Source organism: Kaistella chaponensis, from assembly GCF_900156725.1.
Classification (GTDB): domain Bacteria; phylum Bacteroidota; class Bacteroidia; order Flavobacteriales; family Weeksellaceae; genus Kaistella; species Kaistella chaponensis.
In genome coordinates, this window is record NZ_FTOI01000014.1 from 1 (window position 1) to 57,671 (window position 57,671).

General features: G+C 36.6%; 54 protein-coding genes and 1 tRNA gene (1 of these 55 running past the window's edge). 20 read left to right on the forward strand and 35 right to left on the reverse strand.

What is annotated here, in order from left to right; genetic code table 11:
* Positions 1-278: 278 nt before the first annotated feature.
* The 25 genes from BW932_RS12265 to BW932_RS12385 all read right to left on the reverse strand — a co-directional run bounded on the left by BW932_RS12265 (position 279) and on the right by BW932_RS12385 (position 23,846).
* Positions 279-1,379, reverse strand: coding sequence for an ABC transporter permease (locus BW932_RS12265; protein ID WP_076388004.1), 1,101 nt, complete (start codon positions 1,377-1,379; stop codon positions 279-281).
* Positions 1,380-1,388: 9 nt separating this feature from the next.
* Positions 1,389-2,141 (reverse strand): ABC transporter ATP-binding protein, encoded by a 753-nt coding sequence (locus BW932_RS12270; RefSeq protein ID WP_076388006.1) that lies wholly within the window; start codon positions 2,139-2,141, stop codon positions 1,389-1,391.
* Positions 2,142-2,144: 3 nt separating this feature from the next.
* Entirely contained in the window at positions 2,145-3,068 is a 924-nt protein-coding gene (locus BW932_RS12275; RefSeq protein WP_076388126.1) for an ABC transporter ATP-binding protein, read from the reverse strand.
* Positions 3,069-3,243: 175 nt separating this feature from the next.
* Positions 3,244-4,215 carry an HlyD family secretion protein gene (locus BW932_RS12280; RefSeq protein ID WP_076388008.1) on the reverse strand — a complete coding sequence of 324 codons (972 nt, stop codon included), beginning with the start codon at positions 4,213-4,215 and terminating at the stop codon, positions 3,244-3,246.
* A 215-nt stretch (positions 4,216-4,430) separates the two neighbouring features.
* A complete protein-coding gene (locus BW932_RS12285; protein WP_076388010.1) occupies positions 4,431-5,678 on the reverse strand; it encodes a TolC family protein in 1,248 nt (415 codons plus the stop codon).
* A gap of 112 nt (positions 5,679-5,790) precedes the next feature.
* Positions 5,791-6,387: a TetR/AcrR family transcriptional regulator gene (locus tag BW932_RS12290; RefSeq protein ID WP_076388012.1), complete on the reverse strand. Its 597-nt coding sequence runs from the start codon at positions 6,385-6,387 to the stop codon at positions 5,791-5,793.
* A 155-nt stretch (positions 6,388-6,542) separates the two neighbouring features.
* The gene (locus BW932_RS12295; RefSeq protein WP_076388014.1) at positions 6,543-7,502 is read right to left on the reverse strand and encodes a T9SS type A sorting domain-containing protein; all 960 of its coding nucleotides are present in this window, start codon (positions 7,500-7,502) and stop codon (positions 6,543-6,545) included.
* Positions 7,503-7,694: 192 nt separating this feature from the next.
* Entirely contained in the window at positions 7,695-7,892 is a 198-nt protein-coding gene (locus BW932_RS12300) for a hypothetical protein (RefSeq protein WP_076388016.1), read from the reverse strand.
* 113 nt (positions 7,893-8,005) lie between these two features.
* Positions 8,006-9,385, reverse strand: a complete 1,380-nt coding sequence (locus BW932_RS12305) for an NADH-quinone oxidoreductase subunit N (protein ID WP_076388018.1) — start codon at positions 9,383-9,385, stop codon at positions 8,006-8,008.
* Positions 9,386-9,475: 90 nt separating this feature from the next.
* Entirely contained in the window at positions 9,476-10,969 is a 1,494-nt protein-coding gene (locus BW932_RS12310; protein ID WP_076388020.1) for a complex I subunit 4 family protein, read from the reverse strand.
* Positions 10,970-10,972: 3 nt separating this feature from the next.
* On the reverse strand, positions 10,973-12,868 hold the full coding sequence (gene nuoL, locus BW932_RS12315) for an NADH-quinone oxidoreductase subunit L (RefSeq protein ID WP_076388022.1): 1,896 nt from the start codon (positions 12,866-12,868) through the stop codon (positions 10,973-10,975).
* 7 nt (positions 12,869-12,875) lie between these two features.
* The gene (gene nuoK / locus BW932_RS12320; protein ID WP_076388024.1) at positions 12,876-13,202 is read right to left on the reverse strand and encodes an NADH-quinone oxidoreductase subunit NuoK; all 327 of its coding nucleotides are present in this window, start codon (positions 13,200-13,202) and stop codon (positions 12,876-12,878) included.
* Between the two features lie 4 nt (positions 13,203-13,206).
* Complete coding sequence (locus BW932_RS12325; RefSeq protein ID WP_076388026.1) at positions 13,207-13,701, reverse strand: NADH-quinone oxidoreductase subunit J family protein; 495 nt, start codon at positions 13,699-13,701, stop codon at positions 13,207-13,209.
* On the reverse strand, positions 13,702-14,259 hold the full coding sequence (locus BW932_RS12330) for a NuoI/complex I 23 kDa subunit family protein (RefSeq protein ID WP_076388028.1): 558 nt from the start codon (positions 14,257-14,259) through the stop codon (positions 13,702-13,704).
* A 214-nt stretch (positions 14,260-14,473) separates the two neighbouring features.
* Entirely contained in the window at positions 14,474-15,547 is a 1,074-nt protein-coding gene (gene nuoH / locus BW932_RS12335) for an NADH-quinone oxidoreductase subunit NuoH (protein ID WP_076388030.1), read from the reverse strand.
* 36 nt (positions 15,548-15,583) lie between these two features.
* Positions 15,584-16,621, reverse strand: a complete 1,038-nt coding sequence (locus tag BW932_RS12340; RefSeq protein WP_076388031.1) for a 2Fe-2S iron-sulfur cluster-binding protein — start codon at positions 16,619-16,621, stop codon at positions 15,584-15,586.
* A 41-nt stretch (positions 16,622-16,662) separates the two neighbouring features.
* A complete protein-coding gene (locus BW932_RS12345) occupies positions 16,663-17,499 on the reverse strand; it encodes a hypothetical protein (RefSeq protein WP_076388033.1) in 837 nt (278 codons plus the stop codon).
* 48 nt (positions 17,500-17,547) lie between these two features.
* Positions 17,548-18,903, reverse strand: coding sequence for an NADH-quinone oxidoreductase subunit NuoF (gene nuoF, locus BW932_RS12350; RefSeq protein WP_076388035.1), 1,356 nt, complete (start codon positions 18,901-18,903; stop codon positions 17,548-17,550).
* Positions 18,904-18,978: 75 nt separating this feature from the next.
* Positions 18,979-19,488 (reverse strand): NADH-quinone oxidoreductase subunit NuoE family protein, encoded by a 510-nt coding sequence (locus BW932_RS12355; protein ID WP_076388037.1) that lies wholly within the window; start codon positions 19,486-19,488, stop codon positions 18,979-18,981.
* 121 nt (positions 19,489-19,609) lie between these two features.
* Positions 19,610-20,833 (reverse strand): NADH dehydrogenase (quinone) subunit D, encoded by a 1,224-nt coding sequence (gene nuoD, locus BW932_RS12360; protein WP_076388039.1) that lies wholly within the window; start codon positions 20,831-20,833, stop codon positions 19,610-19,612.
* A gap of 44 nt (positions 20,834-20,877) precedes the next feature.
* Positions 20,878-21,378: an NADH-quinone oxidoreductase subunit C gene (locus tag BW932_RS12365; RefSeq protein ID WP_076388041.1), complete on the reverse strand. Its 501-nt coding sequence runs from the start codon at positions 21,376-21,378 to the stop codon at positions 20,878-20,880.
* Between the two features lie 3 nt (positions 21,379-21,381).
* Positions 21,382-21,939, reverse strand: coding sequence for an NADH-quinone oxidoreductase subunit B (locus tag BW932_RS12370; RefSeq protein WP_076388043.1), 558 nt, complete (start codon positions 21,937-21,939; stop codon positions 21,382-21,384).
* Positions 21,940-21,999: 60 nt separating this feature from the next.
* A complete protein-coding gene (locus tag BW932_RS12375; protein ID WP_076388045.1) occupies positions 22,000-22,371 on the reverse strand; it encodes an NADH-quinone oxidoreductase subunit A in 372 nt (123 codons plus the stop codon).
* A gap of 118 nt (positions 22,372-22,489) precedes the next feature.
* Positions 22,490-22,678: a hypothetical protein gene (locus BW932_RS12380; RefSeq protein WP_076388047.1), complete on the reverse strand. Its 189-nt coding sequence runs from the start codon at positions 22,676-22,678 to the stop codon at positions 22,490-22,492.
* A gap of 43 nt (positions 22,679-22,721) precedes the next feature.
* Positions 22,722-23,846 (reverse strand): GNAT family N-acetyltransferase, encoded by a 1,125-nt coding sequence (locus BW932_RS12385; RefSeq protein ID WP_076388049.1) that lies wholly within the window; start codon positions 23,844-23,846, stop codon positions 22,722-22,724.
* 107 nt (positions 23,847-23,953) lie between these two features.
* Here BW932_RS12385 and BW932_RS12390 point away from each other — a divergent pair, with 107 nt between their 5' ends.
* Positions 23,954-24,628 carry a zinc metallopeptidase gene (locus tag BW932_RS12390; RefSeq protein WP_076388051.1) on the forward strand — a complete coding sequence of 225 codons (675 nt, stop codon included), beginning with the start codon at positions 23,954-23,956 and terminating at the stop codon, positions 24,626-24,628.
* Positions 24,629-24,688: 60 nt separating this feature from the next.
* Here BW932_RS12390 and BW932_RS12395 read toward each other — a convergent pair whose 3' ends face one another.
* The 9 genes from BW932_RS12395 to rbfA form a co-directional block, all read right to left on the reverse strand.
* A complete protein-coding gene (locus BW932_RS12395) occupies positions 24,689-25,291 on the reverse strand; it encodes an IMPACT family protein (protein ID WP_076388053.1) in 603 nt (200 codons plus the stop codon).
* A gap of 56 nt (positions 25,292-25,347) precedes the next feature.
* Positions 25,348-26,376 carry a bifunctional diaminohydroxyphosphoribosylaminopyrimidine deaminase/5-amino-6-(5-phosphoribosylamino)uracil reductase RibD gene (ribD, locus tag BW932_RS12400; protein WP_076388055.1) on the reverse strand — a complete coding sequence of 343 codons (1,029 nt, stop codon included), beginning with the start codon at positions 26,374-26,376 and terminating at the stop codon, positions 25,348-25,350.
* Positions 26,377-26,467: 91 nt separating this feature from the next.
* Positions 26,468-27,067, reverse strand: coding sequence for a hypothetical protein (locus BW932_RS12405; RefSeq protein WP_143745559.1), 600 nt, complete (start codon positions 27,065-27,067; stop codon positions 26,468-26,470).
* Between the two features lie 10 nt (positions 27,068-27,077).
* A complete protein-coding gene (locus BW932_RS12410) occupies positions 27,078-29,111 on the reverse strand; it encodes a DUF349 domain-containing protein (RefSeq protein WP_084566523.1) in 2,034 nt (677 codons plus the stop codon).
* 75 nt (positions 29,112-29,186) lie between these two features.
* Positions 29,187-29,924: a shikimate dehydrogenase family protein gene (locus tag BW932_RS12415; protein WP_076388059.1), complete on the reverse strand. Its 738-nt coding sequence runs from the start codon at positions 29,922-29,924 to the stop codon at positions 29,187-29,189.
* Between the two features lie 61 nt (positions 29,925-29,985).
* A complete protein-coding gene (locus BW932_RS12420) occupies positions 29,986-32,028 on the reverse strand; it encodes an endonuclease (RefSeq protein WP_076388061.1) in 2,043 nt (680 codons plus the stop codon).
* Positions 32,029-32,227: 199 nt separating this feature from the next.
* Complete coding sequence (locus tag BW932_RS12425; RefSeq protein WP_317043758.1) at positions 32,228-33,196, reverse strand: endonuclease; 969 nt, start codon at positions 33,194-33,196, stop codon at positions 32,228-32,230.
* Between the two features lie 320 nt (positions 33,197-33,516).
* Positions 33,517-34,728 (reverse strand): ABC transporter permease, encoded by a 1,212-nt coding sequence (locus BW932_RS12430; RefSeq protein WP_076388063.1) that lies wholly within the window; start codon positions 34,726-34,728, stop codon positions 33,517-33,519.
* Between the two features lie 22 nt (positions 34,729-34,750).
* Positions 34,751-35,113, reverse strand: a complete 363-nt coding sequence (gene rbfA / locus BW932_RS12435; protein ID WP_076388065.1) for a 30S ribosome-binding factor RbfA — start codon at positions 35,111-35,113, stop codon at positions 34,751-34,753.
* 108 nt (positions 35,114-35,221) lie between these two features.
* On the opposite strand from rbfA, the gene mce reads away from it, so the two are divergent.
* From mce to BW932_RS12465, 6 genes are all read left to right on the forward strand, one after another.
* The gene (gene mce / locus BW932_RS12440; protein WP_076388067.1) at positions 35,222-35,620 is read left to right on the forward strand and encodes a methylmalonyl-CoA epimerase; all 399 of its coding nucleotides are present in this window, start codon (positions 35,222-35,224) and stop codon (positions 35,618-35,620) included.
* On the forward strand, positions 35,602-35,802 hold the full coding sequence (locus BW932_RS12445) for a hypothetical protein (protein WP_076388069.1): 201 nt from the start codon (positions 35,602-35,604) through the stop codon (positions 35,800-35,802). Before mce ends, BW932_RS12445 begins: the two co-directional genes overlap by 19 nt.
* A gap of 94 nt (positions 35,803-35,896) precedes the next feature.
* Positions 35,897-35,970: transfer RNA gene (locus BW932_RS12450), tRNA-Ile, on the forward strand.
* A gap of 168 nt (positions 35,971-36,138) precedes the next feature.
* Positions 36,139-39,279, forward strand: coding sequence for a DUF3427 domain-containing protein (locus BW932_RS12455; RefSeq protein WP_076388071.1), 3,141 nt, complete (start codon positions 36,139-36,141; stop codon positions 39,277-39,279).
* A gap of 61 nt (positions 39,280-39,340) precedes the next feature.
* Positions 39,341-40,183, forward strand: coding sequence for a hypothetical protein (locus tag BW932_RS12460; RefSeq protein ID WP_076388073.1), 843 nt, complete (start codon positions 39,341-39,343; stop codon positions 40,181-40,183).
* A 141-nt stretch (positions 40,184-40,324) separates the two neighbouring features.
* Positions 40,325-41,038 carry a 3-ketoacyl-ACP reductase gene (locus BW932_RS12465; RefSeq protein ID WP_076388130.1) on the forward strand — a complete coding sequence of 238 codons (714 nt, stop codon included), beginning with the start codon at positions 40,325-40,327 and terminating at the stop codon, positions 41,036-41,038.
* A gap of 297 nt (positions 41,039-41,335) precedes the next feature.
* Here BW932_RS12465 and BW932_RS12470 read toward each other — a convergent pair whose 3' ends face one another.
* Positions 41,336-43,474 carry a Tex family protein gene (locus BW932_RS12470; RefSeq protein ID WP_076388075.1) on the reverse strand — a complete coding sequence of 713 codons (2,139 nt, stop codon included), beginning with the start codon at positions 43,472-43,474 and terminating at the stop codon, positions 41,336-41,338.
* 202 nt (positions 43,475-43,676) lie between these two features.
* On the opposite strand from BW932_RS12470, the gene BW932_RS12475 reads away from it, so the two are divergent.
* From BW932_RS12475 to BW932_RS12530, 13 genes are all read left to right on the forward strand, one after another.
* Positions 43,677-44,069 carry a DoxX family protein gene (locus BW932_RS12475; protein WP_076388077.1) on the forward strand — a complete coding sequence of 131 codons (393 nt, stop codon included), beginning with the start codon at positions 43,677-43,679 and terminating at the stop codon, positions 44,067-44,069.
* A gap of 1 nt (position 44,070) precedes the next feature.
* Positions 44,071-44,655 (forward strand): TetR/AcrR family transcriptional regulator, encoded by a 585-nt coding sequence (locus BW932_RS12480; RefSeq protein WP_076388079.1) that lies wholly within the window; start codon positions 44,071-44,073, stop codon positions 44,653-44,655.
* A gap of 50 nt (positions 44,656-44,705) precedes the next feature.
* Positions 44,706-45,701 carry an NADP-dependent oxidoreductase gene (locus BW932_RS12485; protein WP_076388081.1) on the forward strand — a complete coding sequence of 332 codons (996 nt, stop codon included), beginning with the start codon at positions 44,706-44,708 and terminating at the stop codon, positions 45,699-45,701.
* A gap of 17 nt (positions 45,702-45,718) precedes the next feature.
* Entirely contained in the window at positions 45,719-46,879 is a 1,161-nt protein-coding gene (locus BW932_RS12490; RefSeq protein WP_076388083.1) for an iron-containing alcohol dehydrogenase, read from the forward strand.
* A gap of 33 nt (positions 46,880-46,912) precedes the next feature.
* Positions 46,913-47,593, forward strand: a complete 681-nt coding sequence (locus BW932_RS12495) for a type 1 glutamine amidotransferase domain-containing protein (RefSeq protein ID WP_076388085.1) — start codon at positions 46,913-46,915, stop codon at positions 47,591-47,593.
* Between the two features lie 177 nt (positions 47,594-47,770).
* Positions 47,771-49,084: a sigma-54-dependent transcriptional regulator gene (locus tag BW932_RS12500; protein WP_076388132.1), complete on the forward strand. Its 1,314-nt coding sequence runs from the start codon at positions 47,771-47,773 to the stop codon at positions 49,082-49,084.
* Positions 49,085-50,168: 1,084 nt separating this feature from the next.
* The gene (locus tag BW932_RS14500) at positions 50,169-50,246 is read left to right on the forward strand and encodes a potassium-transporting ATPase subunit F (RefSeq protein WP_143745561.1); all 78 of its coding nucleotides are present in this window, start codon (positions 50,169-50,171) and stop codon (positions 50,244-50,246) included.
* A gap of 10 nt (positions 50,247-50,256) precedes the next feature.
* Positions 50,257-51,951, forward strand: coding sequence for a potassium-transporting ATPase subunit KdpA (kdpA, locus tag BW932_RS12505; protein WP_076388087.1), 1,695 nt, complete (start codon positions 50,257-50,259; stop codon positions 51,949-51,951).
* Positions 51,952-51,968: 17 nt separating this feature from the next.
* Positions 51,969-54,011, forward strand: a complete 2,043-nt coding sequence (gene kdpB / locus BW932_RS12510) for a potassium-transporting ATPase subunit KdpB (RefSeq protein WP_076388089.1) — start codon at positions 51,969-51,971, stop codon at positions 54,009-54,011.
* Positions 54,012-54,036: 25 nt separating this feature from the next.
* Complete coding sequence (kdpC, locus tag BW932_RS12515) at positions 54,037-54,594, forward strand: potassium-transporting ATPase subunit KdpC (RefSeq protein WP_076388091.1); 558 nt, start codon at positions 54,037-54,039, stop codon at positions 54,592-54,594.
* A 223-nt stretch (positions 54,595-54,817) separates the two neighbouring features.
* Positions 54,818-55,900: a porin gene (locus BW932_RS12520; protein ID WP_076388094.1), complete on the forward strand. Its 1,083-nt coding sequence runs from the start codon at positions 54,818-54,820 to the stop codon at positions 55,898-55,900.
* A gap of 206 nt (positions 55,901-56,106) precedes the next feature.
* Complete coding sequence (locus BW932_RS12525) at positions 56,107-57,219, forward strand: histidine kinase (RefSeq protein ID WP_076388096.1); 1,113 nt, start codon at positions 56,107-56,109, stop codon at positions 57,217-57,219.
* A gap of 64 nt (positions 57,220-57,283) precedes the next feature.
* On the forward strand, positions 57,284-57,671 hold the beginning of the coding sequence (locus tag BW932_RS12530; protein WP_076388098.1) for an ATP-binding protein. Its footprint extends 1,322 nt past the window's final position; 388 of the gene's 1,710 nt are visible here — the first part of the coding sequence; the start codon lies at positions 57,284-57,286; its stop codon lies beyond the right edge, outside the window.

Here is a 57,671-nt window from a genome sequence, read left to right on the forward strand (position 1 = left end):
TTTTAATGAAAGGAAGAGCATTTAATTCTGAATCAAGCCTTGAGTTTTACTCTGAGCGGAACATAGTTTAATTAAATGCTTTTCTCTTTCTAAATTTAATAATTTTATCGATTACAAATCTAAAGGAACGGAGCTCTTTTTGCCTGTCTGAATTTTCTTGTCGAAAACTAAACTTCGAAGGCAAAAAAGCGGGAGTGGAAGGCGGAAATGTCTGCCAAAAAATAATAATAAATAAACATTCGACGTAGTCAAATTGCTGCCCAAAAAATTATTATTAATCATTCCAAACGAATTTTAAATTTTTTCACGGCGATGATAAACAATACCGCCATCATTGCGAAAAGGACGAGAACATGTTTCCAGACTACTTCTAAACCAGTTCCTTTGATCATGATATTTTTTACGATTTGGTAATACCATTTTGCGGGAATGAAGTTTCCGACCATTTGTAAAGGAATCGGCATGTTTTCCACAGGAAACATAAAACCGCTCAACATCAGTGTTGGAAGCATGGTTCCGACCAAGGAAATGAGCATTGCGGTTTGTTGCGTTTTGGTGAGAATGGAGATGACGATGCCGATTAAAAGGTTGGTAATGATGAAAATAATGCTGATTCCGAAGAGTAAAATGAGGTTTCCTTTGATGGGTAAATCGAGCACGGTTACGCTTAAAATAATGATGGAAACCAAAATAATCAGCGAGAGTATGAAGTAGGGAATTGCTTTGGCTAAAATGATAATGTAAGGTTTCATGGGGGAAACGAGTAGAATTTCCATGCTTCCGGATTCTTTTTCGCGAACGATTGCAATGGCGGTCATCAGTACACAAATAATTAAAAGAATGAATGCCATGACTCCGGGAACGAAATTCGGAGCGCCTTTTAGCTGTGGATTGTACAGCATTCGAATTTCCGCTTGAACCCCAGAATTTTGCTGTAAAGTTTGCTGTCCGTAAAAATCCAGCAAAATGTTCGACATGAAACTGTAAATTTGATTGGCCAAATTGAGGTCGGTTCCATCCGTAATCAGCTGCAACTGCGCTTTTTTTCCGCTGTTGATGTCTGCGGAAAACTGGGTCGGAATCACCACAATCATTTTAATTTTTCCACCTTTGAAGGCGTTTTCAGCTTGGTCGATGGATTTCAAGTTTTTATCGATATCGAAATATTGATTGGCGTTAATTTTCGAAATGATTTCAAAGGAAGTTTGAGATTTATCAAGATCTAAAACCCCGATTTTTGTGTTTTTAACTTCAGTGCTTAAGGCAAAACCGAAAAGCAAAATCTGTACAACCGGCATTCCGAAAAGCAGCAACAAAGTTCTTCTGTCACGCAAAACGTGTAGAAATTCTTTTTTTACAAACGTTAATAATTGTTTCATGATGATCGTTTATTCCACTCGTTTTGCGCCTCTTGCTAATTCATAAAAAACATCGTCCATATTCTGAGCATTGTAGTGTTTTTTTAGATTTGCAGGCGTATCCAAAGCCGCGATTTTTCCATCAACCATGATGGAAATTCGGTCGCAATATTCGGCTTCATCCATATAATGTGTCGTGACGAAAATGGTGATTCCACGATCTGAAGCTTCATAAATCATCTTCCAAAATTGTCGTCGCGTTACAGGATCAACTCCACCAGTTGGCTCATCCAAAAAAACAATTTGAGGTTCATGAAAAATCGCGACCGAGAAAGCCAGTTTCTGTTTCCAACCCAAAGGAAGTTCCGAAACCAGTTTGTTTTTCTCATTTTCAAGTCCAAGTTCTTTTATCAATAAATCTCCTTTTATTTTCAGTTCTTTTCTTGGAATTCCATAGATTCCGCCGAAGAAATTCAGGTTTTCTTTAACGGTTAAATTGTGGTACAAAGAAAATTTCTGACTCATATAACCGATGTTTTTTTTGATCATTTCGGTTTGTTTGTAAACATCAAATCCCGCAACAGTTGCAGTTCCTGAACTTGGAATAGAAAGTCCGCTGAATATTCTCATCGCGGTGGTTTTTCCGGCACCATTTGCACCGAGGAAACCAAATATTTCTCCTTTTTTCACCTCAAAACTGATGTGATCAACCGCAGTGAAATCGCCAAAAATTTTGGTGATGTTTTCTGCTTTAATGGCGATGTTTGACGTTTCGGTGTTCATTTTTTAATTTGATAATAAGCGGATGAAACTATCTTCGATACTGGCTTTTACAGCATTGATTTCTATATTTTTGAAACCTTCTTTTTCTAAATATTCAATGATGTGTGATTTTGAAAAAGTTCTATTTTTATCGATGGTCAAATGCACAAATTCTCCGTACGCATAAACATTTTTCTTTTCTTCAAAGTTTTCCAAAGCTTTTAAAACGGTTGAAATTCGACCTGCTTTCACTTCAAAAATATGATCTGGATAAGAATTACTGATGTTTTCGGGGGTATCGATGGTTAATATTTTTCCGTGTTGAATGAGCGCGATTCGGTCGCACAATGTGGCTTCATCCATATAAGGTGTTGCAACCACGATGGTGATTCCTTGTTTTTTTAGACGTTGCAACATTTCCCAAAATTCTTTTCGCGAAACAGGATCAACTCCTGTTGTCGGTTCATCGAGAAATAAAACTTTCGGTTTGTGAATTAAGGCGCAACACAAAGCGAGTTTTTGTTTCATTCCACCCGATAATTTCCCGGCTCTGCGGTTTTTAAAAGGTTCAATTTGAATGTAAATATCTTTGATCAGATCGTAATTTTCTGTAATGGTTGTATTGAAAACACTCGCGAAAAATTCCAGATTTTCTTCAATGGTTAAATCTTGATAGAGGGAGAATTTTCCCGGCATATATCCCAAGATTTTCCGAAGTTCTTCGTAATCTTTCACGACCTCCAAATTTTCAATCGATACCGCACCAGAATCTGGCAACAAAACCGTTGTCAATATTCGGAAAATAGTGGTTTTTCCGGCGCCATCTGGACCAATCAATCCAAAGATTTCTCCTGAATCGACATCAAAACTCACGTCTTCAACTGCAAGAATTTTTTCATTTTTCTTGCCGTATGTTTTGGTGAGATTTTTGACGATTATTGATTTCATTACCATTATTTTAACTGAAAATTTTTTACCACAAAGTCACAAAAGTTGACTGTATATTTTAAGTTGAGCAGAAGAGCAAAAAAGGTAACTGGTCAGTTTTTAGTGTGCTCTTTTTGTGGACTTTTATTATCTTATTTTTCATATAAAGCTTTTGTGACTTTTGTGGTTTAAAAAATTAAAATTTCACGTCGCCGTACATTCCGATTTTGAGGTAACCATCATTTTTTACATGGATTTTTGCAGCATAAACAAGGTTGGCTCTTTCGTTTTTTGTTTGAATGGTTTTTGGGGTAAACTCCGCCTTCGAACTGATCCAGTAAATCGTTCCGGGAAGTTCTTTGGTTTTTCCTTCACCAGCTTCGAGTAAAACTTTTACCTGTTGTCCGATTTTTATTTGCGGCAATTGATCTCCTGTAATGAATATTTTTAAGGTCATCACCTCTAAATTCGCGATTTTGAAAATGGGTTTTCCAACAGTAGCAAACTCTCCTTGATTCAAATATTGGGTCAAAACCATTCCAGAAATTGGACTTTCAATCGAATTGTTTTTCAATTGTTCATCGATTTGTTCTATTTTTTTCTGAGTGGGTTTTCTTTCACTTAAGATGGCGCGGTTTTGAAGGGAAACATTTTCTTTGGTTGTAGAAATTTGTTGCTGTAAAACACTCAACTGACTTTGAGCAGCAGCTATTTGTTTCTGAATGACTTTAATTTGTCCGTTTGCATCGTCGAGTTGCTTTTTTGTCGCGGCATCTTTTGCAACCAAATTTGCAGTTCTGTTTCTCTCCCGAACTGCATTTTGAAGTTGTTCCTGTAAAATAGAAACATTTGCAGATTGTGTAGAAATTTGGGATTGTAAAACCTGAATTTGTGGAAGTGCAGAATTGGTTTTTTGGTCGATTGCATCGATGGTTGCGATGACTTGTTCTTTTTGTAATTCTACATTTTTTGGGTCAATTTCACCTACTTTTTCATTGCGTTTTAAATGTTGACCTTCTTCCAAATTAAGGTTTAGAATGGTTCCATTTGCTTTTGCCGTAACCAAGATTTCATCAGCTTCAAAAGTTCCGGAAGCATCGTAATTTTTAGCAGCATTATCACAGGAAAAGAGGGCGAAAATGGAGAGAATGAAGATGTGTTTTTTCATGGTACGGGCTTTTTTATTTTTGAAGTTCGGCGGAAGATTTTTTTTATCTTAATGTCACGCTTTCAGCGTTATCACCCAACTTTGATTTTAGATTAGAATAATTGCATTCCTACGGAATTTTTTTTAATGATAAATGCTTGTAATATTTTGCTTTTTTTAAACCTTAAAATCTAACTTTTCTAATGTGAAATAATGTCTATTATCTAATGTCTTATCTATTGATTGATTTGCGCTTTTAGATTATATTGCGTTAGGAGATACTGAATTTCGTGGGTGATTTTTTGATTTTTTGCGCGGTCGAGTTCATTCACTTCCCGCAGATAATCGTTGGTGGTAATCACGCCGTTTTCCAGTTGTGCAAAAGTGGCTTGTTTGATGCTTTCGCGTAAATGAATTAATTCATCATCTTGAGTAATGAGTTGCTGAATTTTATCGAGATCATTGTTGTTTTGAATAGTTTGAAACTGCTGATTGAAAAGGAAGTTTTCTTTTTGCACCTCGATTTCCTGCTGCTGAGTTTCAATTATTGCCAAATCATTTTTCTTGGTATATAACCCAGAAATCGGAATGTTTAAACGTAAACCACCAATGTAGAAAAGGTCGAATTCGTTTTTCAGCATATTGAAACCAGGTTTTCCATAGCCTCCTTGAAAAAAGGCTCCTAATTTTGGAAGATTTTTGGTGTTAATGTTTGATTTTTGTTGTTCTAAGCCAATTTTTTGCAAATCATAGAGTTTGAGTTCTGCACGTTTGTTTTCATCCTGAATCAGGATTTTTTGCGGTTTTTCGAGGGGTGTATTTTCATCTAATTTTTTTTGAATAAAGACAGAAAGCGTTTGCAATAAGCTTTTTTTCATGGATTGAAGTTCAATCTGTTTCTGTTCAATAGTAATCAATTGCGCTTTTAGAATATCAACATTACTTCTAAAGATGATGCCGTTTTCTAGCTGTGCTTCAGCTTTTTTTAGTCCGTTTTTTAGATCAGATCTCGTCAGTTCTGTTTGTTCTAATTGTTCGTTAGTTTGAAGAATTCCGAAGTAGATTTGGTTGATTCTCAATTTTAATTGGTCGGTTTCTATTTCTGTTTTCTGAGATTCGATTTCAGAATTTATAGCTGCCATTTTCTTTTGATTAGAAACCATTCCAGCGTCGTAAATATTTTGTTGAATATCGGCGTAGACTTTATACTGATCTTTACTTACGGGATCTACGGTGAAATTTGGAATTTTAATAGGGATTTCAGTAACATCATTTTGATAGGTTGCTTGCGCCACGATTTGGATTTGAGGAAGCCAACCTTTTGCCGCATTCTGAATTGTATATTCTTTGGTTTTTTCAATTAAATCGTGTCTTTTAATGAGTGGATAATTCTGTTTGGCCAAAGTGTAACATTCTTCTAAGGTCAATATCTGCGCATTTCCGGAGAAGAAGAGCAATAGGAAGAAGTATTTTAAAATTTTCATTCTGATTATTTTTAAAGATAAAAAGGAATCTGTTAAAAAGGATTTAGAAAAGTACAAGCAAGTGGCAGAATATCGATGGTTTGGTGCAGTTGATGACTTTTGGGTGTTTTTTTTAATGATTCAGCATCATTTTGATCCACATTGGAACCAAGGTTTTTCGTTCTTCCACAAATTTTTGAAATTCTTCGTCATTCATCACCTCAAAAGTTTGTAAAATGGGTTTGCCAAGAAAGGGAAAAACGGTCATGCTCAAAAAATTGAGCAGAAAATGAAAAGGGTTCATATCAGGTTTTTTTTCCTGAATCTGTTTGATGATAAAACTGTTTTTCAAAACTTTATCTGCAGGAAGAATTGATTTAACATCAGATGTTTTTTTCTGAATCTCACTTAAAATAAAGAGGGGAAGATTAGGGTTTTTGGAGAGAATATCAAAGTATTTTCCACTCGCTAAATCCAGTTTCTCATCCAAAGAAGTTTTTTCGTTCGAAACGATAGGAATGATTTGTCCGAAAAGCAGTATAATTTTTACTTTCATGACTTGTTCAAATAGTTTTTCTTTCGTCCGGAAATAATAGTTGAGTAGCGCGAGATTGATTCCCGCTTCTTCTGCAATATCGCGAGTTCGCGCACCAGAAAATCCTTTTTCAGTAAACACTTTTGAGGCGGCCAAGAGAATTTTGTCTTCTGTAGAAAGTTCTTCTGATTTCATGACTTTAAAAATATAGAGTAAAGTTAGTTATAATTTTTTGATTTAAACAAATGAATTAATCAAATGATTAAAATAAGGAAAAGTGATCTCGTTCCTAGAAATAAAAATGTCACCTAAAACTCCTTTTTAGGTGACAAATTTTATAAAATTAACCGCTATTTTTTGATAAACTGACTTACTTCTGTATTTCCATTTTTGTCAGTCAATTGAATTACATATTGACCAACGGGAAGTTTCGCCACATTCATCCCTGATTTTCCTGAAATTTTTTCTGAAATGATCATTTGTCCCGCTTTGTTATAAACCGAATAAGCAATAAATTCTTTCTCAGATTTTACAAAAAGCCAATCTTTCACAGGATTTGGATAGACGATCGAATTTGCGCCAATTTTTACGGAACTTGCACTTAACTGGTCAACTGAATTGATTTCAACCATTGAGAAATTCCCTTGTGTTACACTTCCTGTAGATTGCCAAAGTGCAGAATATAGCGTTCCATAGCCTGCAGAAGTTGTAGAAGCAGCTTGAACGGTTCTGGAAGAAATTCCTGTTCCGCTATGTTGTATTTCGATCAACAAATTACCGCTGTTGTATTTCCATGGGTTGTTGAAAATAATTTTATAGCTGAAATCATTTGGATTGGAACCTACTGTTAAAGCTCCTGCAGGAATCACCAAACTTCCGGATCTTACTTGGGTTTGTGTTCCTACCACATTGGCTGCAAAATCTAGTTGTCGATTAGCTGGTTCCACACTATCACTCAGATAAACATCAAATGAATTCATGGTTAAAGCAGTTGCGGGCCAACTATCAATGGTACTTGCAGGCAATCGGAATGATATGGAGGTAAGGTTTTTTCCAACCAAGGAAGTAAGTAAAGTATCGTCAATAATTAATTGTAATTTTCTTGCAGCATTTCCGTAGGGTCCGATGAAAGCGCTTCCTTCATTGGTGTTTGGTACCACAATTTTCGTTTGCGCATTCGTGGTGCTATTGTATCCAAACATCATTAATATTCCTAGAAAAGCTGCGAAATTTCGGCTGTTTATGATCCTAACCGAAATACGGTTCGTGAACTCATTTAAGATTTTGAAAAATGTAAATTTTGTTTTCATAGGAAAATATTTTAATGGGTTTAAAACAAAAATAAGGAAAATTTAATTGATGCTTTTTCGCTCACAAGATTTATTTAATGAAAAAGTACAACTTCCATTGAATAAGAATGAGGAGCGTACAAAAAAAACGCAACTCAGAAGAATTGCGTTATAATTGATGTTTTTATTAAAGAATTAATGGTAAAAACTTTTTTATTCTTGGTTCGAAGATTTATTTACAAAATTCTTGACGATGAAAATAACACTCATCAACAATGCGATTCCATAAACAGCTGCTAAAGCAGGTTTTTCAAAGGTACTCGTATCGAAATTAAAATCTTTGTATAAAGTCCAACCCAAAATAGCTGCGATGACGCTGAACATGAATACTTCTCCTTTTTTAACTTTCATATTTTTTATAATCAATGAATTTTTTAATGAAAATTTAGATCAAAATTAATCTTAATGATTTTCTAGTTTTCATTTTTATCTCCAAACGTTCTTGTTTTGAAGGATTTGAGATTTTAAAGACCAAATTGTTTTGCAAACAAATCAGGGAAAATGCCTAATGAAATTAACGCGAAAATGATCAAAACCGCTACAATGTTGTAGGTTAAAGAAACTTTCTCTGAAGTTTTGAAACTGCTTTCTTTCGGGAAAAACATTACCATTATCAATCTTAAATAATAGGCGATGGAAATTGCTGAACCTAAAACTGCGACTAAAACTAAAAATGGAGTAGTTTTAATTGCCTGTGCAAAAATTCCGAATTTTCCCATGAAACCTGCAGTTAAAGGAATTCCTGCCATTGAAAGCATTGATAATGCTGCAACGACTGCTAAAATCGGTTCTGATTGAGCTAAACCTTTGAACGCATCGTAAGAAGTTTCTCTTTTTAATTTTTCTACCCAGATCAAACACATCATAACTCCGATTGTGGCGAGAGAATAAGCGAATAAATAGAAAGCCAAATTATAAGCTGAAAGGCTGTTTAAACCAAAGAAAATTAATCCCAAATAACCAACGTGTGAAACTGATGAGTAAGCCAACATTCTTTTGGCATTGCTTTGCGCCAATCCCATTACGTTTGCTAAGAAAAGAGTGATGATGATTAAAACTCCTACAATATTGATCCATTCTCCGGTGATTCCGAAGAAACCGATGGTCATCATTTTGAAAAATGCAAAGAAAGCTGCGATTTTTACGACAGACATCATGAATGCGGTGATGAGTGAAGGTGAACCTTGATAAACATCAGGACTCCACATGTGGAATGGTGCCATGGAAACTTTGAAAGCTAAGGCAACCAACATTAAAACTGCACCCATGGAGAACATTAAGTTCTTAGGATTAGAAACTGAAAACTCATGGATTTTGTAAAGATCAAACGTACTTGCAGATCCGTAAACTAAGGCAATACCAAAGAGTAGAAAACCTGTTGCAAAAGCACCCATCAGAAAGTATTTGATGGAAGCTTCATTGGAGCGCAGATCGCTTTTATTGCTTCCCGCCAAAACGTAGAGTGGGATTGAAAGGATTTCGATTCCTATAAATAAAGTAACTAAATTCTGAAAACCGAAAAGTACAAATCCACCTACAAGTGAAATCAACATTAAGGCGTATAATTCTGACTGATGGCTTCTGTGATTGCTAAAGGCAAATCCTCCCAAAAAGAAAATCAGTAAAGTAACTACCAATGAAATTTTGGTGAATAAGGCAGCGTTTGCGCCGTATTCGTACATGCTTTTGTATTGATCAAAGAAGGATAATTCTGGCAAGAAGCTTACATAAAATGCAAGGATGAGACCCAAAATACCGATGTATCTGGAATATTTTCCCTGTTCAAAAACACCAGCAAATAATGCGGCAACTGCGGTAAGGAATATAATGATTAAAACGCCCATTTATTTTAGATTTTAGATTTTTAGATGTTAGATTTTTAGATTTTCATCTTTGATCTGTATCTATTAATCATTTAAGTTTTTAATTATTTATTAATTCATCATTGAAGTGAAAATAAACTTCAGCGAACTGTTTACCATTTCCAGGATTGGTTGTGGGAAGATTCCCAAAAGAATAACAAAAACTGCTAAACTTGCCAAAACCGAAAATTCAACCGGTGAAACATCTCCAACTGAAGATAAAATGTTTTCGTCACCTTCGCCAAACATTGCTTTTCCGTAAAATCTAAAGAGATAAACAGAAGAGAAAATCATGGTTGTTCCTGCGATCACTGCTGCTAAAATACTGTAATCAAAAATCGATTTGATCAAGATAAACTCGCCCACAAAACCATTGGTTAAAGGAATCGCGATGGATCCTAATAAAATAATCATGAAAAGCACTGCGAATTTCGGAGCTACTTTTGCCAAGCCACCCATTTGACGGATATCTCTTGTTTTGAATCTTTTATACAAAACATCTGCACAATAAAATAATCCAACGACGTTGATACCGTGCGCGAAAGTCTGTACCAATGCTCCTTCAGCTCCTTCAATCATTAATGTTCCTTTCATTGTTAGGATTGCTGATGCCATAATTCCTGCGGTCATCAAACCTACGTGAGAAAGGGAAGAATAGGCAATAATTCGTTTAGAATCATTTTGTACAATCGCAATCAATGCACCATGAACTACTCCTATGATTGCTAGAACCAGAACAATTTGTCCAGAAATTCCCATTAAAGGAATCGGTGTGATTGGTAATAAATATCTTAATAATCCGTAGATCGCCATTTTTAGCATAATTCCCGAAAGAAGCATGGATCCTTGTGTTGGTGAATACGTATACGTATCGGATTGCCAAGAATGGAAAGGGAAAACGGGTAGTTTCACTGCAAAAGCAAAGAAAATAAACCAGAAAACAACAGTTTGTTCTGAGGCGTTAAGATCGGCGTTATACAAATCGGTTAATGCAAATGAGGCAGAATGCGTATAGACGTAAATCAATCCGATCAACATAAACAATGAACCTACAAAAGTATACACGAAGAATTTCGTAGTGAAATGAATTTTTTTATTTTCCTGTCCCCAAATTCCCGCAATTAACCAAATTGGAATCAAGGTTACTTCCCAGAAAATGTAAAATAACAATCCATCAAGCGAAGTGAAAACTCCGATTAAACCAAACTGCATGAGCAGGATTAGTCCATAGAACGTATTTCTGTAACCTGGTTTTTCATTAAAGGAAGAAAGAATAATCAGCGGCGTTAAAATGTTGGTTAATAACAAAAGTAACATGCTCATTCCATCGATCCCGAAATGAAGATTAGTCTTGATAAAGTTAGACCAAGGATAATTGATTTCATATTGCAAAACTCCATCAACGGTAGGTTTGAAATCGAAATTTGACAGCATATAAAACGTGAGAAACATTTGTGCAAATGCAATTCCCAAGGCTAGATACTTACTTGCGGGGTTTTTCCACGCGAACACCAATGCAGAACCTACGAGAGGTAATAGTAGTAATGTTAATAATAGATACGACATTTACTATTGTAATATAAAGTTAACAATTAAAATAATTCCGATTGCCAAAGACATGATGAGAACATAATTCTCTACATTTCCGTTTTGAAGGCGTTTTGCGGCTCTTCCAGAATCTTCGGCACCAATTCCAATAAAATCACTGAACTTGTTCAGAATTCCTTTATCAAACATGTTTCCGCCAACTCCGAGACCTTCAATAAATCTCACAAAAGTGGCATTATACAATTCATCCAAAAATAATTTTTTGTTTGAAAGTCTTTCCCAACCGCTGTATTTTTCTTCAGATAAAGCCATTTTTTTCTTCGTAACATAAATGTTTTTAACGATGAACCACACCACGAAAAACATCAAAACGGTTAATCCCAAAAGGATCATCTCCGTTCCAAACGCAACTTCCGGTAATTCAACATCATATACATAGATTGATTCAAGCCAATGCGCTAATTTGGAATAATTCCCGTGTCCGATAAAGTGCGGAAGATTGATAAAACCACCCACAACCGATAATCCTGCAAGAATAATCAAAGGAATCGTCATCGTTTTCGGACTCTCGTGAAGATGTTTTTCTTGTTCGGCAGTTCCACGGAATTCACCATGAAAAGTTAAATAATAGGCTCTGAACATATAAATCGCTGTCATCGCTGCAATAGCAAACAAAATCACCCAAATAATTGGATTTTTTCCGTAAGCATTCGTCAAAATTTCATCTTTAGAAATCATTCCCGAAAGGAAAGGAAATCCTGAAATTGCCAATGTTCCGATAAGGAAAGTAATATGGGTAATTGGAATTTTTTTCTTTAAACCACCCATTAATCTCATATCTTGTTCGTCGCTCATCGCGTGAATCACAGAACCAGAACCTAAGAATAATAAAGCTTTGAAAAATGCATGTGTCATTAAATGAAACATTGCAGTGGTATAAGCGCCAATTCCTACTGCTACAAACATAAATCCTAATTGAGATACCGTAGAGTAGGCGAGAACTTTTTTAATATCGTTTTGTCGAAGTCCGATAAATGCAGCCACTAAAGCAGTCAATAATCCGATGAAAAGAATTCCATCCATTGTTGTTGGTGCTAAAGAAAAGAGGAAATTCGAACGAACCACCAAATAAATACCGGCAGTTACCATCGTCGCTGCGTGGATCAATGCAGAAACAGGAGTTGGTCCTGCCATTGCATCCGGAAGCCAAGTGAAGAGTGGAATCTGTGCAGATTTTCCCATCGCTCCAATAAATAAACTTCCTGTGATGAAAATAATAATCGGTGAATCCAATGCGAATTTGGCAGAATTTTCTGCCACAGATAAGAAATCTACAGCATTGGTTTGAGAGGCAATCATGAAGATTCCGATGATCATTCCCAAATCTCCGATACGGTTCATTATGAACGCTTTTCTTGCAGCGGCACCATATTCTTTATTCGTGTACCAAAATCCTATGAGTAAGTAAGAGCACAATCCAACACCTTCCCAACCGATGAAAAGAATTAAATAATTGCTTCCCATTACCAAAAGGAGCATGGAGAAAATAAATAAATTCAAATAAGTAAAGAATTTATAAAATCCTTTGTCGTGGCTCATATAACCAATAGAGTAGAGGTGAATGAGCGATCCAATTCCGGTAATGATCATCATCATCATCAAAGAAAGTTGATCGATCTGGAAACCGAAATTAATCTGAATTCCACTGATTCTAAACCATTCAAATGCTCTTACAATCACGGGTTGTGATTCTGCATCGAACTTTAAAAACAAACTGACTGTAATGCAGAAGGATACAAAAACAACAAGCGTTGCCAAAGTTCCAACCACCATTTTGGGCAAATTCTTGCCGAAAAGTCCGTTGATTAAAAATCCGAGTAAGGGTAAAAGTATAATTGCGTAAACTAAATTTTCCATCCTCTATTTATCCTCTTAATTTATTAAAAATACTGATGTCGACTGATTTCGTATTTCGGTACATCATTGCGATAATCGCTAATCCAACTGCAACTTCAGCAGCTGCAACAACCATGATGAAAAATACCAAGATCTGTCCGTTTCCGTCGCCTTTATAACTCGAAAATGCTGCTAATAAAAGATTTACAGAGTTCAGCATCAATTCTACGCAACCCAAAATAATGATTGCATTTTTTCTGACCAAAACTCCCAGAACGCCTAAGCAAAATAGCACCGAGCAAAGAATAATAAAATATTCCAGCGGAACGACTTGTATAAATGAATTTCCTTCCATAATTCTATAAATCTTTTTTACCGATTAATACTGCACCTACGATTCCTGCAAAAATGAGGATCGAGGCTAACTCAAAAGGCAAAACATACTCGTTAAACAATAATCTGCCTAGATTTTTGGTTAAACCCACACTTGAATCTACATTCGCAGCAGCGGCTTGAACTTTAAATCCTCTGAACGCTCCCAAAATCGAGATTAATAATAATCCTGCAGAAAAAACACCTGCGAATTTCATGAGGTTTTGTTTTTTACTTTCGTCCTCTTTACTCAGATTCAACATCATTAAGATGTAGAGAAATAGGACCATGATCGCTCCTGCATAAACAATGATCTGTACAATCCCGAGGAACTGCGCATTCAGTAAAATATACAATCCTGCGATAGAGAACATCACCACAATTAAAGAAAGAATGGCGTAAAGCGGATTTCTCGCAAACACAAAATAAACGGCACCCGTAATTGCAACCAAGGCAACAAATAAAAATAAGATCTGTTCCATTTATTTCATCATTTTTTTCTGCAATTCACTCTGTCTCTCCGAAACATCGATTCTCGCATTAATTTTTTCAACCAACTTATCTTTTCCGTAGATAAAACTACCACGGTTTTCTTCTACATTTACGATTCGATCTGTTAAGTAAATCGCAGATTTCGGACAAGCTTCTTCGCACATTCCGCAGAAAATACATCGCAGCATATTGATTTCATACACCGATGCGTATTTTTCTTCTCGGTAGAGGTCTTTTTCCTCTTTGGTACGTTCCGCCGCCGTCATTGTGATGGCTTCTGCAGGACATGCAACCGCACAAAGTCCGCAAGCTGTACATCTTTCTCGCCCTTCATTGTCGAGTTTCAACACGTGTTCACCGCGCCAGATTTTCACTCTTGGTCGTACTTCTTCAGGATACGAAATCGTGGCTAAACCTTTTCCAAAAACCGTTTTCACGGCATGACTCATGGTAATTTTCATTCCCTTCAAAATTGCAGGAATGTAAATACTTTCCCCGAAAGTCATTTTTTTGTCCGAGACCACTTTTGATCTATTTGTTAATTTCATTTTCAGAAATATATATTTTTATTTTTATAATGAGAAGCAGAAAATTTTCGCCTCTTTCCAAATCCAGTCCCGCTTTCCGTTCTATCTTTTTTGGTGATTCCGCCGCGGCTCCATCACCAAAAAAGGATGCCACTGCAATCGGGGCTAAAACTTCTTTCTTTTTTTCTAACCACAGAAATTAATCTGTTTCACCACCTGACAAACTTGTAAATGGCTATTTCATAAAATGATCGAACGCCAAAATAATTGCGCCGGTTGCCATTAAATTAAATAATGCGAGTGGGATTAATTTTTTCCAACCCAAATGCATCAATTGATCATATCTGAATCTTGGCAATGTCCATCTGATCCACATAAATACAAAAATTCCAAAGAAGGTTTTTGTTAAAAATGCAACCACCGAAATAATTCCCGCTGCGTTTTCTCCCCAATGATTCGTCACCCAATCAATTCCCGGATAATTGTAACCACCAAAGAATAAAACCACGATCAAAGCATTAGAAATAAACATATTTACATATTCACCAAACATGTACAATCCTAATTTCATGGAAGAATATTCGGTGTGATAACCATTTACCAATTCTGATTCACATTCGGGTAAATCAAAAGGTGATCTGTTTGTTTCAGCCAAGGCGGCAACAAAGAAAATAATAAATGCTATTGGCTGGTAAAAAAAGTTCCAGTTCATTCCCGAAATTTCTGGAATAATTCCCCAGATTTTACCGTGAGTTTGTTGTTCAACGATTACTTTTAAATCTAAAGATCCCGCCATCATAATGATTGCAATAATCGAAAGACCCATCGCTAATTCGTAAGAAATCATCTGTGAACTTGCACGAATGGCACCGATCAAAGAGAATTTATTATTTGAAGCCCAACCTCCGATCATGATTCCGTACACTCCGATGGAAACCATTCCTACCAAATATAAAACACCGATGTCAACATTTGCAACCTGGATATCGAAAGATTGTCCACCAATGTTCAGCGTTTTTCCCCAAGGAATTACGGCTCCGGTAATCAGTGAAATAAACATTACTAAAGAGGGTCCTACAACAAACAGAAATTTTTCTGCTCCAGCTGGTGTAAAATCTTCTTTAAAGAAAAATTTACCACCATCTGCAAGTGGCTGTAAAAGTCCAAATGGTCCGGAACGATTTGGTCCGATTCTGTCTTGCATGATTGCTGCAACTTTTCGTTCGGCCCACGTAGAGTAGGCTGCAACGGTAAGTGCCAATACAAAAAGTACAACGACAAGGATGATTTTAAAAGTTAATAAACCCATTATTTTTTATAAAATTTGACATTCAAAAGTTGAATGTTACATTAATTTAAAATTATTTTCAGTTTTTTCCTCAGATTCAATTTCATCTTTTGGACTTAGTTCTTTTGCATCGGGGTTATCAAGCAAACTCACCATATTCTTTGGTTTTTCGTAATGATTCAAAGAGATAACAGAGTGTCGGTCAATATGTCTTGGTCCTTCAATATCCCAAAATTTGATATCTTTTCTTTCCCAACGACATTCATTACATATCCAGTCTACGATTTCGTCGTACTGATCTTTTCTTGCGGTAACTCTTACAATTTCATCACCTTTCATCCAAAGAACGGCTTTTCCGGAGCATTTCTCACATTTACAAGTTGCATTGACTGGTTTTGTAAACCAAACTCTGCTTGCAAATCGGGATGTTCTGTCGGTTAAAGCTCCAACTGGACAAACATCAATTACGTTTCCGATGAAATCATTGTCTAAAGCTTTATTCAAATACGTAGAAATTTCTGCGTGTTCCCCTCTAAACAAAATTCCGTGCTCTCTTTCTTCCGTCAATTGATTGGCTGCCAAAACACATCTTGCGCATAAAATGCAACGATTCATGTGAAGTTTGATGTTGGGACCAATATCTTCTGGCTCGAACGTTCTTCTTTCAAATTCTGTTCTGGTTGCTTCAACACCATGTTCGTATCCTAAATCCTGAAGATGACATTCTCCTGCTTGATCACAAACTGGGCAATCTAAAGGGTGATTGATCAATAAAAATTCGGTTACGGCTTTTCTGCCTTCCTGTGCTTTTTCAGAAGTGAGATTTTTCACTTCCATTCCGTCCATCACGCCGGTTCTACAACTTGCTACCAATTTTGGCATCGGTCGAGAATCTGCATCAGAACCTTTAGAAACTTCTACCAAACATGTTCTGCATCTACCGCCACTTGTTTCTAGAGGCTTGTAATAGCACATTGCAGGCGGCACCAATTTCCCTCCGATTTGTCTTGCTGCTTCCAAGATGGAAGTTCCGGGCAAAACTTCGGTAGTCTGTCCGTCGATGGTGATCTTGAATTTTTTAATTTCTTCGCTCATATTATTGCTATTGGCTTTTTGCTTTTGGCAATTTGCGTTATTTATTTATTTTTCTTTGTATTAAAGGTGTATCCAACACCGAACATTACTTGTCCGAAAACAAAATCCTGACTCGCTTTATCAGGTTTGTTATTTAAAGTGGTTTTAATATCCCACATATTGATGTATCCTGCTTTCGCTTCAAGTCTTGCCATGAAATGATTCCAGAATACTAAATTTAAACTCGTTCTCAAATCGGTTCCCATTCCGGCAACGTGAAAACGGTCGCTTCTTTCATTCCCGAATAATTTTACATTACTCTTTGGAAACATCACTCCGATTCCTCCTCCATAAGACCAAACCAAATCTATATTTTTCTTATTAATAAGGTTTTGGTATTTTTCTAAACCTAAATTTTCATAATTCAAACCATCGGTATGCTCAAATGTAAGGAAATTTTCATCGGCTAAATTTACTTGTCCGTTTTGCACATAAGCTGCATAAGTTGGATCAGTAATATTTCCAGAAAAATTTACGGTCTGGTTTTGATCCATCACATATTTCATGTGATCTATTCCCAAAACTAAAGCTAAATTATCTTTGATAAAATATCCTACTCTAAAATTATATTGCGGCACTGTAAACCAAGCCGGATCAAAATATACGATTCCAAAAGGCGTCGGTCGGTCGTGTGCAACAACATTATCTAATTGAAAATCATAACCATTTCCTTTAAAATGAATATCGGAGTTGCTAAAAGCGCCTCTGTTCCATCCAAAAAAAACGAACATTTGTCCTTTTTTGGATAAAGGTTCAGGTTTGGTATTAACGGTTAAATCCTGCCCAAAGGAAAGATTAAATCCTAAAAATAAGGTCGATAAAATTATTACTTTCTTCATTTCTAAAAGAACGTTTTGTTCTTTACAACTTCTTAATAAACTTCTTTTTTATTCTGCTTTTGCAGCGGCAGGAATTGGATCTGCGTAATTTGCCAATCCATAATTTCTGGTTTGTGCTTCTGGATTGTCAATATACCATTCAAACTCATCACGGAAGTGACGAATTGCTGCTGCAACCGGCCAAGCTGCGGCGTCACCAAGCGGACAAATCGTATTTCCTTCAATTTTTCTTTGAACATCCCAAAGCAAATCGATATCTGCCATTGTTCCAGTGCCGTTTGCAATTTTAGTCAAAATTCTCCACATCCAACCGGTTCCTTCACGACATGGGGTGCATTGTCCGCAACTTTCGTGCATGTAGAAATGGGCTAAACTTAGGGTATGTTTCACCACTGATTGGTCTTCATCTAAAACGATAAATCCACCTGAACCCATCATAGTTCCAGTAGCAAAACCACCATCTGCCAATGATTCATAATTCATGATTCTGGGTTCACCATTAATGGTTTTCAGTAATAAATTGGCAGGAACAATAGGTACAGAACTTCCACCTGGAATACAAGCTTTGAGTCTTTTACCATTTGGAATTCCACCACAATATTCTTCAGAATAAATAAATTCTTCAACAGAAATGGTCATGTCGATTTCGTAAACTCCAGGTTTGTTGATGTTTCCACAAGCTGAAATTAATTTCGTTCCTGTAGATCTTCCCACTCCGATTTTCGCATATTCTGCACCAGTAATATTGATGATCGGAACAACTGCTGCAATGGTTTCAACATTATTAACAACCGTTGGAGATTCCCAAAGTCCTTTTACCGCCGGAAATGGTGGTTTCAAACGTGGGTTTCCTCTTTTTCCTTCTAGAGATTCTAAGAGTGCAGTTTCTTCCCCACAGATATAAGCTCCTGCGCCACGATGAACGTAGATTTCTAAATCGTATCCGGTTCCTAAAATGTTTTTTCCTAAGAATCCTGCTTTTTTAGCTTCTTCGATGGCTTCTTCCAAAATATCCGGAATCCAAGAATATTCCCCTCGGATGTAGATGTAAGAAGTATGTGCACCCAAAGCGAAAGAAGAAACAATCATTCCTTCAATCAAAAGGTGTGGAATAAATTCCATTAAATAACGGTCTTTGAAAGTTCCCGGTTCAGATTCATCGGCATTTACGACCAAATATCTCGGAACACCTTCTGGTTTTGCCAAGAAACTCCATTTTAATCCAGTTGGGAAACCTGCGCCACCACGACCACGAAGACCAGAAGTTTTCACTTCTTCGGTAATTGCATCGGGAGTCATTTTCAGGGCTTTTTCTACAGCGTCGTAACCGCCTTGTTTGCGATAAACATCGAAGTATCTAATTCCTTCTATATGTGCGTCTTTAAGTAAAAGTTTTTTACTCATTTTTTATAAGCTTATTGCAATTGGCTTTTGGCTTTTTGCATTTAATTATTAGTAATCTGAAATTTAGAATTTTAATTAATCCAAAGCAATTTGTCCCTGTCTGCAAAGTTCCAGGATCTCGTCTACTTTTTCTTTAGTTAAATTTTCATGATAAAATTTTCCCAACTGCATCATCGGTGCATAACCGCATGCGCCAAGACATTCTGCATTTTTCAATGTAAAAAGTCCGTCGGCAGAAGTTTCCCCGTTTTTAATGTTGAGCGTTTTTTTGATATGATTGATGATGTCATGACTTCCATTCAACATGCAAGGCCCGGTTTGGCAAACTTCTAGAACATATTTACCTACAGGTTTCATGTTGAACATGGTGTAGAAAGTTGCAACTTCGTACACTTCAATCGGCTTAATATCTAGAATTTCTGCAACATAATCCATCACAGGAACAGCCAACCAACCATCAAAATCCTTTTGTGCCAAATGAAGGATAGGAATCAAAGCTGATTTCTTTTTATCTTGTGGATATCGACCGATTATTTGATGAACCTGCGCTAAGGTTTCAGGCTTGAAAGTTATTGTTTCGCTCATTTTTTTTTAAGATTAAAGAACAAAGAGAAAAGAGTAAAGACTCTCAATTCATTATTCTATATTCATTTTATCTTTACGAAGAAAGTCTTTAATCTTCCTTCTTTTATCTTTTTTCTAAATTTTACGCGTCTAATTCTCCTGCGATGACGTTCAAACTACTCAATGTTACAACAGCATCTGAAATTACAGAACCTGTAATCATTTCCGGGTACGCTTGGTAATAAATAAAGCAAGGTCTTCTGAAGTGTAATCTGTAAGGTGATCTTCCGCCATCACTTACCAAGTAAAATCCTAATTCTCCGTTTCCACCTTCTACCGCGTGATAAACTTCGCCTTTTGGAACTTCTGTTTCGCCCATCACAATTTTGAAATGGTAAATTAATGCTTCCATTTTGGTATAAACATCTGCTTTTTCCGGCAGATAGAATTCGGGAACATCTGCGTGGAATGGTCCATCTGGAAGACGATCCATCGCTTGTTGAATGATTTTTAAACTCTCCCAAATTTCACTTTGACGAACCATAAAACGGTCGTAAGTATCGCCCGAAGTTCCTACAGGAATATTGAAATCAAAATCTTCGTATGAAGAGTAGGGACTCGCAACCCGAACATCATAATCCACTCCAGCTGCACGTAAATTTGGTCCTGTAAAACCATAACTCAAAGCGCGCTCTGCTGAAATAGAACCTGCACCAATGGTACGATCCATGAAAATTCTATTTCTTTCTAACAAATCTCCAAATTCTTTGAATCTCGCTGGAAAAGTTTTTAGAAAATCACGAACCAATTCATGAAATTTCGGGGTGAAATCTCTTTCGAAACCACCAATTCTTCCCATGTTGGTTGTTAATCGTGCGCCGCAAACTTGCTCGTACATGTCGTAGATTTTCTCACGATCCTGGAACATATAGGTAAATCCGGTTAAAGCACCGGTATCAACTCCGGTAACCGCATTACAAACCAAGTGATCTGCAATTCTTGCTAATTCCATCATAATAACACGCATATATTGTACGCGTTTTGGAACTTCAACTCCTAGAAGTTTTTCTACCGTCATATGCCATCCAATATTATTGATTGGCGAGGAGCAGTAGTTCATTCGGTCGGTTAAAGTCGTGATCTGTGTAAAATTTCTTCTTTCAGATATTTTTTCAAAAGCACGGTGAATATAACCTACTGTTTGTTCTGAATGGAGAATTTTCTCTCCATCCATCGTCAGAATATTTTGAAAGATTCCGTGGGTTGCAGGGTGAGTTGGACCTAAATTGAGGGTGTATAATTGCCCATCAATCTGTTCCTTTGTTTCGTATTGCGTTAATATATTGGAGAGTGCGTTGTCTTTCATAAATTTTAATGCTTTAGGCTTTAAGCTTATTGCTTAGGGTCATTTTATCTTCCGAACATTACATCATCTTTATCCGTTCTGGTGCCATCTTCCAAAGGATATTGTTTCAACATCGGATGGTAACCAAGACCTGGATCGTTTAAGATTACTCTTAAATCGGGGTGTCCTTTAAATTTAATGCCGTAGAAATCGAAAGTTTCTCTTTCCATCCAATTTGCACCTGCGAATAATTCAACAAGTGAATCTACTTCTGCATTTTCAAAAGGCATGAAAACTTTGAGTCGCACCCGAAGATTTTCAACCAAATTATGCAAATGGTAAATAACTCCTAATTCTTTTTCTGGGGTTTCAGGATGATGGATTCCGCAGATATCTGTAAGGAAATTAAAACCTAAACTGCTGTCTTTCATATGATGAACGACTTTTTTAAGGTCTTGTTTCTTTATTTCTAAAGTCAACATTCCGTACGGTTCTGAACTTGAAATTACTGTTTCGGGAAACTCTCTTGTAATAGCTTCTAAGACGAAATTATTGGTAAACTCCATAAATTAATTGATGTTAAAAGATTCCAATAATTCTTTATACTGAGGAAGATCTCTTCTTCTTAAACTTTCACTTTCTGCCAGCGCTTGAACCTGCATAAATCCTTCTAAAATTTGTTCTGGTCTTGGTGGACATCCTGGAACGTACACATCTACAGGAATTACGCGGTCAATTCCTTGAAGAACAGAATAAGAATCGAAAATTCCGCCACTTGATGCACATGCGCCAACTGCGATTACCCATTTTGGTTCAGCCATTTGGGTATAAACTTCCTTTAAGATGGGTCCTAATTTTTTAGAAATGGTTCCGCAAACCATCAAAACATCGGCTTGTCTTGGAGAGAAACTCATTCTTTCCCCACCAAATCGGGCCAAATCGTAATTTGGACCCATGGTTGCCATAAATTCAATTCCACAACAAGAGGTTGCGAAAGGAAGTGGCCACAAGGAAAGTGAGCGCGCCATTCCAATCAAATTATTCAAATTGGTGGCAAAGAAACCTTCTCCTTCAAATCCTGGAGGAGCAGGAGCGTTTGTATTTATTTTTGGTGTATTTTCTGACATTTTAATTTAATTTTTTAAAGAAACTTTAAATCAATTTCATTGATATGATAAGATTCAATTTTATTTATCCCAGTCGAGAGCGCCACGTTTTAGAACATAAATAAATCCTAAAAAGAAAATGCCGACAAAGGTTGCAACTGCGAGAAATCCTTCTAAGCCGAATTCCCGAAAGTTAACGGCGTATGGATAAAAGAATACAATTTCAATATCGAAAAGAACAAATAATACAGCCGTCAAGAAATATCGGATAGAAAACGGAGTTCTTGCGTCACCTTCGCTTTCTATACCGCATTCAAACGATTTATTTTTATTGACGGTACTGTCTTGTTGTTTTGGTCCCAAAAAATGGGCACCTAACAAAGAAATCGCTACAAAACCAATGGCAACCAAAGCTTGGATGATAATCGGGATATAATTTTCAGGTAAATTCATTGCTACATTATTTTCTCAATCTGCAAATTTAACGAATAAAGATGTAAAGCGAAAATATATACTTCCTTAAATATAATTGAAATTGGCTATTTGTTTAATTTAGAACTATTAAAAACAATTACTTTTTGCCCGTATCTTTCAATCTTTTTAATACCGTATAAGCAACGAAACCTATATATAAAAAGAGGAAACTGGCAAAAAGGATATTGATGATGCTGTTCACTCGTTCGTCTTGAACCTGAAAGAACTGATTGTACGCCACAAAGGCTAAAATGATGACAATGTAGATCGTGAGTTGCTTTTTCATGCGGTAAAAAGGTTTGAAATTTTGAAGGCTTCTAATTTTGAGGTTAAAGTTCTTTGGAATAGGTTCTTCGCCGTTTGTGATTGGTTGGGTTGTAATCTTGCCAAAGTGCTTGTACGCCTTTGTTTTCTTCTAATTCAGGGTTGGTTTCCGCGAACTTAATCCCCATTTTATTGAATCTCACAAAGATCTCTTTAAAAATAATCGCAGTAACACCACGTCTTTGATATTCCGGATGAATGCCGATTAAATAAAAATTTGCGCGGTCGTTTTTCTTTCCAGCCTGCAAAAAATGCCACCATCCGAAAGGAAATAGTTTGCCTTTCGATTTTTGCAAAGCTTTAGAGTAAGACGGCATGGTAACGGCGAACGAAACGAGGTTGTGGTTTTCGTCTTCCACACAAATGATATAATTTTTATCAATAAACGGAAAGTACTTTTCCTTATAGGTTTTTATCTGTTCATCGGTGATCGGAGTGTAAGTAGATAAGGTGTTATAGGTTTGATCCAACAATTTAAACATCGGTTCGATATACGGGATGATTTCTTTTTTGTTTTTAAAATCGAGTACTTTCAGTTTGTATTTTTGGGCAACCAAGTCACTGAATTTTTTTACTTTCTCCGATAAAACCGTGGGGAAATCCATTTCATATTCTACCCATTCTTTTTCTTTGACCAAACCCAATTTTTCTAAATGTTCGGAATAATATTCAAAATTATACAAGCCGATCATGGTCGCCAATTTATCGAAACCCATGATCAACATTCCGGCTTTGTCGAGATTTGTAAATCCCATCGGACCTTCAATTTTTTTGATATTTTTTTCTTTCGCAAAGGTGATGACTGCATTGATCAATGCTTCCGAAACTTCGAAATCATTAATAAAATCGAGCCAACCAAACCGAACTTTACTTATTCCCAGTTCTTTTTCTTCTTTGTGATTGAGTATAGCAGCAACTCTCCCGACAATTTTTTCGTCTTTATACGCAAGGAACTGTTTTGCATCTGAATAAGCTAAAGCAGGATTTTCTTTTGGATTCCAAACATTTTTTTCATCATTAATTAAAGAGGGAACGTAATTTTTATTATGTTTGTAAAGTTGCATCGGAAAATCGATGAAATTTTTCAGATCGCGTGCTGTTTTTACTTCAATTAAAGAGACTGTAGACATGTATGAGTATTTGAAAACAAATATAAATCTTTAAAACAAATATAAAAACTTTGGCACGTTTTTTACAGCTAAGAAGGCAATTTTAAAATACATAAATTAAGGAAAAAATGACAGGATATTATTTGATTATAGGCGTTTCGATGTTGATCAGTTGGCTGGTTTCTTCAAAACTTAAATCTAAATTTGCTTATTATTCTCAAGTTCATCTTCGCAATGGGATGTCGGGAAAAGAGGTAGCAGAAAAAATGTTACGGGACAATGGTATTAATGATGTACAAGTCATTTCAGTTCCGGGTCAATTGACGGATCATTATAATCCCGCGGATAAAACAGTCAATCTTTCAGAAGGCGTTTATATGCAAAGAAATGCAGCCGCTGCAGCTGTTGCAGCTCACGAATGTGGTCACGCAGTACAACATGCAGTGGGATATTCGATGCTTCAATTGCGTTCGAAATTAGTACCGATGGTGAATATCAGTTCCAATCTTATGCAGTTTGTTTTAATTGCCGGAATTGTACTGATGACAGCGACAAGAACGATCGAAAATCCAAACGGAAATACCACGGTTCTTGCCATTGGTGTTGCAATGTTTGCTTTTACGACGTTGTTCGCATTTGTCACTTTGCCAGTAGAATACGACGCGAGTAAACGAGCGATGACCTGGTTGAAAGATACAGGAACCGTAACTGCAGAAGAATTTGTGGGCGTAAAAGATTCGCTTACTTGGGCTGCAAGAACGTATGTTGTTGCTGCGATCGGTTCTTTGGCACAACTTCTTTAATGGGCGTCTTTATTGATGGGAAGAAGAGATTAATTGGAATTAAGGAAAAGGGAAACCTTTTTAAAGGAATTTAAACGAAATATTTTGCATCTCAGACAATTGTTCTGAGATGTTTTCTTTTTGGGAAGTATTAATTTTGGCTATGATCTTGCATTGCTCTTCTGAGAAGAAATTCAATATTTTACCGTCGAATTTGTTGAGTAGCGTGAAGATTTGGTTTTGTTTGTTGAAATCAAATTCAATTTCTACCTCGCTTTCGAGATCTTTTGTGATGATTTCGCTTTCTTCCAGCGTCAGTTTTGCAGATTCTTTGTAGGTTTTTACCAATCCTGAAACGCCCAGTTTAGTACCGCCATAATATCTTACAACGATCAGAAGAATATGGGTGAGTTCATTTGCCAAGAGCTGATTGTAAATAGGTAATCCTGCACTTCCACTTGGTTCTCCGTCGTCATTTGCACGGTAATTTTCACCCTCAATTCCGAGACGAAAGGCGTAACAATGATGCGTGGCTTTTGGATGTTCGGTTCGTACTTTTTCTAATGCCGCTTTTATTTCTGCTTCATTATTCACCGGAAAAGAAAAACCAATGAATTTGCTGCCTTTTTCTTTCAAAAGGATATTTTCAAGCGGTGATTTTATGGTTTTAAAGGAGAACTGCATCAATCGGTTTTTTGCTTCGAAATTTTTATGAAAAGAATTGAAAAATACTCGTCAAATTATTTTTGATTGTTTCGGTAAAAATAAAGAAGGTTATCTCTCAATTGCATTTCTTTTTCCAATTCAAATTCAAATTCCGGAGCCTTTGTTCCGTGGATTAGATTCAAATTTTCATTCTTAATGATTACCGCTTCATCCCAAATTCCTGCTTTTATAAATTCCGTTAAGGTAAAACTTCCACCTTCAATAATCACCGACTGTATCTGTTCTTCAAAGAGTTTCTGCATGAACTGGTCTAAGAAATTTTCTTTTTCTATTTTAATGAATTTTACATGTCCTTCTTCGCTGTTTTTTAAAGAATTAAAAACCAAAGTCGGCGCTTCATTGCTGAAAATTTTAAAGTCGTGCGGAACTTTCAAATCAAAATCAATTAGAATTCTTACGGGATTTCTTCCCACAATTTCGCGGGTTGTTAAGCTTGCATTATCTGTTAAAGCCGTTTTTGTTCCGATCAAAATCGCATGTTCCTCACTTCGCAGGGTATGAACAAATTGTTTTGATAACGAATTGCTAATGGATGTAGGTTTGAAGTCTTTATCTAGAAAACCGTCATTCGACTGTGCCCATTTTAAAATGATGTAGGGTCTTTTTTGCTGATGAAAAGTAAAAAATCTCTTATTTAACTCCTGACATTCTTTTTCCAGAATTCCCGAAACGACTTCTATTCCTGCTTTTTCTAAAATCTCTTTCCCTTTTCCGTTTACTTTCTCGTGGGAATCCAAAGTTCCGATGACTACTTTTTTGAAACCGATTTCTACAATTTTATTCGCACAAGGACCCGTTTTTCCATAATGAGCGCAAGGTTCAAGCGATACATAAATGGTCGACTCCTTTAATAAATCTTTATTTTTTACGGAATTTATGGCATTGATTTCTGCATGATTTTCGCCGGCTTTGTGATGATATCCTTCACCGATGATGGTATCTTGGTACACAATCACACTTCCAACCAATGGATTTGGATAGGTTTTACCCAAAGCTTTTTTTGCGAGTTCAATGCAGCGTTTCATGTAAATTTGATCGGTCATTCTCTGATTGCTTGTGGTTCTGAAAATTGATAATTTGCTAAAAAAACACCCAACATTTTGCCGAGTGTTTTGATACATGATTTTTGTAAAACTATTTTGCGAGAGGCAATGCAGCCACTTTAATTTCTGGAATTTTGTATTCGATGATATTGGTCATCAGTTGATCTCTTTCTTTTCCCAAGGATTTTACCGAAGATTTCAAGTCACTGTATATTCTTTTCGCATAAGAAAGAATGAGGAAACTTTTTTGGCTTCCAGTTTCAAACTGCTTGAATCGGTAAACATTGTATTCAATGTATGGATCACCTTTTGCGGGTGCTTCAGAGATGAAAAAATCGACAATATATTCTTTTCCATCCGGACTTTCAGATACGTTTACTTTTGCGAACTTGTCTTTTTCTCCTCGATTCTGAATAGATTCTACTTTTTGTCTCACTGCCAATTCTATTTCGATTTCTTTATTAAAAAATGAAAAGTCGAGCAATTGCGTGAAATTTTCAATTTGTTCATCTCGTGGTAGAAACTGTTGTCTATAAAGCGTTTTCGAAGGTTGTTTGCTCCAACTTAGAAAAAATTCTGTACCGTTTAATTCAATCGGTCCCGGAACGGAAATGAGATCTGCAACATTTTCTTGAGCTTTAACAAAGCTTAAAGTTGCGATCAACAGCAGTATGAATATTTTTTTTACCATAACCATCTGCTTAATTTTCTCCGGAAAGAATAGTATGTAGGGTTTGCTTTAAGCTTTCGAGTTCAGATTTTTTGCCTTCAATTCTGTCGAAGGTATCTTTCAACAAAGGATTGTCGCGGTTTGAATTTTTGAAAAAGCCTAAATTGTTTTCCATTTTCACGATTTCCGCTTCCAAATCTCCAATTTGATTTTTGATTTTTCTGGCTTTATCGGTGAGCTGATTTTCCGTGAGACCTTCTTCTTTCAAACTGTATTCGCTGATTTTATTGAGTTTCAGTTTTTCTCTCAAAGTTTTGTTAAACTCTGTATTGATGGCTAATTTTTCACGTGGTACTTTTCCGATATTGTTCCAATTCGTTTTGATGTGTTCAATTTTTTCAACACTTCCTTCCTCGTCGGTAATTTCTTTAAGTTCGTCGAGAAGTTGCTTTTTATTTTTATAATTTTCTTTCCAGTTGTCGTTTACTGCATTGTTTTTTTCTCTGTAATTATTAAAGAAAGTGTTGCAGGCTTCGCGGAAATCATCCCAAACTTTATTGGTCATGCTTCGGGGAACGTGGCCAACTGTTTTCCATTCGTCCTGCAGTTTTTTGAAAAGTGGAACGATAATTTCCCAATCTTCAGATAGCATATTGTCTTTTGCAGTCGCGATTAATTTAAGTTTTTGATCAAGATTGGTTTGTTGTGAATTTTTCAGGCCTTTGTAAAATTCATTTTTTTTCGTGTTGAAATTTCGAAGGTTTTGCTTGAAATCATTCCAATTTTGGTTAGAAACTTTTCTTGGTACACTGCCGAGTTTTAAAAATTCGGTTCGTAAAGCTTCAATTTTTTTGATGGAGTTCTGCCAATAATTATGATTTGCTTCTTTTTCGGGGGTGCAAATCTTTTTAATTTCCTCGATGATTTTTGTTTTCTTTTCTAGATTTAGAGCCTGCTCTTCGTCTATCTGTGCAGAAAGTTCACCTTTTCTATCATGAATTCTGTTAGAAATTTCTTTAAATTCATCCCAGGTTTTTTCGCGGAATTCTTCGGCTACAGGTTCAGCTTCTTCTTTCCAAAGCTTGTGCAAGTACTGCAATTCGTTCAAAGCTTTTTGTACGGCAGGTTCACCTTCCAAAACCCTTGCTCTGTCGATAATATGCTGTCTTTTCTCCAAATTATGGGCATATTCCTGCTCCATATATTCTTTGTTCATATCCAACATTTCATAGAACTGATTCAGATGATGGAAATAATTGTTGTTCAGGATTTTAAATTCAGATTTTGCAACCTGTCCTGCATTTTTCCAATCTTCTTTGATGGTACGAATGGCTTTGAATAAATTCGTTCCGACGGCGGTATTGGTATAAAGATTTTTCAGTTTTTCGATAATAAGCTGTCGATCTTCTAAGTTCTTAGAATGATTCTCTTCTTGTTTTTTGCTGTATTCTTCGTTTTTTTCGCGGAAAAGATGAATCAATGCAGAAAGTTTGGTTTGTGCAGGATGATGCGCATTGAAATCGTCTTCAGAATTTCCGGCGTTTACAAATTCGCTTTTTTGATCTTCAATTTCGTCGTGAATAAAATGGTTGGCTTGTTCTTTAAAATGATTAAATTTTCTGAAATGAGCACCCGCATCGTCTTTATTAACGATGTTTTCCATTTCTTTCAAAATTTCCGGCAGCGTTAAATTAGTGGTGTATTCCAATTCTAAATCGTGATGAGCTTCGCCATTCGGTTCGCCATATTCTGCTTTTGCAGGATCAATTTCCGACAGTACTTTTTCAGCGGGAATCTCTACTGATTTTTGCGTATCGACATCTGCTTGATGCTCTGGTTGTTCTTGTAGCACCTCTGCTTCTAATTTTTCAGAAGGAGCCTCCGTTTCTGAGGAAGTAATTTCTGCGGTCATTCCGGGTTTTTCGGTCGCCACTTCGGCTTCAGAAAGATCGACTGTATTTTCTTCCAAAACTTGGGTCGGTTTTTCGGTGATGTTTTTCGTGGAAATCTCTTCTGGAATTGATTGTTTTTCAGGGTGGTCAGAGATTGAATCTTCTGTAATCATAGCAAGCTTTTTTTAGAATTAGATGACAAAAATTAATTTCGTTTCATTTGTGTGTAAACAAAGCACTAAATTAACTTATTTTTTTTGAAAATTCCATATTTCCCAATTTTTTTCCGCCTGCTGCTCAAGCATATAGAATCCGTTCGCAGTTTTCGCTCCTTTTTCCGCTGCTTTTTTAAGGAAAGCTGTGTTTTCCGGATTGTAAATAAGGTCGATTACCAAGTGTTTTTCGGTCATTCCTTCAAAAGGAAAATTCAGGCAATCTTCCACTTTCGGAAATGTTCCGACCGGAGTGCACTGAATAATTAGGGGATTTTCGGTGACAATTGTTTCGGTAATATTTTCGAAATTTAAATCTGAATTTCTGGAAACTGTTTTGAAGGGAATATTGTATTTGCCTAAAACATATTGCACGGCTTTTGCGGCACCACCATTGCCTAAAATTAATGCGGAGGAATGAAAATCTTTGCGATGAACAGCCAATGTTTTTTCGAAACCAAAAACATCGGTATTAAAACCTTTTTTGATGTTATCTTGAATCAAAATACAATTTACTGCGCCTATTTGTGCAGCTTCATCACTAAGTTCATCTAAATACGGCAGAATTTTTTCTTTGTACGGAATGGTTACATTAAAGCCGATCAGCGCCGGATCTTGAAAAATTTCTTCAACCTCTGATATTTCCTTTAAGTCAAAAACATCGTAGGAATATTGAGTCAGCATTAATCGCTTAAATTTATCTTCATAATATTTTTGAGAAAAGGAGTATGAAATATTCCTTCCGATGATGCCTAATTTTTTTTGGTCTTTCATTCTTCAAAAATAAAAAAAAAAGACCAGCAAAATGCTGGTCTTTTCCTATGATTTATCATATCTATTGGATAATAAATTTAGCAGTTTGGCTGCCTGCTTTTAAAATATACATTCCTTTTGGTAAGTTTTTTAAAGCGATTTTTCCTGAAGTTTTGAAAGGTTGAGCAATGCTTTGAACCAATTTTCCTGTGAAATCAAAGATCTGTGCGGTTGCAATTTCTTTTAAGTTTTGGCCATTCACATTCAATTCTCCATTTCGTACAGGATTTGGATTGATCGATAATGAATTTTTATCAATACCGCTTTCGTTCACCGCTGCAAGTGTGTAGCAAGTCCATTTCATATCATCGATAGCAACTCTGTTTGTAGTGCTTGAATTTTGTAATCTTATTTCTACAACACCAGAAATATTAATTCCCGATACGGTGGTAGTAGTTACTGTGGCGCTGTATGGGATTGTTTTTCCTGTGTCAACATCATTCACGAAAATTTTCAAAGTTCCAGCAGTACCACTAAATTTCAATCCTGTGGTTACGGTAAGATCACCAAGTCCGTTGGGAACTGATAAAGCTGTTAGGAAGCCATTTCTGATAGTGATTGCTTTTCCTGTAATCGTTTGATCGGTTCTTGAATCCTCAGAAGTATAGGAAACTCCATTGCTCGTCCAGTTATAAGTAGAGTAGGTGGAAGAACTTGCTGGAATAGAATCGAAGTTCTCATCACCACAATTTACACCAACTGCGAGCGTAGCTGCAGTTACTGTATTACTTTGCGGCGAAACATTTCCGGCAGCGTCTTTTGTTACTACATAAATACTGTATGCCGTGTTCGGATCCAAGTTAGCCACATTTGTAGAAGTGGAAGTGGTAGAACCGTATAAAGCTCCGTTTACAAAAATATTGTAGCCTGCAACTTCAATATTGTCTGTTCCTGCATTCCACTGTATCGCGATACTATTTGTCCCCACAGAAGTTACTGCTAAATTGGTTGCTTCTGTTGGAGCTTGGGTATCAATCAAAGTTGTTCCTGAAACGGTGTTGCTTTGTGGTGAAATATTTCCGGCAGCATCGACTGCATTAACGTAGAAGGTGTACGTTGTTCCCTGATTTAATCCTGAAACTGTAGCAGTGTTTGAAGGGGAGTTACTATGGAAAACGCCATCAACAAATATTTTGTAGTATGTAACGCCAATGTTGTCTGTAGAAGCAGTCCAACTTAAATTTGCAGAAGCTGTAGAAGTAGAGACCAATGCCAAATTCGCAGGAGTAGAAGGCGCTTGAGTATCGATCACCTGAGTTCCCCAAATCGTTTGAATCCATTCCGGATGATCGATAAATGGGTTTCTGTTTTTTTGGAAAACGAAAGATGCATTATTTCTTTCAATTTCTGTGGGGGAAACAGGATCCTGTGTAGCCCAAGTTAATAATACATCTCTTTCCCAAGGCTGTAAACCAGGAAACGCTGAACCGCCCAACATATTTCCGGTACTAAATCCAGAAAGTCTAGATTCATATCGGGTTACAAAATAGAAAACCATTCTTGCAACATCTCCTTTAAATTCATCTATAGGTTCCCCCACAGATCCGCTGTAACCAGGTGAAGTGCATGGTCCAACTTTGGTCCCGTTTTTAGAAGTAAAAGCAGGATTTGAAACCACTCCAAAAGGATAATTGCTTCGCATACCATTTACTTTTCCATCTGTAGGACGAATAAAATGAATGTCTGAAACCATTGGCGATGCAGAATTAAAAAAACTTTGCGGTACAATATGTTCTCTATTGTAGCAATCTCCTTCATTACTGTAATTTCCACATTTTTTCACCCCATGTTGATAGTTGTAAGGATCTGTTCCAGTAGGGTTTTCTGAATACATATCGAGTACAGAACCGTCGTTTTCATAGTAATGATCGCGGTCGGTGGTCGGATAACCCGTGTACAATCCGTCATATCCTTTATCAATTGCACCTGCAGTGATAATTTGGCTTAGTTTTGTTTTTAACGTGGCACCGGTTAAACCTGCAGTACCGTCATAATAATTTGCGGGAGCTTGCGCTAACGTAACTGCAAACATAAAGCCCAGTAGAAAAGTAGTAAATTTTTTCATGTAATTATAACATTAAATTGGACGGCAAATATAGATGAAAATTTTATTCAAAAAGCAAATTCAGATTAACATTATGTTAAACCTGATTTTTATTACATTTTAAGCAGTTTCACTTGAAAATTTTAGCAGAAAATCGTCTCATTCTTCAACAAAAAAAACCGACTAATTTAGCCGGTTCTCATTTTTTGTAATCAAGAATTTATTCTACTATAAATTTGGTTGATTGATTTTCTGTTTTCAAAATATACGTTCCTTTGGTTCTGTTGCTCAAAGTTATTTTTTTTGAAGTTTTTAAATCCTGATTGATGGTTTGGATTAATCGACCGTCGATGGTATAAATCTGTACTGTTTTTACCTGTTCTAAACCATAACCTGAAAGATGCAATTCCCCATTTCTTACCGGATTCGGATAAACAGAAATTTTTTGGTCGAAAGCAGCAATGTCTTTTGTAGTAAGGGTAGAAGTCCAAATCATATTGACCCACTCCGGATGATCGATAAAAGGATTTCTGTTTTGTTGTCTCAGGTAGACTGCGTTGTTTCTATCGATTTCTTTTTGAGACACAGGATCCTGTGCCGCCCATTTCAACAAAAGATTAATGTACCATTGTTTGTAACCTCGATCTATTGTACCGTCTAAAGGATTTCCGCCGCTTTGATAAGGAGTGAAAGAAGCAAGTTTATCTTCATATCGGGTGATAAAGAATAACGACATTCTTGCCAAATCTCCTTTGAATTCGTTGATAGGCTCAAAAACAATTCCGTTGAACCCAGGGAAATTAGAGGTGCCCAATTTAGAACCATTTGTCGAGGTAAAAGTAGGCGTATTGGTTTCTCCGTAAGGATAATTGGATCTTTGGTTGTTTACGTAATAATCCGTGGGAATTACGAAATGCCCGTCATTTGCCATTGGTACTGCAGATTGTCCGCCAAAAAAACTTTTCGGTACAGAATGTTCTCTATTATAGCAAGAATTTTCATTGTTGGATCCGTTTCCACACTGATTTCCGCCATCAACAACACGTCCTAATTTATATTCATAAGAATCTGCACCCCCAGGTTTTTCGGAATACATATCCAAAAGCGTATTGTTATTTTCATAATATTTATCTCTATCGGAGGTAAAATAGGTTTCCCATAATCCACCGGTTCCGCTTCCGTAACCCAAATCTAAAGCACCGTTGGAAATGATGACATTAAGTTTTGATTTTAGGGCTTACCAGTAAGTCCTGCCGTTCCGTCGTAATAAGTAGCAGGAGCTTGTGCAAAGCTGATGGAGAATAATCCACCAAGCATAAGGGTAAGAATTTTTTTCATTGAATGATATCTAATTTTGAGGGGTCAAAGTTAGTCAAAAAATGAATCTGTAATTATTGTTTGGCTATTTTTTTAATGAACTAAGATTTACAACTTTAGAACGCTAAAATTGTAATAAATAATTGGTTCATCTGCATCATTTAGGTTTACTTGAGAGTAAGACCACAAAACTTACTGGATCTTAAAAAATGATTTGTTGATTTTGGAAAAAATCCAGGAGACTCCGAATCCAAAAATCCCCGCTGTCAATGTTACAATAAAGTAATTGAGGAGCCTAATCCGAACAGGGAAAGGCAGATCGGTATTTTCACCCGCTTTGAAAAATCCGGTCACCATCTGTAAATAACTGACCGCACTGCCTAAAATTAATCCACTCACCAAACCAAAAGTTACAATAAGAATTCCCGTGTAGAAATACACTTTCCGGAGCGATTTTAAATTCATACCCAATGAAATCAGAGATTTCGCCTGTTCCTTTTTATCGAGTTGCAGGATAATAATGGCACCTGCTAAATTAAATGTCGTAATAAAAATCACCAACATAAAAATCAGGTAGATGAAAAGTTTTTCGGTGTTGATCATCTTCCAGAACGCGGCGTTTTCCTCCGATTTTGTTTTGATGTCGTATCGATTGCCCAAAAGTTTTTGCAGGTGAACTTTTACTGCATCTGTATTATCGGCATTTTTTAGTTTAATGACGATTTGGTAGGCTGATTTCTTCGGTAGATTCAGCAGCTCCCGAGTAAGCTCGATGGGTGAAATGATGGTGTTGTCCAGTTGATCATTACCCGGAAAAACACCTGAAACGAAGATTTCCCTTTTGTTGAAAATATCTTTTTCTGCACTGATCATTCCTGTTCCTGGTTTGGGCATCAACAGTTCTGCAAAATCAGCGTTTTCACCGATGGGAATTGCCAATCTGTTATCAAGTTTATTTTCCAGCAACACTTCATTCGAATATTTAAAACTCGGATACGTCCCGTAAAAAATATTTTTGTGAATGGGATTTACGAAGATGTAGGCAGAATCTACCCCACGCAAATTTGCAATATCACCATTGTCCCGGAAATTGATGTATACTTTCTCCTCGATAACTTTGGAAAAATGTAAAATTTCGGGAGTAGATTCTAAGATTTTGGTGGCTTTGTCAATTTCTGGAAGTGTTTTTCCCTCCTTCGTTTTCACCGTAATATCGGCGTGCAGATTTGCAATAAGATCCTGATTCAAGTCCTCTAAACCCGAAAATACAGAGATGATAATAAACATTGCCGTCACTGCAACCATCATGGCCAAAGCAGCGAGCCACGTAATAAAGGTGACTGCAGTGCTTCCTTTTTTTGCTAAAAGGTATCGTGTTGCAATATAAAAGGCAGTGTTTTTCAAAAAAAATAAACTTTAAAAAAGATTATAGAATAGGATTGTCACCTTCGCCTCTCAATTCTTTTTCAATTTTTTCCACATCGTCCAACGTGGTGTCTAGATAGAAATTCAGTTCTGGAATAATCCGTACCTGTTTTCCCATTTTCTGACCGATAAAATTTCTGTAATGCGCTTTATTCACCAGAATTTCTTTCATAATATCTTTGCGGAATTCTGCGGGAAAAATGCTTAAATAAATCTTTGCGATACTTAGATCTGCAGTTACTTTCACATCGGAAACGGTCACCAAAAAGGAATGTTTGCTTTCCGACGCCTGTTTGCGGAATAATTCTGCGAAATCTTCCTGTATAATCTGTGCGACTTTTTTCTGTCTGTTGCTTTCGTTCATGGTGCAAATTTAGTATTTTTGTTTGAAATAAGACGGGAGTTAAAAGACGGAACTCCTAAGTTTTATTTAGAAGAATTAGAAATATTGATCAATCCTCATTTATCATCCATGAAAATAGAACACCTCGGTATTGCCGTAAAATCATTGCAAAAATCTGACGAATTATTCGCCAAACTTTTGGGTAAAGAAAACTATAAACAAGAATCGGTAGAAAGGGAAGGAGTTACCACTTCGTTTTATGAACTGGGAGATTCGAAAATTGAACTTCTTGAAGCTGCGAATCCTGAGAGTCCAATCGCCAAATTTCTCGATAAACGTGGGGAAGGAATTCACCATGTTGCGTTTGGTGTAGAAAATATCGGTGCCGAAATAGAGCGTTTAAAAGCGGCGGGATTTCAGTTTCTCTCTGAAGAACCCAAAGATGGCGCCGATAATAAACTCATTATTTTTCTGCATCCAAAATCTACGAATGGTATTTTGGTAGAATTGTGCCAGGAAAAACCGTAGTGGAATTTTTTACCAAAATAGCTACAGATTGGGATATTTTTATCGTTTATGAATGTAAAAATAGAACAGTTGCAAGAAAAATTGAAAATCATATCAAGAATATGAAAAGTAGGAAATATATAGAAAATCTTAAAAAGTATCCTGAAATTTTAGATCAACTCAAAGATAAATATTCCGATTAATAAGTAAAGAAAGCTGTAAAAGTTTTTGTTTCTATCGAAAAAAGTTTATTTTTGCACCTCATAAAAACAAAGGGATTTTGGTTCCGAAGTTTTTGGCCTTGTAACTCAGCTGGTTAGAGTAGCTGACTCATAATCAGCAAGTCCTTGGTTCGAGCCCAAGCTGGGCCACATTATTGGAATAGAAACACTTACCGCGAGGTAGGTGTTTTTTTTTTTGGATTTTTGCTATGATTGAATTGTACTGCATCAGTTTGAAAGCAGAACGCTAGTTTTGGAAGTGATTTTAAATATGGTTGATTTGTTTGAAAATAAAAGATTTAATATTATATTTAAACAATGAATCAAGGGTTATACGAAGAATTAGTTACCAAGCTAATTACCAATAAATTAGATGACTTAGGCAAAGATAATTTTCAAATTAAGAAAATATCTATTGACAAAGCTGAAGCAGCACATTTATTATCACAACATATCGGTAAAACTATAAAACAAGCTTTTAATTTAATTAAAGGCGAAGATATTCTTGAAATACAAATTGAAATTGCCAACAAGATTATTTTATTTTTAAAGGAAGAACTGAAAAAGGAAGAATTTGAAGATGATCTAATAGAAACGGAAGGTAAAATTTTAAAGGCAGTTTTTTCTAATGTTGATGCGCATTTTACAGATTTGGATTTGCATTTAAAAGAAATTACACCTTATACAAGATTAATACACAGTGAATTATTTACCGGAGGAAATTCTGGGACAACTTTGGAAAGTGAGTTGCGAAAAGAAATTTTATCATCGGACAAAATTGATTTGTTGGTTTCATTTATCAAATGGAAAGGAATACGAATTCTAGAGCGAGAATTAAGAGAATTTACAGAAAGAGGTGGGATACTTCGTGTGATAACAACTACTTATATCGGTGCAACAGACGCAAAAGCAGTTGAGTTTTTATCTTCTTTAAAGAACACACAGGTAAAAGTATCTTATAATACAGGAAATGAGCGGTTGCATGCAAAAGCATATTTATTTCAGAGAAATACACGATTTCATACTGGATATATTGGCTCATCTAATTTTTCACGTTCAGCTTTGACCGACGGTTTAGAATGGAATTTGAAGATTACGACCAAAGAAATTAGTCATATTATAGATAAGTTTAAAAAAACTTTTGAAGCTTACTGGCAAAATCCAGAATTTGAGTTGTATGATGGAACTATTCATTCAGTTAAATTGGTTGAAGCTTTACAACAAGGAAAATTTTCAAAAGAGTATAACTTTACAACTTCATATTTTGATATAAAACCTTTTCATTATCAAAGTGAAATTTTGGAAAAATTAGAAGTTGAACGTTCAGTTCATAATCGAAATAGAAATTTAATAGTTGCAGCAACAGGAACAGGAAAAACGGTTATTTCTGCATTTGATTATAAAAATTTCCGAAATAAAAACACGTCATCAAAATTGCTTTTTGTAGCTCATCGCAAAGAGATTTTACAACAAGCAATGGCAACATTTCGTGGTGTATTAAAAGAAAATAATTTTGGTGATTTGTGGGTAGATGGAATCGAACCAAATTCGAACGAATATCTTTTTGTTTCTGTACAAACTCTTAATAACAGATTGAAAAATTTAAAACTTTCACCCAATTACTTTGACTTTATCATTTTAGATGAAGCACATCACGGTGCAGCTTCCAGTTACAGAACATTTTTAAATTATTTTCAGCCAAAAGTTTTACTTGGTTTAACTGCAACTCCTGAGCGAATGGACAATGAAAACATTCTTGAAGATTTTTGCAATAGAATTGCCGCAGAAATTAGGCTATCGGAAGCTTTAAACAAAAAACTATTGAGTCCTTTTCAATATTTTGGGATCACTGACAGTATTGATTTAACAAGTGTAAAATGGGAAAAAGGTAAATACGTAGCAAGCGAATTGACAAATTTATATACTAAAAATGAAGAACGAATAGGAGAAATCATTCAAGCGCTTGATAAATATACCCATGATATCAATGATGTTCGTGCAATCGGATTTTGTGTAACCATTGAGCACGCTACTTTTATGGCTGAAAAATTTAATTTAGCAGGATTAAAAGCAGAATCTTTGACCTCCAAAAATTCCAGCGAAAGAGATAGAATTAGAGAGCTGTTTAGAAAGAAGGAATTTAATTATTTATTTGTAGTTGATATTTTTAATGAAGGTGTAGATATTCCTGAAATTGATACCGTTTTATTTTTAAGACCTACGGAAAGTTTAACGGTTTTTCTTCAACAATTGGGACGCGGATTGCGATTATCAGAAGGAAAAGATTGTTTGACCGTTTTAGATTTTGTGGGCAATTCACGACCGGAATACGACTTTGAAAGCAAGTTCAGAGGATTGATTGGAAAAACAACAACATCGGTTCAAAAAGAAATAGAAGATGATTTTCCGCATTTGCCTTTAGGATGTTCAATTGTTTTAGAGAAAAAAATGAAACAGACAATTCTTGAAAATATCAAAAAAGCAACATCATTAAACGTAAATCAGTTAATCAATAAAATTATAAACTTTCAGCATCAAACCAATTTACCTTTGACGTTAAATAGTTTCATGGAATTCAATCATATTTCAATTGAAACAATTTACAAGAAAGATAGTTGGTCAAGATTATGCCAAAAAGCTGGCGTAATTGCTGATTTTGAAAACACAAACGAAAAGCAAATATATTCCGCTATTACTAATAAATGGTTATCAACAAACTCGACGAGTTATTTTAATTTCATTTTAAAAATTGCAAAGAAAGGTTTCAATATTAGAATTAGTGATTATGATGAAAATCAAAAAACCATGTTGCTGATGTTGCATTACGATGTTTGGCAAAATGCAGGAGGTTTTAATTCTTTGGAGGAAAGTATAATTCAAATGGGAAAAAATAAAACACTTGTAAAGGAGATAATTGAGGTTTTAGAAATACTAATTGACAAAGTGGATTTCAAAGAAGTTGATATTGATTTACGTTATAATCAACCACTAAAAGTACATGCACGATACACACGAGATCAGATTTTAGCTGCTTTTAGACTAAGTACTTTCGACAGAAAATCTCCAAGCAGAGAAGGTGTTGCAGAGAATGTGGAATTAAACACAGAATTGCTTTTTATCAATTTAATTAAATCTGAAGAAAACTTTTCGCCAACAACAATGTATGATGATTATGCCATAAGCGAAACCTTATTTCATTGGCAAAGTCAAAATTCTGCACGACCAGATATTGGCAAAGGATTATCTTACATTCAACATCAAGAAACTGATAAAAAGATTTTACTTTTCGTAAGAGAAAAAGCAAAAGATGAGAAGGGAAATACAATGGGATATGTATTTATTGGAGAAGGAACATTTAAAGAGAATGAAGGAGAAAAACCTATGAATATTAAATGGAAGCTTAACGAACCAATGCCAAATTATCTGTGGAAAGAATCTGCTAAAATGTCTGTTGATTAATTATTACAGCGTTATTTATTAAAAAATTTCCCATAATTTTGCCCTCTAATTTTTATTAATAATGATTGACAAAAACTTCTACCTCGAAAACCTTTCTGCTTTTGATATTCTTATAGAAGATGAGGACCGCAAACAGGCGGAAACGCTTATTTTTCGGGTGTTCAGTATTTTGCAGCGCGATAAAATCTGGTTGCGCGACATGGCGACAGAAGAAGAGATCTTTGAAGAAGAGGTAGAACTTTTGGAAGAAGTGGAAGAGGAACTTCAAGAACTCGATCAAAAATATAATTTTGGTTTCGAAGCTTTTTATCGACGCGTCCAACTCGAGTTGAAAAAGATACAATCCAAGTCGGATCTCAATGTGGATGTCGCAGAAAATTTTGCAGAAGACGATGATTTTGAAGACGAAGATCTTGATTTTATGGAGGAAGAAAACGATGAGGATCCCGATCTTTACGAGGAAGAGGAGGAAGATGATTTGGAGGACGACGACGATTTTTACGACGAAAATGAAGACGATGCTTTAAGTCATATTTCGGATGAAGAACTGGATCAGATCACCGATTATATTTTGGAAAGTGCGAAAACCCGTTTTGATTATTCGGAATTTTTAGAGGAATTTCCACAGGTTGATGAATTGTTTGTGGAAGAAAATGTCCTTTTTCCCATCATTGCCGGAAAAGCCCATGAAGAAACAGATTACGAGATCGCCGCAAAAATGAATGCTGCTTTCTTAATTTCCGGATTTCAAATGTCCATCGAGGATCTGCAGGAAATGATCGAAAAGAAAGGCCATGAATTGGGTCTGGAAATTTTAGCGTTTGGAATTGCCGCCGATTCTTTGCAACAAGGCGCAAATCCTGCAGAAGTGCTTCAGCAGATTTCCCAGTTATTAAAATCCTAATTTTTGAAGGGTGAAATTTCTTTCTAGAAATCAATGTTGAATCCCTTTTTTTGATTGAAAGCATCAAATCTGATCATAGGTAATTCTCAATTATTAGCTACAAGCGATTTCGTAAATTTGCAGCATCAAAAAATAATTGAAATGAATTTAAAAGGAAAAAATGCGATCGTTACCGGTGGTGGAAGAGGTCTCGGTAAAGCCGTAGCTTTACTATTGGCGAAAGAAGGAGTGAATATCGGAATTACCGGGCGAAATGAAGAAAACTTAAAGTCAACGGTTGACGAATTGAAAGGTTTAGGTGTTCAGGCTTTTTATTCAATATTCAGTATGGATGAAGAAACTGCCGTTCAAAACGGAATAGCGAATCTGGCAAAAGATTTGGGCGGAATTGATATTCTCATTAATAATGCAGGAATTGGAGATTTTGGAAGTATTGCAGAAATGCCGTCTGAAACCTGGGAACAGGTAATCAAGACCAATCTTTTTGGGGTGTATTATGCAGCCAAAGCGGTTTATCCGTTCCTGAAAGAAAAGGGAGAAGGCGATGTGGTGAATGTTGCTTCTACAGCTGGATTAAAAGGCGGACCGAACATGTCTGCTTACGCCGCTTCTAAAGCAGCAGTCGTTTCTTTGTCTCAGTCGATGATGGCAGAATGGCGAAAAGAAAATATCCGCGTGATCACTTTGACACCGAGTACCATTGCTTCAGATATGTCGATTCAGGGTGGATTAACGGACGGAAATCCAGAATCCGTTTTACAGCCGGAAGATTTCGCAGAATGGGTTCGTGATATTTTGAAAATGAACCGTAGAGCTTTAATTGCGAATGGTTCCATCTTTTCTACCAATCCTTAAGTCAAAAAAATAAGTAAATATGCTAATTTTATGAAGTGTTCATTTGAAAATTAGCTGAATATCAAAAATTCTAATAAAAAAAGGGATCCATTTTTAGTGGAATCCCTTTTTTATGATCAAATAATGGCGGATTTTTTCTGTTAATAATTTAAAAGTAAGTGTTTTACTTGCTTTTTTTCTGGGATTAAAGCAGATTTTTTATCTCACTTCTATTAAAAATTCCTTTTCTCATTAATGTATCATTTCAACTTTTCAACAATGATTTAAAAATGATTTTCCGGCTATTCTTTTAAAAAACTATAAAATCATACTCAGCTGAATCCTTTTTCTCTCCTCGTCCACTTCGGTCACTTTCACCTGAACGTGTTGATGCAGTTTCACCACTTCATTCACATCGCTCACAAAACCTTCTTTCAACTGGGAAATATGAACCAACCCACTTTCTTTAATTCCGACATCGACGAAACAGCCGAAAGCCGTGATGTTATTCACAATTCCGGGAAGAATCATGCCTGTTCTTACATTTTTAATGGATTTTACGGTGGGATCAAATTCAAAAATTTTGGCGGCTTTTCTTGGATCTAAACCAGGTTTTTCAAGTTCTTTCAAAATATCTTTGATGCCCAAAATCCCAATGGTTTCCGTCACGTATTTTTCTGGATCAACAGTCTGAATTTTTTCTTTATTGGCGATGAGGTCGGTCGTTTTTAAACCCAAATCTTTCGCCATTTTCTCCACGATCGAATACGCTTCCGGATGAACCGCCGAATGATCGAGCGGATTTTTGGCATTCGTAATTCTGATAAAAGCTGCGGCTTGTTGATAGGCTTTTTCGCCCAACCTCGGAACTTTTTTCAATTGTTTCCGATCTTCAAAAGCACCATTTTCTGTGCGGTAATTCACGATGTTTTCTGCCATTTTTTCCCCGATTCCGGAAAAATAACTAAGCAGAGATTTACTCGCCGTATTCAAATTAATTCCGACCGAATTCACACATTTCATGACCGTAGAATCGAGTTCATTTTTCAATTGGGTTTGATCGACGTCGTGTTGATATTGACCAACTCCGATGGATTTCGCATCAATTTTCACGAGTTCTGCTAAAGGATCTGATAATCTTCTACCAATCGAAATCGCACCACGAACCGTGACATCAAAACTTGGAAATTCATCCCGCGCAATTTTACTCGCCGAATAAACAGATGCTCCGGCTTCTGAAACCACAAAAACCTGCGGCGGTTTATCGAATGCAATTTTTTTAATGAAAAATTCAGTTTCCCTACTTGCGGTTCCGTTTCCAATCGAAATCGCTTCAATGTTGAAGGAATTGACCAACGATCGAATTTTCTTCATCGCCATTCCCGAATCTCCCGAAAGCGTTCGGGATTGTGGAGCATGTGGATAAATGGTTTCGTTATGAAGTAAATCTCCCTTTTCATCGAGGCAAACGACTTTACAGCCACTTTTAAATCCGGGATCGATGGCCAAAATTCTTTTTTCTCCCAAAGGTGAATCGAGGAGGAGTTGGCGCAGATTTTCCGAAAATATTTCTATGGCTTTTTGATCCGCTTTTTCTTTGGCTTCCTGTAATGTTTCATTTGAAATTGCAGGTTCCAATAAGCGTTTGTAACTGTCTTTGATGGCGATTTCTATTTGATCAGCGCACTCATTATTCGATTTAATAATCGCATTTTCTATTAATTCTAAAGCTTCCTTGTTGTCAATTTCAATTTTGGTTTTTACAAAGCCTTCCGTTTCTGCGCGAAGCATCGCCAGTAAACGGTGCGACGGAATTCTGTTCAAACTTTCTTCCCATTCGAAATACTGCTTGAATTTCTGTGCCGCTTCTTCTTCCAGTTTTGATTTCACCATTTTGGACGTGATCATCGCTTTTCGCTGAAAAAGTCGGCGCAGATTTTTCCGCACGTACCCATTTTCATTGATCCATTCTGCCATAATGTCGCGCGCTCCTTGCAAAGCTTCTTCTTCGGTCGCCACGTTTTCATTTAAATATCTGGTTGCCAAAGTTTCGAGATTATTCGAATTCTGACTCATTATAATTTTCGCCAAAGGTTCCAAACCTTTTTCTTTTGCCGCATCGGCTTTTGTTTTTCGTTTTTTCTTGAAGGGTAAATATAGATCTTCGAGTTCCTGCACGTCAAAACTTTCCTCGATTCTTCTTTTTAGATCGGGATTCAGCGCATTTTGTTCTTCAATCGATTTTGAAATGCTGTCTTTCCGCTTGATGATTTCTTCAAACTGTCTGTTGAGTTTAAAGATATTTTCAATTTGCACTTCATCCAGATTTCCGGTCATGTCTTTTCGATAGCGCGAAATAAAGGGAATGGTGCAGTCTTCAGACAAAAGTTTCAGGGTGGATCTGATGTTGTTGTCAGGTAATGAAAGGGATTTTTTAATATAGTCAATGGAATTCATGCGTGATCTTTAGAAGCGCTAAAATAAGAAGTTTTAAAGGAACTTAAAGCTATTCATTCTTTGAATTTAAAGTGCTTTTCATCCTATTCTTGCTATTTTTTTGGATCCTTCAAAATTTTTAAAATGCATCAATAGAAAAAATAAATGAACGTTCATTCTTTTTTGGTCTTATCTTTGCAGCTCACCAAACAAGTAAAAAACTATGAAAGTAATATTTTGGGTCATCACCAGCATTTTGTTAGCAGTATTAATGTTGGTTTCCGGCATTTATCATTTTTGGAACCCCGGATTTTATCTTCCGATCGTGCCGAAATATTTACCTTTTTCTTTAGCGACTGTTTATCTGTCGGGAATTGTTGAAATTCTTTTGGGTATCGTTACGCTATTTTTAAATCAAAAATACACGAAGTATGGACTTTTCGGAATTTTCCTTTTAATGGTCATTTTCCTGCCGATTCATATTGAAGATGCGTTAAAGGACCAACCTGTAATTGGAAGTCAGACCGCAGCATATATAAGATTGGTCTTTCAGTTTTTATTGATCTGGTTGTCCTGGAAATCGTATCAGTTTACTTCGCTTGCCAAATCAATTTGAAATGGAGAAAAAAGAAAAAATTACAAATAAGAGATCTGCGCTTCTCAATGCGACGCTGACTTTGGTGAACAATCATGGTTTCCACAATGCACCAATGTCTAAGATTGCAAACCTTGCAGGAGTTGCACCCGCGACGATTTATCTTTATTTCGAAAACAAACAGGATCTCGTTAACAAATTATATCTGGAAGTAAAAGAAGATTTCAGCACCGCAGCTTTTGAAGGGTACAGTGAAAATCTTTCGGTTAAAGATGGTTTTGAAATCATCTGGTTCAATATCGCAAACTACAAATTAAATCAGATCAAAGAATCTAATTTTTTAGCGCAGTGCGACAACAGTCCGATGATTGAAGAAGCCATTAGAATAGAAGGTTTGAAACATTTGCAGCCTTTGCTTGATCTTTGGTCAAGAGGAAAGAAAGAAGGCGTGATCAAACCGCTTTCTGACTATGTTTTGTATGCTTTCACGGTTTATCCGCTGTCTTTTTTACAAGGAATGCAGGAAAGAGGAATTTACACTTTGGATGAAGCTGGAAAAGTGGAGAGTTTCACTGCAACCTGGAACGCCATTAAAACAGAAAAGTAAACAGTTTTTTACTGATCATTAATTTTTTAAATCAATAAAAATATCGCATAATGAATAAAACAATCATACTAAACAGTCGTCCGATTGGGAAACCTCAACTTTCCGATTTTAAATTGGTAGAAGAAGAAATGCCGAAGATTACAGAAGGAGAAATTCTTTTAAAAGCAAAATTCGTGTCTGTAGATCCTTATTTGCGTGGAAGAATGAGCGATGCAAAATCCTACGTTCCGCCTTTTGAACTCCAAAAATTAATGGGTTCCGGACTTGTTGCAGAAGTGACAGAATCTCAAAATGAAAAATTTAAAGTTGGCGATTTCGTTTCGGGTGCTTTGAACTGGAAGGAATTTCAGGTTTCAACCGGAGAAAATCTTTTAAAAATCGACGATTCGGTTGCGCCACTTTCCAATTATCTCGGCGTTTTGGGAATGACGGGTTTAACCGCTTATTTCGGACTTACAGAAATTGGAAAACCTCAAAAAGGCGAAACGATCGTTGTTTCCGGCGCAGCAGGTGCGGTCGGAAGTATTGTTGGTCAAATTGGAAAAATTATGGGTTGTCGCGTCGTAGGAATTGCGGGAAGTGATGAAAAAGTGGATTTGCTAAAATCTAAAATTGGTTTCGATGAAGCCATTAATTATAACACGACCGAAGACATGACCAACGCAATCGCAGAAGCTTGTCCGAATGGAGTCGATGTCTATTTCGATAACGTCGGTGGTGAAATTTCAGATGCAGTTCATGCCAATATCAACCGATTGGGAAGAGTGATCAACTGTGGAGCGATTTCCGCTTACAATGACACCTCCGTTTTGACCGGACCGCGTGTTGAATATTTTCTCATTAAGAAAAGTGCATTGATGCAGGGATTTATCGTGAGCAATTATGCAGAAAAGTTTCCGGAAGGAATCAAACATTTATCGAAATGGCTTTCTGAGGGAAAATTAACCTCTACTGAAACCATTGTAGAAGGTTTTGAAAATATTCCACAAGCGTTTATCGACCTTTTCGACGGTAAAAATAATGGAAAAATGATCGTAAAAATATAAACAGTTAATTTAAAAAGATGAACAATTTTAAATACAGAAATCCAACAAAAATATTGTTTGGTAAAGGACAAATCGAAAATCTGGCGACAGAAATTCCGGCAGATGCAAAAATTTTAATGCTTTACGGCGGTGGAAGCATCATGAAAAACGGAGTTTATGAGCAGGTTAAAAAAGCGCTTTCCGATTATGAAGTCGTGGAATTTGGCGGAATTCCTGCAAATCCTGAATACAGCGTTTTAGTAGACGCTTTGAAAGTCATTAAAGAAGAAAATATCACGTATCTTTTAGCTGTTGGTGGCGGTTCTGTAATTGATGGAACCAAATTTTTATCAGCTGCTGCTTTATATGAAGGAGAAACGCCGTGGGAATTATTAACAAATAAAAAACCCGTAACAGAAGGAATGCCTTTCGGAACGGTTTTAACGCTTCCTGCAACGGGTTCTGAAATGAATTCCGGCTCAGTAATTACACGTGCAGAAACCAAAGAAAAGTTAGCTTTTGGCGGACCGGGAATGTTTCCTCAGTTTTCTATTCTAGATCCGGAAGTGATCAAATCAATTCCTGAACGTCAGATTGCAAACGGAATTACCGACGCTTTTACCCACGTAATGGAACAATACATGACGTATCCGATCGGAGCGAAATTACAGGATCGTTTTGCGGAAAGCATTATGCAGACTTTGGTAGAAACAGCGCCTGCAATTATGAAAGATCCTTCCGATTATGAAGCGGCATCCAATTTTATGTGGAGTTGTACGATGGCTTTGAACGGATTAATTCAGCAAGGCGTTCCCGGAGATTGGGCAATTCACTCCATGGGACACGAATTAACGGCGATGTACGGAATTGATCATGCGAGAACTTTAGCCATTTTAGCCGGAAATCATTACCGCTATAATTTCGAGACGAAGAAAGAAAAACTGGCACAATACGCAGAACGCGTTTGGAATATTACCGAAGGAAGTTTAGAAGATAAAGCACATGCTGGAATCAACAAAACCGAGGAGTTTTTCAAATCTTTGGGCATCGATCTGAAATTATCAGAGTACACCGAAAATTATTCTGAAACCGGAAGTACGGTTGCAGAAAGATTTATAGAAAGAGGGTGGAACGGACTTGGAGAACACAAAACTTTAACGCCAACCGACGCTCAGAAAATTATCGAAATGAGCTACTAAATAATTAACAATTAACAATTAAAAAAAAATATTATGAAAATTTTATTCGTCTTAACCTCCCACGATCAGTTAGGAAACACCGGTGAGAAAACCGGATTTTGGATCGAAGAATTTGCTGCACCTTATTACTATTTGGTTAATAAAGGAGTTGACGTTATTTTGGCTTCTCCAAAAGGCGGTCAACCACCAATTGATCCAACCAGCGACAAACCGGAAAATCAAACCGAAGCTACCATCAGATTTAAAGCGGATGCTGAACTTCAGGAAAAATTAAGCAAAACACACGTCCTTGCGGAAGTTTCTTCTGATGATTATGATGCCGTATTTTATCCAGGCGGTCACGGACCACTTTGGGATCTTGCAGAAAGCGCAGATTCTGCAAAACTGATCGAAAGTTTTTACCAGTCCAATAAACCGGTTTCTTTCGTATGTCATGCACCTGCAGCGTTGAAAAATGTGAAAAATACAGACGGAGAATCGTTGGTGAAAGGTAAAAACGTGACCGGATTTACCAATACTGAAGAAGCTTTGGTACAATTAACGGATGTTGTTCCGTTTTTAGTGGAAGATATGTTGAAAGAAAACGGCGGAATCTACAGTAAAAAAGGAGATTTCGAAGAATATGCGATCGAAGACGGATTGTTGATCACCGGACAAAACCCGGCGTCCTCCGAAAAGGTAGCTGAACTATTATTGAACAAACTTCAGAAATAAGTTAAGTCGGTTTAACCGCTTAAATAAAATGTCCCAAAGTGATTTTTCACTTTGGGACTTTTTTTAATGGCTTCTGATTTTTTGAATTTTTCCAAGTTCTGAAAGTACATCTGCGACTAATTTACGCCTCAATTTCATTACAAATAATTACATTTGCTGCCAATTGATCCCATCATTGTGAAAAATAACATCCTCATCATCGACGACGAACTGAAATTGCTGAAACTTCTCGGGATGATTATTTCCAATGAAGGGTACGAAGTTTTTCAAGCTTCAACTGCACGGTCAGGAATCAATATGTTGAGTACACATAAAATCGATCTGGTTTTATGCGATGTACGATTACCGGATGCTTTCGGCGTTGATCTGGTCAAAGAAATGAAGACCAAATATCCGCACCTCGAAATTATTTTGATGACGGCATACGGAAATATTCCGGATGGAGTTCAAGCCATGCGAAACGGCGCTTACGATTATATTGTGAAAGGAGACGATAACGAAAAAATAATTCCCCTCGTTGCCAAAGCTTTGGAAAAAGTAAAAGATAATGTTGAAAATATTCAGCAGGAAAAAATTTCCACGAAAATCAATTTTTCAACCATCATCGGAAAATCCCAGAGTTTTCTCTATTCTAAAATGCTTGCAGAAAAAGTTTCCAGAACCGAAACTGCCGTTTTATTAACAGGCGAAACCGGAACTGGAAAAGAAGTTTTTGCCAACGCCATTCATCAGGAAAGTTCCAGGAAAAAAGGAAATTTCATGGCGATCAACTGTTCGGCGTTTGGAAAAGACGTCTTGGAAAGTGAACTGTTCGGACATAAAAAAGGGGCATTTACGGGAGCCGTTTCCGATAAAAAAGGTTTGATCGAAGAAGCCCAAAACGGAACTTTGTTTCTAGATGAAATCGGTGAAATGCCTTTGGAATTGCAATCGAAAATGTTGCGGGTTCTGGAAAGCGGCGAATTCATTAAAATGGGCGACACCAAAATTTCTCATTCTAATTTCCGTTTGATCGCTGCAACGAATCGCGATTTAAAAGAAGAAAGCCGACTCGGAAATTTCCGGGAAGATCTTTATTTCCGTCTCAATGTTTTCGAAATTCATTTGCCGCCTTTGCGTGAAAGGAAAGAAGATATTCGGGAACTGGCGAAGTTTTACATCGATCAGTTTTCCAAGAAGATGAATTTAATAAACGTTCTCATTAATGAAGATTTTTACAAAAAATTAGAAAATAATTCCTGGAAAGGAAATATCCGTGAACTTAAAAATACGCTAGAAAGAAGTCTCATTTTAATGGAAAATAGTGAACTTTCTGCCCAAAATGTACCTGATTCTGAAGGTGGAAATTCTTTCGCCATGTCCTCCGTAGAAAAACATCATATCCTCAAAGTTTTAAATTACACCAAAGGCAATAAAGCCGAAGCCGCAAGATTGCTCGATATCGGAATCGCCACTTTATACCGTAAACTCGAGGAATATCAAATGAAATAATTTTTTTTCTTTTGTCATTATGAACGAAACAAGGTGAACTTTTGTCATTCTGAACGAAACGCAGTGAAGTGAAGAATCTCTTTTGAGATGCTTCGTTCCTCAGCAAGACAATATCACATTATAAAACAAAAATTTATTGCATAATTTAATTAAGTTTTGTACAAATTTTTTGTCATTCTGAATGAATTAAGGTGAACTTTTGTCATTCTGAACGAAGCGCAGCGAAGTGAAGAATCTCTTTTGAGATGCTTCGTTCCTCAGCATGACACTATCAGATTATAAAACAAAAATTCACTGCATAATTTAATTAAGTTTTGTACAAATCTTTTGTCATTCTGAACGAAACAAGGTGAAGTGAAGAATCTCTTTCTTCAATGAGAGATGCTTCGTTCCTCAGCATGACAATATCAGATTATAAAACAAAAATTCACTGCATAATTTAATTAAGTTTTGTACAAATCTTTTGTCATTCTGAATGAAATAAGGTGAACTTTTGTCATTCTGAACGAAGCGCAGTGAAGTGAAGAATCTCTTTTGAGATTCTTCGTTCCTCAGCATGACAATATCAGATTATAAAACAAAAATTCGTTGCATAATTTAATTAAGTTTTTCTCGCCTCTGTTAAGTGAAAAGCCTTTGCGCCCTTTATCTATTAACAGTGATTACAACATAAAAAAAAACTTTGCGTCTTTGCGTTAAAAAATAATCCTTCACAAATCTTCTCAATTTGAGAATCAAGCCTATCAAAATGATAGGCTTTTTTAGTTTTTAAAAGGGTCAAAATCAACTTAAATGTTTATTCCTCAATTATTTAAATAATTGAGGAATTGTTTTTGGCATTATGGTCTCAAATCCTAAAAAATTGAAATAATGAACAGCTGGAGATTGAAATATTACAGAAGACTGAAATCCTGGCATTTACTCGCCGCTTTCTTTGGTCTTATATTTTTTATCGGCATCACTTACAGAATCTTTAATCCTTAAAAATATAAAACAATGTTGACGCTCATTTTACTCGCGCTCGGAATCGGAATTTTCTTCCTTCTCGGCAAATCTATTAACTTTTTTGATAAAATTTAAATCGATGTGGACCTTATTTATCCTTTCTCTCGCGGCATTTGTATACATCTGCTACGTCTTAATCAAACCGGAAAAATTTTAAACTTTTAATAATGAATATAGAATTACTGGGACTGGTCCTCATGTTCGTAGTCACGTTGCTTTTGGCAATTCCACTCGGAAAATATATCGCTAAAGTCTACGGACACGAAAAAACTTTTTTGGATTTTATTTTTGATCCAATTGAAAAATTATTTTTTAAACTTTCAGGCATCGACCCATTGAAAGGCTGGAACTGGAAACAAAATATGATGGCTTTAATGGCGATCAACTTCGTTTGGTTTTTAATGGGAATGTTTATTTTAATGAACCAGAATTGGTTGCCTTTAAATCCGGATAACAATCCCGGAATGAGCGCAGATCTGGCTTTCAATACAACGATTTCCTTTATAGTGAATTGTAATTTACAGCATTATTCCGGCGAAAGCGGACTAAGTTATTTCGGACAATTGTATTTGATGTTTTTACAGTTCGTTTCGGCAGCAACAGGAATGGCTGCACTTGCGCACGTTTTTGTGGCTTTCAAAGAAAAAACGACTGAAAATTTAGGGAATTTTTTTGTATTCTTTACGAAATCGATCACCAGAATTTTACTTCCGATCGCTGTTATTGTAGGAACAGTTCTACTTTTTAACGGAAGTCCGATGACTTTTAATGGGAAAGATTCCATCACGAATTTAGAAGGAAAAAATATTGAAGTTTCTACGGGTCCCGTTGCGGCTTTTGTAGCAATTAAACATTTGGGAACCAATGGCGGTGGCTTTTTTGGGACCAATTCTGCGCATCCTTTTGAAAACCCGAATTACATTAGCAATTTCACCGAGATGGTTGCGCAAATGCTGATTCCTTTTGCTTTGGTTTTTGCTTTTGGCTATTTTATTAAAAGAAGAAAATTAAGCTGGACGATTTTTGCCGTCATGTCGATCGGATTTTTATCCTTAATGGCGATGAATGTTGCTTTTGAAAATGGTGGAAATCCTGCATTACAGGAAATGGGTGCCAATATTTCTCTCGGAAATATGGAAGGAAAAGAAATCCGCTTCGGCAGTTCTGCTTCGGCTTATTGGAGCGTTGCAACGACCGTAATTTCTACCGGTTCTGTAAATTCCATGCACGACAGTTATATGCCACTTTCCGGAATGAACATGTTGCTTGCAATGATGATCAACTGTTTCTACGGTGGAGTTGGAGTCGGAATTTTGAATTATCTCGTCTTCATTATTCTGGCAGTATTTATTTCAGGTTTAATGGTGGGAAGAACACCGGAATTTTTAGGCAAAAAAATTGAAGCGAAAGAAATGAAAATCGCAATGGTAATCGCACTTTTACATCCGCTTTTAATTTTGGCAGGAACAGCTTTAACGGCTTATCAACCACAATTTGGAACCTCAACTTTGAATAATCCCTCCTTTCATGGTTTTAGTGAAATGTTGTATGAATTTACGTCCGCATCTGCAAACAATGGTTCTGGTTTCGAAGGTTTGGGCGACAATACACCTTGGTGGAATATTTCCACTGGAATCGTTTTAATTCTTGCAAGATTTCTACCGATTATCGGACCCGTCGCGATTGCAGGACTTTTGGCTCAGAAAAAATACATCCCGGAAAGTGCTGGAACTTTAAAAACAGATACGCCGACTTTTGGTTTAATGACTTTGGGCGTGATTTTACTCATCGCAGCTTTGGCCTTTTTTCCAGCCTTAACTTTAGGACCGATCGCAGAATATTTGACATCGATCACCAAATAATTTTTGATAATTAAGAAATGAATACAAAAAATACACAAAGTCTTTTTCAAAAAGATCTAGTCAATGAAGCCCTGAAACAGGCGTTGATCAAACTCGATCCACGTGTAATGATCAAAAATCCGATCATGTTTTTAGTGGAAGTCGGTACAGTTGTAATGCTCGTGGTTTCACTTTGGACTTTAATGGGAGAAAAAAGTCAGGGAAGTTTTGGCTACAATTTCACCATATTTATCACGCTTTTCCTCACCGTTTTATTTGCCAATTTTGCCGAAGCCATCGCTGAAGCACGTGGAAAAGCACAAGCCGATACTTTAAGAAAAACCAGACAGGAAACGCCGGCAAAATTAATTCTGGAAAACAAACGCGGCTTCGAGGTGGAAACCGTTCAGAAAATGTCTGCACAAATGCAGTTGGGAGATATTTTTCTTTGCGTTGCAGGCGATCAAATTCCGATGGATGGCGAAATTATAGAAGGTTTAGCGACCATTGACGAAAGTGCGATCACCGGAGAAAGTGCACCGGTCATTCGGGAAGCAGGCGGCGATAAATCTTCCGTTACAGGAGGAACAAAAGTGCTTTCGGATCGAATTAAAGTAAAAGTAAATACCAAACCCGGCGACAGTTTTCTCGACAAAATGATCGCTTTGGTGGAAGGAGCAAGCCGTCAAAAAACACCAAATGAAATTGCTTTGACGATTTTATTGGCCGGATTTACTTTGGTTTTTATCATCGTGACGGTGACTTTAAAACCATTCGCCGATTATTCCCAAACGCCGATCACGATCGCTGCTTTTATTTCCCTTTTCGTTTGTTTAATTCCCACCACAATTGGGGGATTACTTTCCGCCATCGGAATTGCGGGAATGGATCGAGCTTTGCGAGCGAATGTGATCACAAAATCCGGAAAAGCCGTGGAAACTGCGGGTGATATTGATGTTTTGCTTTTAGATAAAACAGGAACAATTACCATCGGAAACAGAAAAGCCACCGAATTTTATCCGGCAACCGGAATTCCAATGGAAGAATTTATAAGATCTGCCGCACTAAGTTCAATCGCTGACGAAACGCCGGAAGGAAAATCAATTCTGGAACTCGCTAATTTACCCGAAGAAAGTCTGATCGTAGAAAATGCAACATTTATTGAATTCACCGCTGAAACGAGAAGTTCCGGAGTCGATTTTAATGGAACGGAGATCCGAAAAGGCGCTTTTGATTCCATTAAACAAATGACCGAAAAAGCCGGAAATGTTTTTCCAAAAGAAACGGAAGAAACGGTGAAAATGATCTCCAACAATGGCGGAACTCCGTTGGTTGTTTTGAAAAATGGATTGGTAATGGGCGTTATCGAACTTCAGGATATCATCAAAACCGGAATGAACGAACGTTTTCAAAGGTTGCGTAAAATGGGCGTGAAAACCGTGATGGTAACGGGAGATAATCCTTTAACCGCCAAATTTATCGCCGAAAAAGCAGGAGTTGATGATTTCATCGCAGAAGCCAAACCGGAAGATAAAATGAATTACATCAAACGCGAACAGGAAAGCGGAAAACTCGTCGCCATGATGGGAGATGGAACGAATGACGCACCGGCTTTAGCACAGGCAGATGTTGGTGTCGCGATGAACAGCGGAACCCAGGCTGCGAAAGAAGCCGGAAATATGGTCGATCTCGACAATGATCCAACGAAATTAATAGAGATCGTGGAGATCGGGAAACAATTGTTAATGACGCGCGGAACTTTAACTACGTTCTCCATTGCCAATGATGTTGCGAAATATTTTGCCATTATTCCGGCGCTGTTTATCACGTTTATTCCGGCGTTGCAGTTTTTAAATATCATGAATTTGCACAGTCCGCAGAGCGCAATTTTATCCGCTGTAATTTTCAATGCGATCATCATTCCGTTTTTAATTCCGCTTGCTTTAAAAGGCGTCGAATACAAACCGATCGGTGCAAGTGCATTATTGCGCAGAAACCTTTTGATCTACGGTTTGGGCGGTATTATCGTACCATTTATCGGAATTAAATTGATCGATCTTTTGGTGACGTTTTTTATGTAATTATTAAAATTTTAATCTAAAAATAATGAAAAAATATATCAGACCAGCCATCGTACTGACTTTAGGAATGGTCTCAGTAATCGGAGTTTATACCTTATTCGTTTTCGGAATCGCAAAAATAACTCCCGAAAAAGGTTTAGGCGAACAAATCACCATTAATGGGAAAAAACAATACGCGAATATCGGTCAACAATTTTCGCTTCCGCAATATTTTCACGGCCGACCTTCTGCGGTTAATTACAATGCTGCAGGAAGTGGTGGAAGTAACAAAGGTCCCAACAATCCGGAATATTTAGCGGATGTTCAAAAAAGAATCGACACGCTTTTAATTCAAAATCCAACCATGACGGAAGTGAAAATTCCGGTAGATCTCATCACCGCAAGTGGAAGTGGATTGGATCCGAATATTTCCGTACAGGCAGCAGAATTTCAAATCGACCGCGTCGCAAAAGCCAGGAATATTTCCACCGAAAAAGTGAAGGAACTGATCGCACAAAACGCTTCAGACGAGAACATCGTTTTCTTCGCACCCCAAAAAGTAAATGTGCTGAAACTCAATGCAGCTTTAGAAAATCTTAAGTAAATTTAACAAAAAACTATTCTTTAAACCGCATTCCGATAATTATCGGAAGAGACAAAAGAGACAAAAGAGAAAAGTGTAAATCTGGATTTTCAAAAGTTGTCAAAATGTAATTGCATAATCCTTTTGCAGACTTTTGACAAACTTATTTAAAAAAAAAACTTTTGTGACTTCCGATAATTATCGGAATGCGGTTTAAAATAAACTTTAATATCCTTTTTCACTAATGAAAAAATTAATTTTATCAGCCTCAATATTGGCTTTCGGAATTTTTAATGCGCAAGAAGCAACAGAAACTGCCGCGCCAAAAGTAACTTTTTCCGGTTACGCAGAAATCTTTTATTCCTATGATCTCAATCAACCCGACAATCACATTCGTCAACCATTTTTATATACATACAACCGTCACAACGAATTTAATTTGAATTTAGGATTGGTAAAAGCGAACTATTCAACTGAAAATATGCGGGCAAACCTGGCTTTAATGGCCGGAACTTACGCCCAGGATAATCTTTCAGCGGAACAGGACGCGCTAAAACTCATCAACGAAGCCAATATCGGTTTCAAAATTTCTAAAACTAAAAATATCTGGATCGACGCGGGAATTATGCCGTCTCACATTGGTTGGGAAAGTGCCATTGGAAAAGACAATATGAATTTGACCCGAAGTTTAGCCGCCGAAAATTCCCCTTATTTTGAAACAGGTGCAAAAATTTCTTATACCTCAGATAACGGACAGTTATTTTTGAGCGGTTTGGTTTTAAACGGTTGGCAAAGAATTGCACGTGTAGAAGGAAATCAGACTTTGGCTTTCGGGCATCAGATCACCTATAAATTTTCGGATGATTTCAGCTTAAACAGCAGTTCTTTTGTCGGAAATGATAAACCGACGGAGGAGAAAAAAATGCGCTATTTTCATGATTTATACGCTAACTTTAATCTCGGAGAAAAATGGTCCGGAATTGCAGGTTTCGACGTTGGAGCCGAACAAAATGCGAAAGGAAGCGAAAAATATAATGTTTGGTATTCTCCCAATCTATTGTTGAGATATTCCATTAATGATCAAACAAAAATCGGTGGAAGAGTAGAGTATTACAACGATGAAAAAGGCGTGATCATCGGAACTTCAACACCAAACGGATTTCAAACTTTTGGGTATTCTTTGAATGTGGATCATGAAATTCATAAAAATATTTTATGGCGAACGGAAGCCAGAGGTTTTTCTTCAAAAGATGCGATCTTTATGAAAGACAACATGGAGAAAAGTAAAAACTTCTTTATCACCACAAGTCTTTCTGCCTGGTTTTGAAACTGAATTTATAAACCACAAAGTCACAAAGATTTGATTTACTAAAAAATAGAAAGTAAAAATTAAACTGCAGCAATGAAAATCGACAGATTTTCTATTTTGTGAACTTGAATTTCAACTCTTAAAGCATTTAACTTTTGTGACTTTGTGGTTAAAAAAAGTTACAACATGTTCCTCAAATAATTTAAATAGTAAAGTTTAAAACCATGTCTTCAGCCGAACATTTCCTCGAACTTATTCAGAAATCCAAACGCGGAAAATTCAAGATCTACATTGGAATGAGCGCAGGTGTGGGAAAAACCTACCGAATGTTGCAGGAAGCACACGCTGTGTTGGAGCATGGAATTGATATTAAAATCGGGTACATCGAACCGCATCTTCGTGCAGAAACGATTGCTTTGGTCGCTGGAATTCCCACCATTCCCAGAAAATCGATTTTCTACAAAGGGAAATATTTAGAAGAAATGGATGTTCGTGCCATCATCAATGATCATCCCGAAATTGTGATCGTGGATGAATTGGCGCACACGAATGTGGAAGGAAGCACGAACAGAAAAAGATGGCAGGATGTTTTGGAAATTCTGGAAGCCGGAATCAATGTTATTAGTGCCATCAATATTCAGCACATCGAAAGTCTGAACGAAAGCGTTAAAAATATCATCGGAATTGAAGTCACAGAAAGAGTTCCCGATAAAATTCTGGCGCTTGCCGATGAGGTTGTGAATATCGATTTGACCGCAGATGAACTCATTTCCCGTTTGAAAGAAGGAAAAATTTATCCTCAGGATAAAATTGAAACCTCACTGAAAAACTTCTTTAAAAGCGATCATATTCTTCAATTGCGCGAGTTGGCTTTAAAGGAAGTTGCAACTCATGTGGAGAAAAAAGTAGAAACCGAAGTCACGAAATCGGTCCACACGCGTCCCGAAAAATTTCTTGCCTGTATCAGCAGCAACGAAAAAACAGCAAAAGCCGTCATTCGAAAAACCGCAAGATTGGCGAGTTATTACAACAGCAGATGGACGGTTTTATACGTGCAGATTCCGAAAGAAAATCCAGATAAAATTGCTTTGGATAAGCAAAGATTTCTGATCAATAATTTAAATTTTGCACAGGAAATGGGCGCTCAAGTGGTGAAGAAAACGGGTAACTCGATTTCCGGGGCGATTCTCGATTTTGTTCAGGAGAATAAAATAACCACGGTCTGTATCGGGAAACCGCATCATAATTTTTTTCAGCAGTTTTTCCGCCTCAATTGGTTTCATAACTTTGTCAATGTGATGATGAATGAAAAGGTGGATATCATTATTCTGTCTTAAATTTGTCTCTGTTATTTTTAAAAAAAATGTATCAAAATTATTTTTCTGATTTAATTTCTTCCGCATGAAAATTAAAACCAAACTGACGCTCGGTGTCGGACTTTTATTCCTAATGATCGTTCTGCTTTCCGTCGTAAGTGCCATCAATATTTATAAACAAAAATCGGATACCGAAAAAATTCTAATCGCCAATTACAACTCTTTGGAATATTCCAAAAACATGATGTTGGCTTTGGATAAAATTGCCGAAGACAGTACGCAAACTGAAATCTTTAAAAATAATTTAGTTTTAGAAGGTAAAAATCTTACGGAAATTGGCGAAGCTGACGCGTACCAAAGTTTAAGAACCCATTTTCAAAATTTTCAGCAAAACCCGAATTCTGAAACCGAAAAACTCATCCGAAATGATTTGGTAGAAGTGATGCGATTGAATATGAGTGCGATTGTGCAGA

Bases quoted from the DNA above. Each gene is read 5' to 3' on its own strand.
- BW932_RS12420 (WP_076388061.1), bottom strand. From the start codon at position 32,028: ATGAAAAAATTTACTACTTTTCTACTGGGCTTTATGTTTGCAGTTACG.
- BW932_RS12415 (WP_076388059.1), bottom strand. From the start codon at position 29,924: ATGAAAGACCAAAAAAAATTAGGCATCATCGGAAGGAATATTTCATAC.
- BW932_RS12405 (WP_143745559.1), bottom strand. From the start codon at position 27,067: ATGGTAAAAAAAATATTCATACTGCTGTTGATCGCAACTTTAAGCTTT.
- BW932_RS12295 (WP_076388014.1), bottom strand. From the start codon at position 7,502: ATGAAAACAAAATTTACATTTTTCAAAATCTTAAATGAGTTCACGAAC.
- BW932_RS12385 (WP_076388049.1), bottom strand. From the start codon at position 23,846: ATGTCTACAGTCTCTTTAATTGAAGTAAAAACAGCACGCGATCTGAAA.
- BW932_RS12480 (WP_076388079.1), top strand. From the start codon at position 44,071: ATGGAGAAAAAAGAAAAAATTACAAATAAGAGATCTGCGCTTCTCAAT.
- BW932_RS12475 (WP_076388077.1), top strand. From the start codon at position 43,677: ATGAAAGTAATATTTTGGGTCATCACCAGCATTTTGTTAGCAGTATTA.
- BW932_RS12390 (WP_076388051.1), top strand. From the start codon at position 23,954: ATGACAGGATATTATTTGATTATAGGCGTTTCGATGTTGATCAGTTGG.
- BW932_RS12325 (WP_076388026.1), bottom strand. From the start codon at position 13,701: ATGGAACAGATCTTATTTTTATTTGTTGCCTTGGTTGCAATTACGGGT.
- kdpC (WP_076388091.1), top strand. From the start codon at position 54,037: ATGAAAAAATATATCAGACCAGCCATCGTACTGACTTTAGGAATGGTC.
- BW932_RS12460 (WP_076388073.1), top strand. From the start codon at position 39,341: ATGATTGACAAAAACTTCTACCTCGAAAACCTTTCTGCTTTTGATATT.
- nuoH (WP_076388030.1), bottom strand. From the start codon at position 15,547: ATGGGTTTATTAACTTTTAAAATCATCCTTGTCGTTGTACTTTTTGTA.
- BW932_RS12305 (WP_076388018.1), bottom strand. From the start codon at position 9,385: ATGGGCGTTTTAATCATTATATTCCTTACCGCAGTTGCCGCATTATTT.
- BW932_RS12275 (WP_076388126.1), bottom strand. From the start codon at position 3,068: ATGAAATCAATAATCGTCAAAAATCTCACCAAAACATACGGCAAGAAA.
- BW932_RS12410 (WP_084566523.1), bottom strand. From the start codon at position 29,111: ATGATTACAGAAGATTCAATCTCTGACCACCCTGAAAAACAATCAATT.
- BW932_RS12365 (WP_076388041.1), bottom strand. From the start codon at position 21,378: ATGGAGTTTACCAATAATTTCGTCTTAGAAGCTATTACAAGAGAGTTT.
- rbfA (WP_076388065.1), bottom strand. From the start codon at position 35,113: ATGAACGAAAGCAACAGACAGAAAAAAGTCGCACAGATTATACAGGAA.
- nuoF (WP_076388035.1), bottom strand. From the start codon at position 18,903: ATGAGTAAAAAACTTTTACTTAAAGACGCACATATAGAAGGAATTAGA.
- BW932_RS12270 (WP_076388006.1), bottom strand. From the start codon at position 2,141: ATGAACACCGAAACGTCAAACATCGCCATTAAAGCAGAAAACATCACC.
- BW932_RS12280 (WP_076388008.1), bottom strand. From the start codon at position 4,215: ATGAAAAAACACATCTTCATTCTCTCCATTTTCGCCCTCTTTTCCTGT.
- BW932_RS12395 (WP_076388053.1), bottom strand. From the start codon at position 25,291: ATGCAGTTCTCCTTTAAAACCATAAAATCACCGCTTGAAAATATCCTT.
- BW932_RS12285 (WP_076388010.1), bottom strand. From the start codon at position 5,678: ATGAAAATTTTAAAATACTTCTTCCTATTGCTCTTCTTCTCCGGAAAT.
- nuoD (WP_076388039.1), bottom strand. From the start codon at position 20,833: ATGAAAGACAACGCACTCTCCAATATATTAACGCAATACGAAACAAAG.
- BW932_RS14500 (WP_143745561.1), top strand. From the start codon at position 50,169: ATGTGGACCTTATTTATCCTTTCTCTCGCGGCATTTGTATACATCTGC.
- BW932_RS12455 (WP_076388071.1), top strand. From the start codon at position 36,139: ATGAATCAAGGGTTATACGAAGAATTAGTTACCAAGCTAATTACCAAT.
- BW932_RS12265 (WP_076388004.1), bottom strand. From the start codon at position 1,379: ATGAAACAATTATTAACGTTTGTAAAAAAAGAATTTCTACACGTTTTG.
- nuoK (WP_076388024.1), bottom strand. From the start codon at position 13,202: ATGGAAGGAAATTCATTTATACAAGTCGTTCCGCTGGAATATTTTATT.
- BW932_RS12485 (WP_076388081.1), top strand. From the start codon at position 44,706: ATGAATAAAACAATCATACTAAACAGTCGTCCGATTGGGAAACCTCAA.
- BW932_RS12375 (WP_076388045.1), bottom strand. From the start codon at position 22,371: ATGAATTTACCTGAAAATTATATCCCGATTATCATCCAAGCTTTGGTT.
- kdpB (WP_076388089.1), top strand. From the start codon at position 51,969: ATGAATACAAAAAATACACAAAGTCTTTTTCAAAAAGATCTAGTCAAT.
- BW932_RS12310 (WP_076388020.1), bottom strand. From the start codon at position 10,969: ATGTCGTATCTATTATTAACATTACTACTATTACCTCTCGTAGGTTCT.
- BW932_RS12340 (WP_076388031.1), bottom strand. From the start codon at position 16,621: ATGAGCGAAGAAATTAAAAAATTCAAGATCACCATCGACGGACAGACT.
- BW932_RS12470 (WP_076388075.1), bottom strand. From the start codon at position 43,474: ATGAATTCCATTGACTATATTAAAAAATCCCTTTCATTACCTGACAAC.
- BW932_RS12290 (WP_076388012.1), bottom strand. From the start codon at position 6,387: ATGAAATCAGAAGAACTTTCTACAGAAGACAAAATTCTCTTGGCCGCC.
- BW932_RS12520 (WP_076388094.1), top strand. From the start codon at position 54,818: ATGAAAAAATTAATTTTATCAGCCTCAATATTGGCTTTCGGAATTTTT.
- BW932_RS12465 (WP_076388130.1), top strand. From the start codon at position 40,325: ATGAATTTAAAAGGAAAAAATGCGATCGTTACCGGTGGTGGAAGAGGT.
- BW932_RS12355 (WP_076388037.1), bottom strand. From the start codon at position 19,488: ATGAGCGAAACAATAACTTTCAAGCCTGAAACCTTAGCGCAGGTTCAT.
- BW932_RS12380 (WP_076388047.1), bottom strand. From the start codon at position 22,678: ATGAAAAAGCAACTCACGATCTACATTGTCATCATTTTAGCCTTTGTG.
- BW932_RS12330 (WP_076388028.1), bottom strand. From the start codon at position 14,259: ATGAAATTAACAAATAGATCAAAAGTGGTCTCGGACAAAAAAATGACT.
- BW932_RS12370 (WP_076388043.1), bottom strand. From the start codon at position 21,939: ATGTCAGAAAATACACCAAAAATAAATACAAACGCTCCTGCTCCTCCA.
- BW932_RS12300 (WP_076388016.1), bottom strand. From the start codon at position 7,892: ATGAAAGTTAAAAAAGGAGAAGTATTCATGTTCAGCGTCATCGCAGCT.
- kdpA (WP_076388087.1), top strand. From the start codon at position 50,257: ATGAATATAGAATTACTGGGACTGGTCCTCATGTTCGTAGTCACGTTG.
- BW932_RS12345 (WP_076388033.1), bottom strand. From the start codon at position 17,499: ATGAAGAAAGTAATAATTTTATCGACCTTATTTTTAGGATTTAATCTT.
- nuoL (WP_076388022.1), bottom strand. From the start codon at position 12,868: ATGGAAAATTTAGTTTACGCAATTATACTTTTACCCTTACTCGGATTT.
- BW932_RS12490 (WP_076388083.1), top strand. From the start codon at position 45,719: ATGAACAATTTTAAATACAGAAATCCAACAAAAATATTGTTTGGTAAA.
- BW932_RS12525 (WP_076388096.1), top strand. From the start codon at position 56,107: ATGTCTTCAGCCGAACATTTCCTCGAACTTATTCAGAAATCCAAACGC.
- ribD (WP_076388055.1), bottom strand. From the start codon at position 26,376: ATGACCGATCAAATTTACATGAAACGCTGCATTGAACTCGCAAAAAAA.
- BW932_RS12495 (WP_076388085.1), top strand. From the start codon at position 46,913: ATGAAAATTTTATTCGTCTTAACCTCCCACGATCAGTTAGGAAACACC.
- mce (WP_076388067.1), top strand. From the start codon at position 35,222: ATGAAAATAGAACACCTCGGTATTGCCGTAAAATCATTGCAAAAATCT.